At 72.4% G+C, this 44,181-nt stretch carries 36 protein-coding genes; 26 read left to right on the forward strand and 10 right to left on the reverse strand.

Annotated features, from left to right (window positions below; genetic code table 11):
- Positions 1 to 314 precede the first annotated feature (314 nt).
- The 6 genes from AB0H64_RS41260 (at position 315) to AB0H64_RS41285 (ending at position 5,826) form a co-directional block, all read left to right on the forward strand.
- Positions 315 to 1,226: an SIMPL domain-containing protein gene (locus AB0H64_RS41260; RefSeq protein ID WP_357636369.1), complete on the forward strand. Its 912-nt coding sequence runs from the start codon at positions 315 to 317 to the stop codon at positions 1,224 to 1,226.
- 91 nt (positions 1,227 to 1,317) lie between these two features.
- Entirely contained in the window at positions 1,318 to 1,914 is a 597-nt protein-coding gene (locus AB0H64_RS41265; protein WP_357636371.1) for a hypothetical protein, read from the forward strand.
- 288 nt (positions 1,915 to 2,202) lie between these two features.
- Positions 2,203 to 3,561, forward strand: a complete 1,359-nt coding sequence (gene pafA, locus AB0H64_RS41270) for a Pup--protein ligase (RefSeq protein ID WP_357636373.1) — start codon at positions 2,203 to 2,205, stop codon at positions 3,559 to 3,561.
- Positions 3,562 to 3,645: 84 nt separating this feature from the next.
- A complete protein-coding gene (locus tag AB0H64_RS41275) occupies positions 3,646 to 4,587 on the forward strand; it encodes an FKBP-type peptidyl-prolyl cis-trans isomerase (RefSeq protein ID WP_357636376.1) in 942 nt (313 codons plus the stop codon).
- Between the two features lie 63 nt (positions 4,588 to 4,650).
- Positions 4,651 to 5,313, forward strand: a complete 663-nt coding sequence (locus AB0H64_RS41280) for a helix-turn-helix domain-containing protein (protein WP_357636378.1) — start codon at positions 4,651 to 4,653, stop codon at positions 5,311 to 5,313.
- Between the two features lie 33 nt (positions 5,314 to 5,346).
- On the forward strand, positions 5,347 to 5,826 hold the full coding sequence (locus AB0H64_RS41285) for a DUF3291 domain-containing protein (RefSeq protein WP_357636381.1): 480 nt from the start codon (positions 5,347 to 5,349) through the stop codon (positions 5,824 to 5,826).
- On the opposite strand, the gene AB0H64_RS41290 is transcribed toward AB0H64_RS41285, so the two are convergent.
- A complete protein-coding gene (locus AB0H64_RS41290; RefSeq protein ID WP_357636383.1) occupies positions 5,772 to 6,854 on the reverse strand; it encodes a DUF3866 family protein in 1,083 nt (360 codons plus the stop codon). The two genes, AB0H64_RS41285 and AB0H64_RS41290, sit on opposite strands and share 55 nt — an antisense overlap.
- A gap of 38 nt (positions 6,855 to 6,892) precedes the next feature.
- Between AB0H64_RS41290 and AB0H64_RS41295 the strand changes: the two genes are divergently transcribed.
- From AB0H64_RS41295 to AB0H64_RS41330, 8 genes are all read left to right on the forward strand, one after another.
- Positions 6,893 to 7,867 carry a WYL domain-containing protein gene (locus AB0H64_RS41295; protein WP_357636385.1) on the forward strand — a complete coding sequence of 325 codons (975 nt, stop codon included), beginning with the start codon at positions 6,893 to 6,895 and terminating at the stop codon, positions 7,865 to 7,867.
- A 37-nt stretch (positions 7,868 to 7,904) separates the two neighbouring features.
- On the forward strand, positions 7,905 to 8,870 hold the full coding sequence (locus AB0H64_RS41300; RefSeq protein ID WP_357636388.1) for a WYL domain-containing protein: 966 nt from the start codon (positions 7,905 to 7,907) through the stop codon (positions 8,868 to 8,870).
- Entirely contained in the window at positions 8,867 to 9,034 is a 168-nt protein-coding gene (locus AB0H64_RS41305) for a hypothetical protein (RefSeq protein ID WP_357636391.1), read from the forward strand. Before AB0H64_RS41300 ends, AB0H64_RS41305 begins: the two co-directional genes overlap by 4 nt.
- A 63-nt stretch (positions 9,035 to 9,097) precedes the next feature.
- Positions 9,098 to 9,415 carry a Sec-independent protein translocase subunit TatA gene (gene tatA, locus AB0H64_RS41310; protein WP_357636393.1) on the forward strand — a complete coding sequence of 106 codons (318 nt, stop codon included), beginning with the start codon at positions 9,098 to 9,100 and terminating at the stop codon, positions 9,413 to 9,415.
- Between the two features lie 41 nt (positions 9,416 to 9,456).
- Complete coding sequence (gene tatC / locus AB0H64_RS41315) at positions 9,457 to 10,347, forward strand: twin-arginine translocase subunit TatC (protein ID WP_357636396.1); 891 nt, start codon at positions 9,457 to 9,459, stop codon at positions 10,345 to 10,347.
- Positions 10,348 to 10,363: 16 nt separating this feature from the next.
- Positions 10,364 to 11,293, forward strand: coding sequence for a YegS/Rv2252/BmrU family lipid kinase (locus AB0H64_RS41320; protein WP_357636399.1), 930 nt, complete (start codon positions 10,364 to 10,366; stop codon positions 11,291 to 11,293).
- A gap of 95 nt (positions 11,294 to 11,388) precedes the next feature.
- On the forward strand, positions 11,389 to 14,112 hold the full coding sequence (locus AB0H64_RS41325) for a DEAD/DEAH box helicase (protein ID WP_357636401.1): 2,724 nt from the start codon (positions 11,389 to 11,391) through the stop codon (positions 14,110 to 14,112).
- Between the two features lie 202 nt (positions 14,113 to 14,314).
- Positions 14,315 to 14,485 (forward strand): hypothetical protein, encoded by a 171-nt coding sequence (locus tag AB0H64_RS41330; protein WP_357636403.1) that lies wholly within the window; start codon positions 14,315 to 14,317, stop codon positions 14,483 to 14,485.
- 108 nt (positions 14,486 to 14,593) lie between these two features.
- Here AB0H64_RS41330 and AB0H64_RS41335 read toward each other — a convergent pair whose 3' ends face one another.
- From AB0H64_RS41335 to AB0H64_RS41350, 4 genes are all read right to left on the reverse strand, one after another.
- Entirely contained in the window at positions 14,594 to 14,917 is a 324-nt protein-coding gene (locus tag AB0H64_RS41335) for a hypothetical protein (protein WP_357636405.1), read from the reverse strand.
- Positions 14,918 to 15,148: 231 nt separating this feature from the next.
- A complete protein-coding gene (locus tag AB0H64_RS41340) occupies positions 15,149 to 16,333 on the reverse strand; it encodes a DUF2786 domain-containing protein (protein ID WP_357636407.1) in 1,185 nt (394 codons plus the stop codon).
- A 245-nt stretch (positions 16,334 to 16,578) separates the two neighbouring features.
- The gene (locus AB0H64_RS41345) at positions 16,579 to 17,961 is read right to left on the reverse strand and encodes an FAD-dependent oxidoreductase (RefSeq protein ID WP_357636411.1); all 1,383 of its coding nucleotides are present in this window, start codon (positions 17,959 to 17,961) and stop codon (positions 16,579 to 16,581) included.
- 100 nt (positions 17,962 to 18,061) lie between these two features.
- A complete protein-coding gene (locus AB0H64_RS41350) occupies positions 18,062 to 20,053 on the reverse strand; it encodes an FHA domain-containing protein (RefSeq protein ID WP_357636413.1) in 1,992 nt (663 codons plus the stop codon).
- 178 nt (positions 20,054 to 20,231) lie between these two features.
- On the opposite strand from AB0H64_RS41350, the gene AB0H64_RS41355 reads away from it, so the two are divergent.
- Positions 20,232 to 21,467, forward strand: a complete 1,236-nt coding sequence (locus AB0H64_RS41355) for an endonuclease/exonuclease/phosphatase family protein (protein ID WP_357636415.1) — start codon at positions 20,232 to 20,234, stop codon at positions 21,465 to 21,467.
- Between the two features lie 607 nt (positions 21,468 to 22,074).
- Here the strand turns inward: AB0H64_RS41355 and AB0H64_RS41360 are convergent.
- A complete protein-coding gene (locus AB0H64_RS41360; RefSeq protein ID WP_357636418.1) occupies positions 22,075 to 23,499 on the reverse strand; it encodes an RNB domain-containing ribonuclease in 1,425 nt (474 codons plus the stop codon).
- Between the two features lie 133 nt (positions 23,500 to 23,632).
- Between AB0H64_RS41360 and AB0H64_RS41365 the strand changes: the two genes are divergently transcribed.
- From AB0H64_RS41365 to AB0H64_RS41375, 3 genes are read left to right on the forward strand one after another with little or no spacing between them, the layout of a single operon-like run.
- On the forward strand, positions 23,633 to 24,061 hold the full coding sequence (locus AB0H64_RS41365) for a hypothetical protein (RefSeq protein ID WP_357636420.1): 429 nt from the start codon (positions 23,633 to 23,635) through the stop codon (positions 24,059 to 24,061).
- Entirely contained in the window at positions 24,055 to 24,288 is a 234-nt protein-coding gene (locus AB0H64_RS41370) for a helix-turn-helix transcriptional regulator (RefSeq protein ID WP_357636423.1), read from the forward strand. The genes AB0H64_RS41365 and AB0H64_RS41370 overlap by 7 nt, the downstream gene beginning before the upstream one ends.
- Positions 24,285 to 25,262 carry an NAD(P)-dependent alcohol dehydrogenase gene (locus AB0H64_RS41375; RefSeq protein ID WP_357636425.1) on the forward strand — a complete coding sequence of 326 codons (978 nt, stop codon included), beginning with the start codon at positions 24,285 to 24,287 and terminating at the stop codon, positions 25,260 to 25,262. The genes AB0H64_RS41370 and AB0H64_RS41375 overlap by 4 nt, the downstream gene beginning before the upstream one ends.
- Before the next feature lie 41 nt (positions 25,263 to 25,303).
- Here AB0H64_RS41375 and AB0H64_RS41380 read toward each other — a convergent pair whose 3' ends face one another.
- Together AB0H64_RS41380 and AB0H64_RS41385 are read right to left on the reverse strand one after the other, a co-directional pair.
- On the reverse strand, positions 25,304 to 26,197 hold the full coding sequence (locus tag AB0H64_RS41380; RefSeq protein ID WP_357636457.1) for a 5'-3' exonuclease H3TH domain-containing protein: 894 nt from the start codon (positions 26,195 to 26,197) through the stop codon (positions 25,304 to 25,306).
- Positions 26,198 to 26,261: 64 nt separating this feature from the next.
- On the reverse strand, positions 26,262 to 27,617 hold the full coding sequence (locus AB0H64_RS41385) for a SpoIIE family protein phosphatase (RefSeq protein WP_357636428.1): 1,356 nt from the start codon (positions 27,615 to 27,617) through the stop codon (positions 26,262 to 26,264).
- Between the two features lie 143 nt (positions 27,618 to 27,760).
- Here AB0H64_RS41385 and AB0H64_RS41390 point away from each other — a divergent pair, with 143 nt between their 5' ends.
- From AB0H64_RS41390 to AB0H64_RS41400, 3 genes are read left to right on the forward strand one after another with little or no spacing between them, the layout of a single operon-like run.
- Positions 27,761 to 28,870, forward strand: coding sequence for a Xaa-Pro peptidase family protein (locus tag AB0H64_RS41390; RefSeq protein WP_357636430.1), 1,110 nt, complete (start codon positions 27,761 to 27,763; stop codon positions 28,868 to 28,870).
- A gap of 43 nt (positions 28,871 to 28,913) precedes the next feature.
- Entirely contained in the window at positions 28,914 to 30,071 is a 1,158-nt protein-coding gene (locus tag AB0H64_RS41395; RefSeq protein ID WP_357636433.1) for an acyl-CoA dehydrogenase family protein, read from the forward strand.
- The gene (locus AB0H64_RS41400) at positions 30,068 to 30,670 is read left to right on the forward strand and encodes a hypothetical protein (RefSeq protein ID WP_357636436.1); all 603 of its coding nucleotides are present in this window, start codon (positions 30,068 to 30,070) and stop codon (positions 30,668 to 30,670) included. Before AB0H64_RS41395 ends, AB0H64_RS41400 begins: the two co-directional genes overlap by 4 nt.
- Positions 30,671 to 30,676: 6 nt before the next feature.
- On the opposite strand, the gene AB0H64_RS41405 is transcribed toward AB0H64_RS41400, so the two are convergent.
- The gene (locus AB0H64_RS41405; RefSeq protein WP_357636439.1) at positions 30,677 to 31,195 is read right to left on the reverse strand and encodes an O-acetyl-ADP-ribose deacetylase; all 519 of its coding nucleotides are present in this window, start codon (positions 31,193 to 31,195) and stop codon (positions 30,677 to 30,679) included.
- A 181-nt stretch (positions 31,196 to 31,376) separates the two neighbouring features.
- Between AB0H64_RS41405 and AB0H64_RS41410 the strand changes: the two genes are divergently transcribed.
- The 5 genes from AB0H64_RS41410 (at position 31,377) to AB0H64_RS41430 (ending at position 43,363) form a co-directional block, all read left to right on the forward strand.
- Positions 31,377 to 33,416 carry a translation factor GTPase family protein gene (locus AB0H64_RS41410; protein WP_357636441.1) on the forward strand — a complete coding sequence of 680 codons (2,040 nt, stop codon included), beginning with the start codon at positions 31,377 to 31,379 and terminating at the stop codon, positions 33,414 to 33,416.
- A 279-nt stretch (positions 33,417 to 33,695) separates the two neighbouring features.
- Positions 33,696 to 35,408 (forward strand): ABC transporter ATP-binding protein, encoded by a 1,713-nt coding sequence (locus tag AB0H64_RS41415; protein WP_357636444.1) that lies wholly within the window; start codon positions 33,696 to 33,698, stop codon positions 35,406 to 35,408.
- 77 nt (positions 35,409 to 35,485) lie between these two features.
- The gene (locus AB0H64_RS41420; protein ID WP_357636447.1) at positions 35,486 to 37,312 is read left to right on the forward strand and encodes an ABC transporter ATP-binding protein; all 1,827 of its coding nucleotides are present in this window, start codon (positions 35,486 to 35,488) and stop codon (positions 37,310 to 37,312) included.
- Between the two features lie 108 nt (positions 37,313 to 37,420).
- On the forward strand, positions 37,421 to 39,424 hold the full coding sequence (locus tag AB0H64_RS41425; protein ID WP_357636450.1) for an amino acid transporter: 2,004 nt from the start codon (positions 37,421 to 37,423) through the stop codon (positions 39,422 to 39,424).
- Positions 39,425 to 39,556: 132 nt separating this feature from the next.
- Entirely contained in the window at positions 39,557 to 43,363 is a 3,807-nt protein-coding gene (locus AB0H64_RS41430) for a S8 family serine peptidase (protein WP_357636452.1), read from the forward strand.
- 241 nt (positions 43,364 to 43,604) lie between these two features.
- On the opposite strand, the gene AB0H64_RS41435 is transcribed toward AB0H64_RS41430, so the two are convergent.
- Positions 43,605 to 44,181: TetR/AcrR family transcriptional regulator (locus tag AB0H64_RS41435; protein ID WP_357636455.1), on the reverse strand; the 577-nt coding region annotated here is incomplete at its 5' end.

Consider the following 44,181-nt stretch of genomic DNA (forward strand, 5'->3'; position numbering starts at 1 on the left):
TTAACCCCCCCCCGCCACAATACCCCCCCCCCCCGCGGCCCACCCGGCCCGTTGGTGCCCGCCGGCGTCGCTCGCCTGCCAGCCGCCCGGCGTCCGACGGCCCGCCCCCGAACCGTCCAGCGCTCGCGTGCGTGGGCGGGCGGGCGGATGGGCAGATCGGCCGGGCGTCTGTGCGGGCACGTGCGGCAGGGGCCGGTGGGCATCGGTAAAGGGGCTGCCCGGTGCCATCCCCGTGGCGTCCGGGTTCGGTCAAATGTCGGGCGGGCCGGGTGTCGGCGGCGGGCGGCCGGGGTGCCGGGTGCTGCCATGATCTCATGATCAAACTGAGTGCCGTCGTGGCCTCCGCCACCTTCGTCCTCCTGGGAGCGCAGGCCGTCCCCGCGCTCGCGTCCGCCGGACCCAAGCCGGAGTCTCCCTCGCTCGCCCGTCCCGCCGCCCCGCACGCCTCCCGGCCCGCCGGCCATCTGTCCCACGGGGCCCGCACGCCGCGTCCCGCCTCCTCGGGCCCGTCCTCCCGTACCTCCTCCCGTCCGTCCCCCCGCGCCTCGGGGTCGTCCGGCGCCTCCTCGCGTACGGCTCCTCACGTCTCGGGGTCGCTCGGCGTCTCCTCGCGTACGGCGGGCACGTGGCCGGGGGAGCCGGCGCAGCTCGCCGTCGTCGGACGCGGAACCGTCCAGGGGCCGCCCGACGTCATGCGGCTCAGCGTCGGCGTCGAGGTGCGCCGTGACCGGGCCGCCGCCGCGTTCAGCGCCGCCAAGGCCACGCGGGCCCGGCTCGCCGCCGCCGTCCAGGGCGCCGGGATCTCCGTGAACGACCTGCGGACCGAGAACCTCACCCTCGGCGCCGAGTACAAGGACGGCGCCCAGGTGGTCGGCTACCGGGCCTCGCAGGGCGTGGAGGTGCTGCTGCGCGACCTGTCGCGGGCCGACGCCCTCATCGACGCGGTCGCGGCGGTCGGCGACGAGGTCCAGATCAACGGTGTCACGTTCGAGATCTCCAAGGGTGAGGCGCTCGTGCAGCAGGCGCGGGCGGCGGCCTACCGGGACGCGCTGGCCAAGGCGCGGCAGCTCGCGGCGCTGGCCGGCCGGCACGTGGGCCGGGTCGTGCGGATGGACGAGCAGGCCGAGGCGCCGACACGGCAGTACGCGATGGCCGACGGGGCGTTCGTCAGCCCCGGCGAGTCGTCCGTGTCTGTGATCGTCAACGTGGTGTACGAGCTGGTCTGACCCGGCCGGTGAACGCCCCCGCCGGAGAATGTGACCTATGTCACCATTGATGGGTCGAACTCCGGCGGGAGGCGCAGGATCTCACCTGTCCGTGAAGACTCCCCTTCGTACGCTTCTCGCGGGCGGCGCCACCGCGGCCCTGGCCCTGACCTCCGGCGCGGCCGCCGGGGCGTCCACTTCCACGGGCGCCTCCACGGGCACTTTCACGGGCGCGCCCACCGGCGCCTCCGGAGCGGCCGCGGCTCCGCGGCCGCTCCCCGACTTCAAGGCCCCGAAGATCTTCGGGACGACCTTCCAGGCGGACCCGAAGCACGACTTCACCAAGGGCATCCACTCGCGGCACGACGGCATCCTGCGCGGCTGGATCACCGCGGTCCGTGGCGGTGTCGCCGAGTACGAGCCGATCAAGTGGAAGAAGGGCACCCAGACCGAGGGCTTCTTCGTCGGCCCGCCCGAGGGTGACGTGACGGTCTACGCCTCGCCCGTCGCCAAGGACGTCGTGTACCTGTCGGCGTTCGGCTGCAAGGCCACCATGTCGCAGATGACGGTCAGCCGCTCCACCGGGCTCGGCAACAACAGCTGCTCCCGCTCGGTGCTGCTCAAGCGGCACAAGAAGAACGGCCAGGCGTCCCTGATCACCGTCTACAAGGGTCAGATCGTCAAGGTCCAGGAGATCTACACCCCCTGACCTCCTCGCGGGCCGTCGTCCAGGACAGCCGTGACGCGCCGCCCCTCCCACCCGGGAGGAGGCGGCGTTCCCGTGTCCGGGCGGCTCCTGGGGCGGCGGCGGTTCCACGGGGGTCGCGTGAGGAGGCCGAAGCCAGGACGGGAGGAGGGGCGCGCGAGGGTGTGACGACGGGGATGTGGGGGGTCATGGTGGGGCGAAGCGGGCGGGTGGGGGGCTGGAAGGGCGTGGGGCGGCAAAACACGCCGAAGATCTCTCCCGCGAGCCGATCCGTGGGCATAGTGTGAGGTGATGGATCGTCGCATCTTCGGGCTGGAGAACGAGTACGGCGTGACCTGCACGTTCCGGGGACAGCGCAGGCTGTCGCCCGACGAGGTCGCGCGCTACCTGTTCCGGCGGGTCGTGTCCTGGGGCCGATCGAGCAACGTCTTCCTCCGCAACGGCGCACGCCTGTACCTCGACGTGGGCAGCCATCCTGAGTACGCAACACCCGAGTGTGACAACGTCATCGAACTCGTCACCCACGACAAGGCCGGGGAGCGGATCCTCGAGGGCCTTCTCGTCGACGCCGAGAAGCGGCTGCGCGAAGAGGGTATCGCGGGCGACATCTACCTGTTCAAGAACAACACCGACTCCGCCGGCAACTCGTACGGCTGCCACGAGAACTACCTCGTCGGCCGGCACGGCGAGTTCGGCCGGCTGGCCGACGTGCTCATCCCGTTCCTCGTGACGCGGCAGATCATCTGCGGCGCCGGCAAGGTGCTGCAGACGCCGCGCGGCGCGGTCTACTGCGTGTCGCAGCGGGCCGAGCACATCTGGGAGGGCGTCTCCAGCGCCACCACCCGCAGCAGGCCGATCATCAACACGCGCGACGAGCCGCACGCCGACGCCGAGCGGTTCCGCCGCCTGCACGTCATCGTCGGCGACTCGAACATGAGCGAGACGACCATGCTGCTCAAGGTCGGCGCCACCGACCTGGTGCTGCGCATGATCGAGGCGGGCACCGTGATGCGCGACCTGTCGCTGGAGAACCCGATCAGGGCCATCCGCGAGGTCTCGCACGACATGACCGGCCGCCGCAGGGTCCGCCTGGCCAACGGCCGCGAGGCGTCGAGCCTGGAGATCCAGCAGGAGTACCTGTCGAAGGCGAAGGACTTCGTCGAGCGGCGCGGCGGCGACGCGGTCGCGCAGCAGGTGCTGGAGCTGTGGGAGCGCACGCTGACCGCGGTCGAGACGGGCAACCTCGACCTGGTGGCCCGCGAGATCGACTGGGTGACGAAGTACCAGCTCATCGAGCGTTACCGCAAGAAGTACGACCTGCCGCTGTCCTCGCCGAGGGTGGCGCAGCTCGACCTGGCCTACCACGACGTGCACCGCAAGCGCGGCCTGTACTACCTGCTGCAGAAGCGCGGCTCGGTGGAGCGGGTGGCGTCCGACCTCAAGATCTTCGAGGCCAAGTCGGTGCCGCCGCAGACGACCAGGGCGCGGCTGCGCGGCGAGTTCATCCGCAAGGCGCAGGAGAAGCGGCGCGACTTCACGGTCGACTGGGTCCACCTGAAGCTGAACGACCAGGCGCAGCGCACCGTGCTGTGCAAGGACCCGTTCCGCAGCGTGGACGAGCGGGTGGACAAGCTCATCGCCGGGATGTAGCCGCTTTACCCGCTGGTTTACCTCGGCCCTACCCGACGGTCGGATAGGGTGACGCGAATCTGCTGTCGCTACCGAGGGAACTCCATGCGCCGCGCCCTGGCCGTCCTGGCCGCCGTGCCTTTGATCTTCTTCGCCGCCGCGTGCGGCTCCGACGCCCCGAGCACCGCTTCCAGCTCCGACGGGGCCGGAAGCGGCTCGGCGGGCGTGAAGGTCACCGGGAACGTGGGCGTCAAGCCCACCGTGACGATCTCGGGCACGCCCGCCACCAAGTCGTCGTACGAGGTGATCGCCCCGGGCACCGGCCCGGCGGTCAAGGCGGGCGGCCAGGTGATCGTCAACCTGACCGTCTACAACTGGGACGGCAAGCAGAACGCCTTCCAGGGCTCCTCCTACGACACCAAGCAGCCGGAGACCATCCCGGTCACCGACCAGCTCCCGCAGGTGCTGCGTGACGGCTTCTCGAAGGTCAAGCACGGCGGCCGGCTGCTGGCCGTGATGGCTTCTGACTCCGCCCAGCAGCAGGCGCAGCAGACGCAGGCCGCCCAGCCGACGAAGGTGTTCGTCATCGACGTGGTCGGCGCGCCGCCGGAGCCGCTGAAGGCCGCCGCCGGCAAGGAGACCGGCGACAGCATCAAGGGTGTCAAGGTCGTCAGCCCCGGCGGCGACAAGGCCCCGGCGCTGACCACCAAGACCGGTGAGAAGCCGTCGAAGGAGCTCGTCGTCAAGACGCTGATCCAGGGCACCGGCCAGAAGGTGCAGGCGGCCAACACCCTGAGCGTCCACTACACCGGCAAGATCTGGGGCACCGACAAGGAGTTCGACTCCAGCTGGGCCAAGGGGCAGCCGGCGTCGTTCCCGCTGTCCGGCGTCATCCAGGGCTGGCAGAAGGGCCTCGTGGGCGTGCCGGTCGGCAGCCGCGTGGTGATGAGCATCCCGCCGGACCTGGGTTACGGCGCGCAGGAGCAGCAGGGCATCCCGGCCAACAGCACGCTCGTGTTCGTGGTGGACGTCCTGTCGGCCTACTGACGTACGTGAGCGCGGGCCGCGCCGGCGTCCGGAGAGGGCGCCGGCGCGGCCTAGACTCCGGCTGTGCGTGAAGACCACCTTGAGGCCCTGTCCCTGCTGCACGACCCCGTGCGGCGCAGTCTGTACGAGGCCGTGGCGGGCGCAGGCGGCGAGGTGGGCAGGGCCGAGGCCGCGGAGGCCGCCGGGGTGTCGAGGACCCTCGCCGGCCACCACCTGGACAAGCTGGTCGAGGCGGGCCTGCTGGAGAGCGGGTTCCGGCAGCAGGAGCGGCGCGGCCCGGGTAGCGGGCGCCCGGCGAAGGTGTACCGGCGGGCCGCGGGGGAGCGGTCGGTGAGCCTGCCGCCGCGCGACTACGGCGTGCTGGCCTCGGTGCTGGCGGGCGTGGTGGACGCGCTGGGCGCCGAGGAGCGGGCGGAGGGGGCGGCCAGGGCGGCGGGCGCCCGGCTGGCCCGTGCCCACCGGGGCGAGCCCGTCGAGGCGGTGCTGCGCGATCGGGGCTACGAGCCGTACACCGAAGCTGGCCGGCTGCGCCTGCGCAACTGCCCCTTCCACGCCCTGTCACAGGAGCAGCCGCTGCTGGTGTGCTCGATGAACCTCGCGCTGTGCCAGGGCCTCCTGGAGGGCCTGGGCGACCGTCCGGAGCGGGCGGAGCTGGATCCGAGGCCGGGGGAGTGCTGCGTCTCGCTCGCCGGTCCGTCCCGGTCTTCTAAAACAAATGAAGATTGACATAGAAGTGCGGGGCATGGTGTGCTGAGCGCCATGCATCTCGCCCAGCTCAATGTCGCCCATCTGCGCGCGCCCATCGACGGGCCCGAGCTCGCCTCCTTCGTCGAGCTCCTGGAGCCGGTCAACAACCTCGCCGACAGCGCCCCCGGCTTCGTGTGGCGCATGAAGGAGAGCGAGGAGGACCCGACGGCCACGATCACGCACGACTACGGCGACCACCTGGTGGTCACCTTCTCGATCTGGGAGTCCGTCGACGCCCTGTGGACCTTCGTCTACCGCACCGCCCATCTGGGCGCGCTGCGCCGGCGCAGGGAGTGGTTCCTGCGCATCGCGGAGCCGTACAGCGTGATGTGGTGGGTGCCCGAGGGGCACATCCCGACCCTGGCCGAGGGGATGGAGCGCCTGGAACGCCTCAAGGCCCACGGGCCCGGCCCCGAGGCGTTCACCTTCCAGGAGCCCTACGAGAGCAGCGAGGCCGCCAGCCTGCCCGCCGCCGCCGAGGCCAGGAAGTAGGCCAGGTCCTCCTCCAGGCCCCTCCCCATCGTCGACAGGCGCACCGGCGAGTCGCGCAGCGCCTCGTGCAGGCCGTCCACCGGCACGGCCACCAGCTCATGCCGTACGGCCAGCAGCTCGGCCTGGTCGCGGACGCGCTCGCCGAACTCGCCCGGCAGCAGCGGCACCGGCACGCGGGCGCGCGCCAGGGCCACCCGGCCGTAGGCGGTCAGCGAGTGGTGGGACACGCCGAGGTGCCGCTCGCGGCGGTCCCCCTCGCTGACCCGCAGCGCCGCCACCGGCCGGCCGAGCAGCACGGCGGCGGCGTTGACCGCCTCGCCCGCCGACACGCCGGAGAAGCCCCACCGCGTGCCCGTGCCGAGGTTGCCCGGGCCCTGGGCCACGATCGCGACGTCGGCCTCCAGCACGTGCCGGGCCGCCAGCAGCCCGGTGTGCGTGGTCACCGCCTCCACGTCGCCGCCGAACGCCTGCCCGATCGTCACCACCCCGGCCAGCCAGCCGATCTCCCGCAGCGTCGCGCACGCCATCGAGAACCACGCGGGCAGCGCCCCGCCGTCCTGCATCACGTACGCCACCCGCACGCCGCCGCCCGCGCCCCCGGGCACCGCCTCGTACAGGCCGCACAGGATCGGCGTCAGCGCCGAGTGCAGGTCGGCCACCACCACGGGCATCCCGTCGACCGAGTCGGCCTCGCGCAGGACCTCGTGATGAGGCGAGTCCTGCTCGTCCGCGCCGAGCACCGTCGCCTGCATCGGGGTGTAGCGGGCCTTCACCAGGTGCCCCGGCCCTTGGGGATCTTCCGGTAAACGGTTCGGGACGGCCACCACCATGGCGTAACCTCCCGTACCGAGACCCATCGCGAGTGCCGTCGTGTTGAGCAGCACCTCGTCGCCGGGTTCCGGGCGGCCCACCAGAGCCGGATAGGCCAGCGCCCGGCACCGCCCCTCGGGCACGGCGACGTCCAGCTCCACCGCTCCCGGCCACTCGCGGCGGACCCGCACGACCTCGCCCTTGCGCCATCTGATCACGGGGGCAGGGTAGCGTCGATGAAGGAGGAGTGAGGCAGATGTCGCGCCGTAAGACCGAGCGGTTGCTGAATCTGGTGATCTGCCTGCTCGCCACCAGGCGTCCCCTGTCGGCCGAGCAGATCCGCCACGCGGTGCCCGGTTACGACCGCGACGGCGACGAGGCGTTCCAGCGGATGTTCGAGCGCGACAAGAACGAGCTGCGCGAGATCGGCATCCCCATCGACGTGGTGCGCGACCCCTGGGAGGACGAGCCCGGCTACCGCATCCGGCGCGAGTCGTACGAGCTGCCCGAGATCACCCTGGAGCCCGACGAGGCGGCCGTGCTGGGCCTGGCCGCCCAGGTGTGGCAGCGCGCGAGCCTGGCCGAGGCCGCCTCGGGCGCCCTGCTGAAGCTGCGCGCCGGCGGGGTGGCGACCGACGAGACGGTCGGCGGCCTGGGCCAGACGGGGGTGCTGGAGCTGCGCGTCGACACCCGCGACCCGGCGTTCCCGCCGCTGTGGGAGGCCGTGCGCGACCGGCGGGCGGTGCGCTTCGACTACCGCGGCGCCGGCAGCGAGAGTGTGCGGGCCCGCACCGTGGAGCCGTGGGGCGTGGTCAGCCGTCGCGGGCGCTGGTACCTCGCCGGGTTCGACCGCGACCGTCAGGCGCCGCGCGCCTTCCGGCTCAGCCGCATCACCGGCCAGGTCGCCACCGTGGGCCGGCCCGGCGCCGTCCAGGTGCCCGAGGGCGTCGACCTGCGCTCCATGGTGGACTTCCCGGAGGAGTCGACGATGGAGGAGCGCGTGGCCGTCGTACGCGTGCGCCGGGGCACCTGCCAGGGGCTGCGCCAGCTCGCCCGCGCCGTCCGCCCCGCACGGGAGGAGCCGGCGGAGTGGGACGAGGCGGAGCTGGCCTTCTCCGACCCCGAGCGGCTGGCCGGGTGGATGGCCAGCCTGGGCTCCGACGTGGAGGTCGTCGAGCCGCCGGACGCCCGTGAGGCCGTCATCAGCAGACTGAAGGGAGCCCTCGCATGACCGGCATGACCGGATCCGCGCCCGGCGAGGGGGCGGCGTGAGCGGCTCGGCCGACCGGCTGCCGAGGCTGCTCGCCCTCGTGCCGTACCTGATGTCCCACCCGGGCGCCCAGGTGGGCGAGGTCGCCGAGGTGTTCGGGCTGAGCGAGAAGCAGCTCATCGACGACCTGCAGCTCGTGTGGATGTGCGGGCTGCCCGGCCACACCCCGGGCGACCTCATCGACGTGTCGTGGGACGGCGGCGAGATCCTCATCGACAACGCCGACACCATCGCCCGGCCGTTGCGGCTGGGCATCGACGAGGCCAGCGCGCTGCTCGTGGCGCTGCGCATGCTGGCCGCGATGCCGGAGCTGGCCGAGGTCCCCGGCGACGCGCTGCCGCGCGTGGTGGCCAAGCTGGAGCGGGCCGCGGGCGAGGGCGCGTCCTCGGTGAGCAGCCAGGTCGCCGTGGACGTGGACGCCGCCCCCGACGCGCTGCCCCGTGTCCGCGAGGCGCTGACCGGCCGGCGACGGCTGTCGCTGCGCTACTACGTGCCCGGCCGCGACGAGGTGACGCCGCGCGAGGTCGACCCGATGCGGCTGGTCGTGGCCGACGGCCGCACCTACCTGGAGGGCTGGTGCTACCGGGCGGAGGCCATGCGGCTGTTCCGGCTGGACCGGATGCTCGGCGTGGACGTGCTCGACGTGCCCGCCGACCCGCCCGCCGGGGCCGAGCCGATCGACGTGGCCCAGGGCGTCTTCCGGCCCTCGCCCACCGACGAGATGGTCGAGCTGGAGGTCACCGCCGCGGGACGCTGGGTGGCCGAGTACTACCCGTGCGAGCGGGCCGAGGAGCTCGGCGAGGGCCGTCTGCGGGTGACGCTGCGGGCTCGGGACGAGGACTGGGTGGTGAAGCTTGCGTTGCGGCTCGGTGACACGGGCAGGATCGTCTCGCCGCCGTCGATGGCCGCGCGGGTGCGCCAGGAGGCCGAGTCGGCGCTGGCCCGGTACGCTCACCGGTCATGATGTGGATCGTGGTGGCGGCGGTGCTGGCCCTGGTAGGCCTGGGAATGCTGGCCTGGGCAGGTGTGCGGGTGTCCGCCGCGGCGCGTAGTCTGAACAGAGAGGTGGCCGTGGCGCGGGCGGCGATCGAGTCCCACTCGGCCGGATTGCGGGGTCAGGGGGGATGAAGACCGGTCCCCGGGCGGCGTACCATCATGGCTGAAAACGCACTACCTCGGTAAGGACGTTACATGTCGCAACTCGGAGTTCCTGAGCTTCTGATCATCGCACTCGTGCTCGTCCTGCTGTTCGGTGCCAAGAAGCTGCCGGAGATGGCGCGGGGCGTCGGCCGGTCGCTGCGCATCTTCAAGTCGGAGACGGCGAAGCTGCGCGACGACGACGAGGACGAGCAGCGGACCACGGTGCAGGCGCAGGCCCAGCCGCAGCCGCAGCCCGCCGCCCAGCAGATCCCGGCCGCGCCGGCGCTGTCGGCCGAGGAGCAGGCCCGCCAGCTGGAGGAGCAGGCGGCCAGGCTGCGTGCCGCGGCCAAGGCCGACAAGCAGGCCTGAGTCTGTTCCCTCCTCGTCCCCTCGTCACCTTGGACTGGTAGATGGCGCTGCTGAAAAGGTCGAGCGGCAAGTCGAGCGGCAAAGGGCCGGAGCCCGACCCCGACGCCGACGCCCGCATGCCGTTGATGGACCACCTGCGGGAGCTGCGCAACCGGCTGCTCATCGCGACGGCCGCCGTGATCGTGGGGATCATCCTCGGCTGGTTCTTCTTCGATCCGGTGTGGGCGTTCATCAAGGCGCCCTTCTGCGCGACGCCGCAGGCGCACCAGCTCCGCGCGGGCTGCACGCTGACCTACGGTGGCATCTTCCAGTCGTTCTTCCTGACCCTGAAGGTCTCGGCGATGGTCGGCATCGTCGTTTCCTCACCGGTCTGGCTGTACCAGATCTGGGCGTTCGTGACGCCCGCCCTGTACCGCAACGAGAAGCGTTACTCGCTGGCCTTCCTGGGCCTGGCCATCCCGCTGTTCCTGGTCGGTGCGCTGCTGGCGTACTTCGTCATGGACACCAGCCTGGCCATCCTGCTGGGATTCGCGCCCAGCGACACGGTGGCCATCATCCAGATCGACGAGTACGTCAGCTACGTGCTCATCATGCTGGTGATCTTCGGCATCTCGTTCGAGCTGCCGCTGCTGCTGGTCTTCCTCAACATCATCGGCGTCCTGCCGCACGCGACCGTGAAGAAGCACCGCCGCATGGTGGTGTTCCTCATGTTCGTCTTCGGCGCGGTGATCACGCCGGGCGGAGACCCGCTGACGATGATGGCGCTCGCCGCGCCCATGATCGTGCTGTACTTCCTGGCCGAGTGGTTCATGTACGTCCGCGAGAAGCGGGCGCCGTCCGGTGAGGACTTCTCCCACCTGTCCGACGACGAGGCGTCGCCGCTGCCGGAGGACACCGGCACGGTCGAAGAGGATTCCGGTTCGGGCAGATAGGCGATAGGTTCCGGGCGTGTCCCCTCGACTCGCCCTGCTCGTCAACCCCGCGGCCCGGGGCGGCCGCGCGCTGCGCCTGCTGGAGCCCGTGGTGCGCCGCCTGCGCATGGGTGGCGCGGAAGTCTCGGTGATCGCCGGAGCCGACGCCGCCGACGCCCTCGAACGGGCCTGCGCGTGCGTGGCCGAGCGGCCCGACGCGCTGGTGGCCTTCGGTGGCGACGGGCTGGTCCATCTGGCCGTCCAGGCCGTGGCGGGCACCGACGTCCCCCTCGGCATCATCCCGGCCGGCACGGGCAACGACATCGCCGCCGGCCTGGGCGTGCCCGCGGACCCGATGGCGGCGGCCCGCGCCGTGCTGCGCATGAGGACGCGGCCGGTCGACGCGGCCCGCGCCGTCACCGGCCCGGCCGGAACGGGCCCGTACGGAAAGGGCCCTGCCGGAAAGGACGCGGGGGACGAGCTGTTCGCCGGCGTGTTGTGCTGCGGCTTCGACGCCCGGGTCAACGAGCGCGCCAACCGGCTGACGTGGCCCTCCGGCCGGGCCAGGTACGTGCGGGCGGTGCTGGGGGAGCTGCGCGCGTTCCGGCCGGTGCCGTTCCGCGTGACCCTCGACGGCGAGGAGGTCGTCGAGCGTGACGCGGTGCTGGTGGCGGTCGGCAACACCCACTCCTACGGCGGCGGCATGCGCGTCTGTCCGGGCGCGCGGCCCGACGACGGGCTGCTGGACGTGGTCGTGGTGGGGGCGGTGGGCGTGGGGGAGTTCCTGCGGGTCTTCCCGGGCGTCTACCGGGGCACGCACGTCGGCCATCCGTCCGTCACGGTCCGGCGGGCGCGGCACGTGCGGCTGGAGGCGCCGGACGTGCCGGCCTACGCCGACGGCGAACGTCTCGGGACCGGCCCGGTGACCTGCGAGGCGCTGCCGGGAGTGCTCCAGCTCATCGCCTGAGCCCCACGTACGAGATCTACAACGTAAAGGCACCGGCCGGGAAGCGCCGAGCGCACCGGGACGGACCGGAATGGTGGTTTCGGTAGGCTGACGTCATGACGACGCCAGCGGAACGGTACGCGGCCTTCCGCGAGAGGTTCGGGGACGACGGGGCCGCTCTGAGATCGTTCCGGGGTCTCTACGACTTCCAGCTCGACCCCTTCCAGATCGACGCCTGCCGGGCCCTGGAGGCGGGCGACGGCGTGCTGGTGGCCGCCCCCACCGGCTCGGGCAAGACGGTCGTCGGCGAGTTCGCCGTCCACCTCGCCCTGGAGCAGGGGCAGAAGTGCTTCTACACCACCCCCATCAAGGCGCTGTCCAACCAGAAGTACAACGACCTGGTCAAGCGCTACGGCACCGCCAAGGTGGGCCTGCTGACCGGCGACAACAGCGTCAACGGCGAGGCCCCGATCGTGGTCATGACCACCGAGGTGCTGCGCAACATGCTCTACGCCGGGTCGGCGACGCTGGCCGGGCTGGGGTTCGTGGTGATGGACGAGGTCCACTACCTGGCCGACCGGTTCCGGGGCGCGGTGTGGGAGGAGGTCATCATCCACCTGCCCGAGTCGGTGCGGCTGGTCGCGCTGTCGGCGACGGTCAGCAACGCGGAGGAGTTCGGCGAGTGGATGGGCGAGGTGCGCGGCGAGACCACGGTCATCGTCGACGAGCACCGGCCGGTGCCGCTGTGGCAGCACATGATGGTCGGCAACCGCATCTACGACATGTTCATGACCGACGACGACGTGCCCCGCATCAACCCGACGCTCATGCGGGTCACCCGCGACGCCGAGCGGCTCGGCGCGGGCCGCGGCAGGCGCGGCTACGGCCGGCCGCAGCGCTCGCGGCCGCCGGACCGCGCCCAGGTGATCGAGAAGCTCGACGCCGAGGGGCTGCTGCCGGCGATCACGTTCATCTTCTCGCGGGCCGGCTGCGACGCGGCCGTCGCGCAGTGCCTGTACGCGGGGATCCGGCTCACCACCGAGCGGGAGCGGCACGAGATCCGCCAGCTCGTCGACGAGCGCACCGCGCACCTGCCCGACGAGGACCTGGCCGTGCTCGGCTACCTGGAGTGGCGCGACTGCCTGGAGCGGGGGCTGGCCGCCCACCACGCGGGCATGCTGCCGGCCTTCAAGGAGGTCGTCGAGGAGCTGTTCACCCGTGGCCTGGTCAAGGCCGTCTTCGCCACCGAGACGCTGGCGCTGGGCATCAACATGCCGGCGCGCACCGTGGTGATCGAGAAGCTCGACAAGTGGAACGGCGAGACGCACGCCGATCTCACGCCCGGCGAGTACACCCAGCTCACCGGCCGGGCCGGACGGCGCGGCATCGACGTCGAGGGTCACGCCGTGGTGCTGTGGCAGCTCGGCATGGACCCGCTTTCGGTGGCCGGCCTGGCCGGCACCCGTACCTACCCGCTGCGCTCCAGCTTCCAGCCCTCGTACAACATGGCCGTCAACCTCGTCGGCCAGTTCGGCCGCGAGCGGGCCCGCACGCTGCTGGAGGAGTCGTTCGCGCAGTTCCAGGCGGACCGGGCGGTCGTCGGCCTGGCCAAGCAGCTGCGCAAGCACGAGGAGGCGCTGGAGGGCTACCAGGAGGCCATGACCTGCCACCTGGGCGACTTCACCGAGTACGCGGGGCTGCGGCGGCGCCTGTCCGACCGGGAGGCCGAGCTGTCGCGCCAGCGCGGCGCGGCGCGGCGGGCGGCGGCCGTACGCTCGCTGGAGGCGCTGCAGCCGGGCGACGTGATCCGGGTGCCCGGCGGGCGCCGGGCGGGCCTGGCGATCGTCCTCGACCCCGGCCGCAACCCCCGGGGCACCGGCCCGAGCCCGCTGGTGCTGACCATCGGCAAGCAGGTCAAGAAGCTCGACCCGGCCGACTTCCCGGTTCCGGTCGAGCCGATCGAGAAGCTGCGCATCCCGAAGAACTTCAACGCCCGCGCCCCCAAGGAGCGCGCCAACCTCGTCTCCACGCTGCTCGCCAAGATCGGCGACCGTGACCTCGGCAAGCCGGCCAGGGCGCGCGACCACGCGGTGGAGGACGAGGAGATCAACGAGCTGCGGCGGCGCATCCGGCAGCACCCGTGCCACGGCTGTGACGAGCGCGAGGACCACGCCCGCTGGGCCGAGCGCTACTACAAGCTGCTGCGTGAGACCGAGGGGCTGCGGCGGCGTGTCGAGGGCCGTTCCCATGTCATCTCGCGCACGTTCGACCGCATCTGCGCGGTGCTGGAGCAGCTCGGCTACCTGGAGGACGAGACCGTCACCGACGAGGGCCGCCGCCTCGGCCGCCTCTACACCGAGCTGGACCTGCTGACGGCCGAGTGCCTGCGCAGCGGGCTGTGGGAGAAGCTGGAGCCGGCGGAGCTGGCGGCGTGCGTGTCGGCGCTGGTGTTCGAGTCGCGGCAGGCCGACGACGCCCGCCGTCCCAAGATCCCGGCGGGGCGGGCCCAGGACGCGCTGACGGCGATGGTGCGGTTGTGGGCGGAGCTGGAGGGCATCGAGTCCGACCACGGCCTCGACACGATCCGTGAGCCCGACCTGGGGTTCGCGTGGGCGGCGTACCGGTGGACCAAGGGGCACACCCTGGACGCGGTCCTCATGGACGGCATCAACGGCAACGAGCTCGCGGCCGGCGACTTCGTCCGGTGGGTCAAGCAGCTGATGGACCTGCTCGGCCAGCTCGGCAACGCCGCGCCTCCGGACAGCAAGATCAAGCAGACGGCGTCCAAGGCGATCGACGGCATGCGGCGCGGCGTGGTGGCCTACTCCTCCCTCACCTGAGGCGGGGCTCGACGGGGGCGGACTGACCGCCCGGTCAAGGTGTTGTCATCGGTGGTTTACGCATCGTCACCACCCGGCCAGTTTCCTGCCCGAACCTGGCGGACATCCCCATGTCGGAAAGCCCGTCACGCTTCGGACGCACCGCGCTGAGGCCCGCCCCCGGCACGGAACCCCGGCGTCCGTCGGACCCCCGGAGGTTGCCATGTTCGCTCTCGTCGGAGCCCTGCTCTTCCTGCTCGCCCTGATCTTCGCCCTCGCCGGCATTTCCGTGGGCGGCGTCCTGACGGTCACCACGCTCGGGCTCGCCGGACTCCTCGCCGTCGCCCTGCACCTGATGGGGGTGGGGGCGGGCTGGAACGTCCTCAAGAAGTGACCCGCGCCGCCGTGGCCGCGCCCCTCCACCCGGGCGCGGCCACGGCCGTGCCAGGAATCAATGGGCAACGAGTGTCGCCAAGCGATATCGCCGCCGAATCAGAAGGGGCTAGGTGGAAATTCGGCTGGAGGCGCCTGTGGCGAGGATGTTCCGACGGATGGCTGCCAACTGCTTCTCGTCCGAACCCTCGCGCTTCTTCTCGGGTGTGATCAGTGGAACGGTCCTGACGCTGACCGAAACGATGTCGCCGTACCTGTACTCACTCGTCTGCTCGGCGGTCTCACGGAGTCCGGTGCCAGCGTCGAGAGTGGTGCGGTAGGCGCCAAGTTTCCTTTCGGTCATGAACAGCACGAAAACGCCGTAACGTGAGGAGAAGAACCGGCCGCTGGGATGGCGGGCCATCTTCGTTCGGGACGACTTCTGCTCCTCCACCGACAGGCGCCCATGCCGCACATCCCCGACACGCGGCCAGGCGCATGGTGCTGATCGCCAGATTTCGGAAGCCGGCCAGGGCTCCGGTCACGGGATCGACACAACCGCATCTCCTGCTGCCCTGCACATGAGCCATTGCCATCTGCGCCACCTCCACATCCCTCTGCCAACGACGGCAGACGCAGGCGCGAGAGCTTCTCAAGCGCAGCACCAGCGGTAGGGATACAGGCGCTATCGGTCTCGCGCCCCGAGGCTGGCCTGATCGGCGGCGGTACGGCCGGCCGCCCAGCCCTCCCGGTCCCAGGACGTGCGGACCGAGTGCGAGACCAGGTTCGGGAACATGCGCTCGACCGCCTGCTCCACCTCCTGTTCGCGGGCCGCCAGCACCGGCACCAGGTCGGTGCTCCGGCTGGCGCTCTCCTGCGCGACCACACCCGTCGTGGCCTCGGCGAGCCGCTCTCCGATCCTGGAGGCGAACGCCGACAGGAACGACTGGCGGAACGTCTTGTTCCTCGACCGGCCGGTGCCGTGCTTCTTGGTGCCCGAGTTCACCAGCGCGGTCTGCGCCTGCACCAGCAGCGAGGTGAACAGCACCTCCACCCAGGACAGGTCCGCCCAGAACCCCAGCACGGTGGCGAACCCCAGCTCCTGCGACCAGATCACCCGGCACCTGTTGGCCTCGGCGATGAGGTTGAGCAGCACGGCCTTGGGCTGCTCGTACGGCGCGTCGATGCCGACCCGGATGCCCGCCGGAGCCTCCCCTCCGCCTGGCTGCGCGTCCAGCATCGCCGCGTCGATGCTGTACTTCGCCATCAAGCTCTGCGCCGCCGACGTGAACGTCTCCGCCTCCGCCTCGTACGTCGTCGACTCCGCCTTGGCAAGCAGCGCCCGCACCCGCGCGAACGTCTTCTCGCTGACCGCGCGCGGGCGCGCCTGGACCGTACAGCGAGCGGCCCCGGGCCGCGGGCTCAACGACTCCAGTCGCGGCAGCCCGGTCAGCAACCCCAGCAGCTCCAGCCCACCGGAGACGGTCACCAGTCGGCCGGCCCCGTCGCGTGCCTGCCGCGCCGCCAGGTAGTCGCCCTTCCACCACACCGCGGCCTCCAGGCCGGCGAGTTGGTCGCGCCAGCGCTCATCCACCGTGGCCGGCGCGTAGGCCCGCATCTCCCAGGCGATGAGGTCAGCCGCCGCCCGCCCGTGCCAGTCGGTCAGCCGCCTGGCCGCGATCCTGACCACGTCGGCGGGCTGCCAGCCGTTCCGCCACAATCCCGAGATCGCCCGGGTCGCAACCTCCACCAGCACGCGATCGGCGTCGTCCTGGTCGGCGAGGAAGGCGGCGGCGGAGTCGAAGGCCGCCTCATCCTCGCGGGCAAGGGCCTCCATCGCCGCGCCGATCAGCTCATTAGCCTTACTCACACGTGCCATCCACCTTGAAGAAAGTCCGCCAGAACCCTACCGCGACGGAGCCGGGGGGTGGGGCTGTCGTCCCAGGTCGGGAGCTATGCCCCATTCTGAAGCGTTTCGTGGCGTAGCAGGCGAAGAGCAGCCCGGTTTCGCTCGTGGTAGCGCCGTTCGGGCGTGCGAGCAGCACGTGCCGAGCAGCTGCAATGGCGCGGCGGCGAGCACGGACGGGAAGTGGGGCAGGACCGGCCGGAGGCCGGTTACAAACTGTCGGCCAGCCGCCGGGCCGCGACCTGTACGATGTCCCACGCGGTGGCGAACGGCGGCGCGTACGACAAGTCGGACCAGGCTAAGTCATCAACGGTCGCGCCGTGCCACAACGCGGTGGCAACGGTGTCGATACGTTTGCCCGCGCCACGCCCGCCAACGATCTGCGCGCCCATCAGCCGATGGTCCGACGGCGCGGCCAGCAACTTCACCGCGACCGGGTCGGCCTCGCTCATGTAGCCGCTGGCCGTGCTGCCCTCGGTGACCAGGGACGTCACCTCGATGCCCGCGGCGGCTGCCTCACGTTCATTGAGACCGGTGCGGGCGATCTCCAAGTAGGTCGTGCCCGCGGCGAATCGGGTGATCGCGGTGCCCAGCACGCCGCCGAACCGCAGCGTGCCTGGTGTGACGAGGTTCGTGCCGACGATCCGGCCCTGTTTGTTGGCATGGGTGCCGAGCGGCAGGTAGGTCCACGTGCCGGTGAGCCGATGCCGGGTCTCGCAGCAATCACCGGCGGCCCAGATGCCGTCGGCCAGGCGCCCGTCCGGCTCGGGTCGCAGACCGCCGCCTGGGCCGCTCGGCAACGTGTCGAGGTCAAGGAAACCGGTGTTCGGTGTGACCCCCAGTGCCAGCACGACCAGGTCCGCCGGATAGTGCTCGCCTTCCGCTGTGTACACGCCACGCACCCGTCCGTCCGCCACGTCCAGCCGCACGACCGGTGAGCCGGCCACGACCCGGACTCCCGCCTCGTGCATCCCCTTTTCGATTCGAGCGGACAGGTCCGGGTCCAAGGAACTCATCACCCGACCGCGGGTGATCACGGTGACCTCGTGGCCACGTCTCCTGGCGGCCTCGGCCATTTCGACGCCGATGTAGCCGCCGCCGGCGACAACCACCCGGCCACTGCCCTTGGACAGTCCCGCGAGCAGGTCCAACCAGACGGCGCCGTCGGTGAGCGTTTTGACCGGCGCGACGCCGGCGTACCGCTGCCCGGTGCCGGGGTCGATGGCCCAGTCCCGTACCACGGCCGACGCACCGGTCGCGATCACCAGCTCGTCGTAGCCCAGCACTTGCTCACCGCCGGCATCCTGGTAGGTGACGGTGCGGGCCTGCCGGTCGATCCCGGTCGCGGTGGCGCCGAGCCGCAGGTCGATCCCGGCTGCCCGGTGCTCCTCGGCGGTGCGGGCCACCAGGGCGTTGCCGCTGGACACGTCTCCGGCGACCCAGTAGGGGATGCCACAGGCGGAGTACGACGTATCGCCGGTCGCCTCCAGCGCGGTCACGGCCAGCTTGGTCCCGGCCGCCCGGATCGCCTGGTGCGCTGCACTCATCCCTGCCGCATCGGCTCCGATGACCAGCAGACGGGTGGTGCTCACCGAGTCACGTCAATCGAGGCCACGGCTCGGAGCCTACCCAGCTCCAGCCGGAGAAGGACCCTTGGGTGACCTGGGCCGCCGGAGGCAGGGTGAAGCGGATCTACCGGGGAGCCGGTGCCGTTGGCCGTGGCGATCGGCCTGTCGATCTGGAGATCACCCTGGTGTGCTGTTCGCGCTCGCTGGCGAGTCGTGGAGCCCACACAGGTTCTCCACCCGGAGCGGCCGCGCGCTCCTCGCGGTAGAAGATGTCGATGTCGACCTCCTCACCGCCCATGACCGCCGTGTCCCACACGTCGCTGATGACCAGGATGCGCAGGGTCTCAGCCGACAGCCGGCCGAGGTGAGCACGCAGGGCGGCGTCGTCGGGCAGACCGGAGACACGCTGTGACAGACGGCCCCGGATGAGCCCGAGCCGGACCATCAGTGTGTCGATGTCCGCCGCGACCTGCGCGTCGGAAGTCGGAGCGGCCTGCGCTTGGGCGCACCCCTTGGCGATGTTGTCCTTGATGGCACGTGTGACGCCGTCCTCGTCGGTAGCGACCATCGCCTGCCAGGCACGGCTCTTGTGACGGTACTGGAGCATCGCCATGGCCGCCTCGTGGCGGATGAAGTCCGCGTCGCGGAAGGCCCGCCCGCGCCAGGCTTGGCTGAGCGACCGGGCCAGAGAGATGGCCGAGGCCAGCCCGCTGTTGAGCCCGCGCCCCGGCCAGAAGTGGATGGCGTTGGCGGCGTCGCCGAGCAGGAAGCCGTAAGTGCCCGGAGTGGTGGACGTCGGGGCGTGCAGGCGCGCGGTGAAGCGCGGCCGCTGCACCATGTCGAGCCGGAAGGCGGTGACGGCGCTGAGGTTGTACTCGGCTACGCCGAACATCACCAGCCCTTCCTGCACCCGCCGCCACAGGGCAGACCCCTTGATCAGGGCGGGCAGGAACAAGGTGCCGTGGGTGGAGCAGTGGAAGTCGCCCTCGGCGGTGCGGCCCATCATGCACGGGTTGGCGGCGACACACTCCTCGAACACGCGACGGACGGGATCGATGCCGATGACCTCCTCGGCCTCCTCGTCGGTGAGCCGCATGTTGAGGAAACCCTCGCCGCCCAGGGCGTTGAGCAGGTAGCGGTTCTGGGCCACGGTCAGCAGGACCGACATGGCGTCGGGCAGGTCGGACTTGACGCGTAAGCCCAGCACGACATCCTGCAGGTGCCGGTCGTTCAGGGAGTAGATCGAACTGTCGGCGGTGCCGAACTTGCCGGTGAAATGCTCCCGCGTGCGCGAACGGCCACCCTCGCAGATGGCGAGCACATGATCCTGCTTCGCGCTGTCGCCATGCTCATCGGGATTGAAGCGGGTGGGGACGAGCCGGATGCGGTCGAACTTCTCGCCGGCCATCTCCAGGAGCGTGTCCTCGATGTAGGAGATGCGGAGGTTACGTGGGGCGTGCCCTCGGATGGAGTCGGGGCCGGGCGGCCACATCTCGGAGTACGCCCCGGGCTTGAACAGCCGAGCCTGCACCGGGCCGGGGAGGTTCAGGTACTGGCGGCTCTGGACCGTGACGACCTGCTGGCGCCGTACATTGCCCTGATCCTGTCCCTTCCACGCGACCCGGGAACCGTCCTGGGCCCAGCGGCCGTCGTAGACGGTGACGACGACCCGTGAGCCCATGAGGTGCTCCAGGAGGAGCGCGAGGCTCAACCCGACGGGCCCACCGCCGGAAACGGTCACCCGGAGTACCGGCCCCGGATCCCCTGATGGCGCGGGCCCGCTTGCCTGCGGCAGCGGGGATGCGCCGAAGACCGTCGCGACGTCGTCGGAGGGCAGGAAGCGGAACTGCTCGTCGCCGATCGTGATCAGGTCGCCCGGTTGGAGCACCTGTGAGGTGACGCGCTTGCCGTTGACCAGCGTTCCGTTTCGGCTTCGCAGGTCGTGCAGGATGTAATGCCCTGCCTCGTGGCGTATCTCGGCGTGGCGGCGCGAAGCTCGTTCGCTGGAGAGCACCACGCTGCAGTCTTGCCTGCGGCCGAAGGTGGTCGGCGTGTCACCGAGCGGGAAGTGGTGGTCGGTGAGGGGGCCGTCGTGTCCGACGATGGCAGGGGGCATGATGCCTTCCTTAATCGTGACAAGAGACCCAGTCATCGATGAGTCCACGTCCATCATGTGCGACCAAAAGCAGTCGCGTAAGTGGGAAGTACGCACATCGGTTCAATCGACGATGACGTGACCTGCCCCTTGATCATGGCATCACTGCGATGCAGCATCGGCTCATGGAGGTCTCCCCATGAGCCGAGCCAGACCGCTGCTCATCCTCGTCATCGCGATAGCGGCGTTACCGTTCCTCATCGGCCTGGCGCCGAGCACGGCCGAGGCGGCCGCACTGGAGTGTGCGCGCCGCGATGGTTGGCAGCGTTGGTACTCGACACCGAGCAAGGCCGACACCGGAGGCGTCTGGGCCTGTGGATGGTACAAGTCCCGCAGCTACGAAATAGAGGGAACGGTGTGGGACACCCGGCCCGACGACGGCAAGCAGGCAAGGCTGCTCATTCGCCTGCCCGACGGGAGGACGGTCACCGCGACGGGAACGTCGGCGGGCGCGGCCTTCCCGGTGGTCGAGAATCCCGTCTACGGTTCGCCCCCCACCCTTCAGGAATGCAATGACACGGCATGCGGGAGCGAGGTCAGGGTTGACTATCTGCCCGAGCGGAACAAGCTCGCAGGTGTCTTCCGGGTCATGACCTACAACATCCATCATGGAATCACTGACATCAACGCGGGGTGGCCGGGTGGGAAGTGCTCGACCATCCCGCCGAACTCGTTGGGGAGCGTAGCTTCCACAATCCGGCGGAACGACCCCGACATTCTCATTGTCAACGAGGCGAATCGCTGCACGGAGGACCAGCCGCAAAAGCTCGCGCAAGCGCTCGGCATGAACGTCATCTACTGGAACGACTGGGCGGGCGTCGATGCCGAGAAGGATGCCGGTAACGCGATACTCAGCAAATATCCGATGAGGAACACGGACCGTTTCGTGCTCCCCTTTGACGCGGGACGTGCGCCCCGCGTACTCATCTCGGCGGAAATCAACGTCTCCGGCAGCATGTGGGTGCCGGTCTACGGCACCCACCTCGCCCTCGGGCGGACAGACGCGGAAAGGAGAACACGGAAGGCGCAGATAGATCAGGTCGTCGCGCGGATCAGCGAGCGGAACCACCGGCCGGACGCGGCGCCGACCATCTTCGGTGGCGACATGAACAGCGACCCTTCGAAGGATCCCGGCGAGCTGACACCGATGGTGAGCATGGGTTTCAACGACGCCTGGCGGCTGAGACCGAACGTGACCGGCTACACCTACTCCTCCACCAATCCCTACCAACGCATCGACCACATCTTCACGTCGCCGAAACTCAAGAACCCGTGCGCGGGGGCGGCCGTGCCGAATTCCCTCTCCTCCGACCACCTTCCGGTGATCGCCGACAGCTACTTCGTCACACCGCCTGCGGGCGCCTGCATCGGCTGACCCGCGATCCCCATGGTCGAGGTGAGCCGTATCAGGCATCCGACAGTTCCGGCGGCGGGATGACGGAGACGTACGGGAGCGGGGAGAAGGGGTCCATGCATAGGTGCCCCCTCCAAGAATGGCAAGAGCGAGCTTCAGCGTGGCCAGGCTGAGGCATGTGGAGGAGTCCCCAACCTGGAAATGGCTGGCCCGTGCTCCTGGGAGTTCGCGGCCGCAGCGGCGGCGAGATGTCGCGTGAAGAGCTCGGGCTCGTGCCGGTGGAGATGGTCGAGATCCTCGTCGATGATGGCCAGTAGCGCAGTTGCGGGGACAAGGGTCGGGTCCGAGCGGTAGGTGCCGTCCAGTCGGGTGCGGACGACTTCCAGCTGGGGTTCAGTGTGTTCGCGAGGTCGCGGCGTTTCAGGGCTTGGCGAGCGGCGGACAAATGGTGCGCGGGATCGCTGCCAGAGTAATAGTTATTGTGGGTGTTGTTCTGTCCGTTCACCGTGCCGTGGTTGTTGACCTGCATAAATCCCCTCGCCGTGAGACACGGAACAATAGCTCTGTGTATTCCGAAACGGGGTGATGTCAATGAGTGGACATACCACTTAAGTTGCCTGCATCTGCCTCAGGTCAGGGTGAAGCGGACCTCGCGGGTGGCGGGATCGGCCTGGACGAGGCGGACCGTGACGTTCTCGCCGAGGGGCAGGGTGCCGTCGCAGCGGGCGACCACCGCCGGGTCCACGAGCTGAACCTGTCCGCCCCGGCCGTCCGCCGCCACGTCGATCACCGCGGCCTCGAACGCCTCGCCGATGCTGTCGCGCAGCAGGAACGCCTCCACCAGGTCCACGCAGGCCCGCTCCACCCCGCCGCTGCGCCGGCTCGACGCGGACATGATCGGCGGCAGCTCCGGCAGGGCCTGCGCGACGTCCTCGGGGACCGGCTCGCCCGCCGCGACCGCCAGGCACACCTCGGTGGCGTACCGGTCGACCAGGCGCCGCAGCGGCGCCGTCACGTGCGCGTACGGCGCTCCGACCGCCGCGTGGTCGGCCATGGAGGGAGGGGCGCCGTCGAAGGCGACGTAGCCGGAGCCGCGCAGCAGCACCCGCGACTCGTGCAGGAACGCCGCCTGCTGCGGGCTCTTGGGGTCCAGGCCGTGCACGACCTCGCCGTACGTGGCGTCCTCGGCCCAGCCGACGCCCAGCGCCGCCGCCATCCGGCGCACCTTGGCGAGGTCGCCGGGCCGGGGCGGCGGCAGGACGCGCAGCACGCCGATCTCCGCGTCGAGCATCATGGTGGCCGCGGCCATGCCGGTGAGCAGGGAGATCTGGGCGTTCCACGCCTCGGCGGGCAGGGGCACGCGGTATTCGAGCCGGTAGCCGCCGTCGGCGGGCACCACCTCCTGCTCGGGGGTGGGCAGGGTGACGCCGCCGCGCTCGCGCTCCAGCTCCAGCCGCAGCGGGCCGATCTCGGCCAGCAGGCCGAGGGTGCCGTCGGCCGTGCCCGTCTCCACGGCGGCCTGGACGTAGGCGTAGTCGAGCCGCTCGCGGCTGCGCACCAGGGCCCGCCGCACGTCGGCGCCCAGCGTGCGGCCGTCGGCGTCGAGGTCGATCCGCCACACCGCCGCCGGGCGGGTGGCGCCGGGCAGCAGGCTGGCCGCGCCCTCCGACAGGACCGCCGGATGGAGCGGGACCCTGCCGGTGGGCAGGTAGACGGTCTCGCCGCGGACGCGGGCCTCGGCGTCGAGGGCCCCGCCGGGGCGGACGAACGCGCCGACGTCGGCGATCGCGTACCACACCCGGTAGCCGCCGCCCAGCCGCTCCAGGTGGACGGCCTGGTCGAGGTCCATGGCGCCGGGCGGGTCGATGGTGACGAACGGCAGCTCGGTCAGGTCCTCGCCGGCAACGCGGGGCGCCTCGGCCACCCAGTCGGCCTCGTCGAGCACCGCCCTGGGGAACCCGTCGGGCAGCTCGGCCTCGCGCCTGATGCGTTCGAATCCGTCCTCCAGGCGGGCGGGGACGTCGCCTGGGACCTGAATGCTCGTCTTCGACACGCCGATCAACCTACCGCGAGACCCGCTCGCCGCCGGTCGACGGCCCCGCCGGATGTCAAAATTTCTGTACATGAGGTCAAAGACGGGTTACATTGGCCATGTCAAAGATTCTGTACATCACGGAGGATGGTCGATGACGCACCAAGAGAAACGGGCGTGGATCCGGCTGGTCGTCGCCCTGGTCGCGTACGCCGCCTACGCGGTCGTCATCGCGGGCCGAGCCGATGGCCGACCGCCGGCCGAGGTGCCCTACGTGGCGGCGCTGCTGTGGTCGGTCGGCGGGGCCATCGCGGCCTCGATCCTGGCCGAGATCGTCATGGGGCTCGTCAACCCGCGGGCCTCGCGGGTCGCGGACGTGCGAGACCGGGAGATCGCGCGCTTCGGCGAGCACATCGGCCAGTCGTTCGTCGTCATCGGGGCCGTCGCGGCGATGCTGATGGCGATGGCCGGTTGGGAGCGGTTCTGGATCGCCAACGCGGTCTATCTGTGCTTCGTGCTGTCGGCCGTCCTCGGCGGCCTCGCGAAGATCATCGTGTACCGCAGGAGCATGCCTCAGTGGTGAAACCGACCCAGGTCACGAACAGCATCCGCGCCCTGCGCTTCACCCACGGCGAGATGACCCAGGCAGAGCTCGCCGAGCGCATCGGCGTCACCAGGCAGACCGTCATCGCCATCGAGCAGGGCAGGTACTCGCCCTCCCTGGAGATGGCCTTCCGGATCGCCCGGGTGTTCGGCGTCCCGCTCGACGAGGTGTTCCAGTATCCCGACCAGTCAGAGGGGGCGTCATGAAAGCGATCGTCCAGGACGTGTACGGCCCGGCCGGTGTGCTCCGGCTCGGTGAGATCGACCCGCCGCGGATCGGCGACGACGAGGTCCTCGTGCGGGTGCGCGCAGCCGGCGTGGACCCGGGCGTGTGGGTCCTCATGACCGGCCGGCCGGCCGCCGTGCGGCTCATGGGATTCGGTTTACGCCGGCCGAAGGTGCCCGTGCGCGGACGGGACCTCGCCGGGGTGGTGGAGTCCGTCGGCGCCCGCGTGACCCGCTTCCGGCCCGGCGACGAGGTGTACGGCGCGTGCCGGAGCGGCTCGTTCGCCGAGTACGCGGCGGCTCCCGAGCGGCTGCTGGCGCCCAAGCCGGCCGGCCTGTCGTTCGAGGAGGCCGCGGTGGTGCCCGTCTCGGGGACGACCGCGCTGCAGGCGATCCGCGACGCCGCCCGCGTACGGGCGGGGCAGCGGGTGATGGTCGTCGGCGCGGGGGGCGGCGTCGGCACGTTCGCCGTGCAGATGGCCAGGGCCCTCGGCGCGACCGTCGTCGGCGTGTGCGGCCCCGGCAAGGCCGGTCTCGTACGCTCCCTCGGCGCGGACGACGTCATCGACTACACCCGCGACGAGGTGGACCGCGACGGGCCGCGCCACGACGTGATCCTCGACACCGCCGGGTGCCGCCCCCTGCCGTTGCTGCGGCGCGCCCTGACACCGCGCGGCACGCTGGTGCTCGTCGGCGGCGGCCACGACGCCCCCGGCCTGCTCGGCGGCTACACGCGCCAGCTCCGCGCGCCCTTCGTGTCCATGCTCACCCGCCAGAGGGTGCGCGGCGTGACGGCCAGGGAGGGCGCCGGGAGCCTGGCCGAGCTGACCCGGCTCATCGACTCGGGCGCGGTCCGGCCGGTGATCGACCGCGCCTACCCCCTCGCCGAGGCGCCGGAAGCGATCCGCTACCTCGCGGAGGGCCATTCCACGGGCAAGGTCGTCGTCACCGTGTGAGCCCGTCGGCCCGCGGCGGCTCGGCCGGGCGGGCGGGTGGCTCAGCCCGGCAGGGCGTCGAGGAGGCGGTTCAGTGGGCTGTCCAGGCCGTAACGGTCCGCCAGGCGTACGAGGGCCTCGGGGTCGCGCGGCTTGGCCGGGAGGGTGAGCTCCGCCTCGGGCAGCGGCGCGTCCGGGGCCACCTCGACCACGGCCGGGGCGACGCGCAGGTAGTCGCGGGCGGCGGCCAGCCGGGTGCGGCTCCCCGCGGGGAAGCCGTCGGTGACGCCCGCGTCGAGCGCCGCGAGCAGCGCCTCCAGCGAGCCGAAGCGCGTGACGAGCGAGGCGGCCGTCTTCTCGCCGACGCCGGCCACGCCCGGCAGGCCGTCGCTGGGGTCACCGCGCAGGGTCGCGAAGTCGGCGTAGGCGCGGCCCGGGATGCCGTACTTGCCGGTCACGAACGCCTCGTCCACGATCTGCAGGTTGCGGATGCCGCGGGCGGTGTAGAGGACCCGCACCGGGCGGGCGTCGTCGACGAGCTGGAACAGGTCGCGGTCGCCGGTCACGATGTCGACCGGTCCGTCCTCGCGGTGGGTGAGCGTGCCGATGACGTCGTCCGCCTCGTAGCCGGGGCACTCCAGCCGGGCGATGCCGACCGCGTCCAGCACCTGCTCGATGACCGGGATCTGCGGCACCAGCGTGTCGGGGACCTCTTCCTCGTCCCCCTGGGCCACGCGGTGCGCCTTGTACGTCGGGATCGCCTCGACACGGAACGCGGGACGCCAGTCGGCGTCCATGGTGGCCGCCATCCGGGTGGGGGAGTGGCTCCGGACCAGCGTGGCGATCATGTCGATGAGGCCGCGCACCGCGTTGACGGGCATGCCGTCGGGCGCGGTGACCGAGTCCGGCACGCCGTAGAAGGCGCGGAAGTACAGCGACGGGGTGTCCAGCAGCATCAGCACCCACCCATGGTGGCACCTGGGTGCGACAAGTCACGCTCCCGGTAGGGGGGCTCGCCGATCAGGTTCCGGCGCGGTTCTGGATGCCGACGGCGAGCAGGCAGGCGTCGTCCTCGGGGTTCGGCCCGCCGATCTCGTCCAGCAGCCGGTCCAGCGCGGCGTCCAGGCCGATGTGCAGGTCGTCGCCCCGCAGGCGGGAGGCGGCGGCCAGGACCAGCGCCAGACCCTCGTCGATGCCGCGGTTGCGCCGCTCGACCAGCCCGTCGGTGAACATCAGCAGCAGGTCGCCCTCCCGCAGCTCGATGCTCGCCAGAGGGTACGACTGGTCGCAGGCCGCCCCGAGCAGCACGCCCCTGGCCTGTTCGAGCTGGCGGGCGGTGCCGTCGCGCACCAGGATGGGCTCCAGGTTGCCGGCCCGTGCCCAGCTGAACACCCGCGCCGAGGCGTCCAGGTGGCCGATGACGGCCGTGGCGGTGGTGCCCTCCAGGCGGTGGATCACCAGGTCGTTCAGCAGGGCCAGCAGGCCGTTCGCGGGCTCGCCGGTCATCGTCAGCCCGACCAGCGCGTGGCGGAGCTGCGCCATGTGGGCGATCGCGGGCAGGCCGTGCCCTGACACGTCGCCGATCGCGAGCAGCACCCGCCCGTCGGGCAGCGGCGCCGCCTCGAACCAGTCGCCGCCGAGGCTCGCCGTCTTCTCCGCCGGCACGTACCGCACGGCGATGCGGGTGGGCGGCAGGTCCAGACAGCCGACCGGGTCGGGCAGGATCGCCTCGCGCAGCGCCAGCATCACGTGCCGCTCCTCGGCGGCCTTGACGCGGGCCTCCAGGAGCTGGCGGCGCGACTCCGACATGATGCGCTCGGCGCGGCGGCGGCCGGTGATGTCCTGGAAGACGGCGTGCACGCCCCGCACCGCCACCGTGGCGCGGCCGCCCGAGCCCGTGGCGCGGCCCGGGTCCGGTGCACGATCTGAGTCCGGTGCACGTCCCGAGTCCGGTGCGTGGCCCGGGTCCGGTGCGCGGCCCGAGGACAGCAGGGGCTCCAGGACGACGCGGAGGTTGCGCAGCTCACCGCCGCGCCTGATGCGCAGCTCCGCCTGCGCCGGCTCCGCCTCGTGCACCACGGTCAGCAGGAGCTGCTCCAGCATCCGCAGGTCGTCCGGCTCCACCAGGCAGGCCAGCTCCGGCAGGTCCGCGGGCCCCTCGGCCGGGTCGCGGCCGAAGATCACGTACACCTGGTCCGACCAGGCGCTCGCCCCGGTGCGCAGATCCCACTCGGCCCATCCCATGTTGCCCAGCCGCTGGGCGTGCGCCAGCCGGACGGCCAGCAGCTCTCGCTCGGCGGACACCTGGTACGGCGTCCCGGCGGCACTGCCGGGACGCCGCCGCTGCCCCGGCCCGCCGGTGATGACGTCGACCATGAGACACACCCTCGAATGCAGTGGAACGGGACATTCGCCTCACACTATGCGGTCGAATGTGAGCGAAGGGTAGCGATGACTTGCCGTGTTGTAAGACCTTTTCGCGGATTTTAGGAGGTGGCGCCGGGAGTAGATTTGGGGCCGTGACGTCCTCAGATCTGTATCCCGTATCCCGCCTGGCCGCCGTCCAGGAGGCCACCGCCAAGGCCGGCATCGACGCGCTCCTGCTCACCCCGGGCCCCGACCTGCGGTACGTGAGCGGGTACGACGCCAAGCCGCTGGAGCGGCTCACCTGCCTGGTCGTGCCCGCCTCCGGCGAGGCGTACATGCTGGTGCCCCGCCTGGAGCTGCCCGCCGCCGAGGCGTCGCCCGCCTCGCGGCTCGGGCTGGAGTTCGTGGCGTGGGACGAGACCGACGACCCGTACCGGATCGCCGCCGACCGGCTCGGGCGGGTGGCGACGGTCGGGCTCGCGGACCGGATGTGGGCCATGTCGTCGCTGCGCTTCCGCGACGTGCTGCCGGACGCGCGGCAGGTGCTGGCCGGCAGCGTGCTGCGTGAGCTGCGGATGCGCAAGTCGCCGGTCGAGGTGGCCGCGCTGCGCGAGGCCGGCGAGGCCATCGACTCCGTGCACCGGCAGGTGCCGGAGCTGCTGCGCGCGGGCCGCACCGAGCGCGAGGTGGGCCGCGACATCGCCGAGGCGATCCTCGCGGCCGGGCACTCCACGGTCGACTTCGTCATCGTCGCCTCCGGCCCCAACGGCGCCAGCCCGCACCACGAGGTGTCCGACCGCGTCATCCAGCCGGGCGAGCCGGTCGTGGTCGACATCGGCGGCCAGCTCCACAACGGCTACTGCTCCGACTCCACCCGCACCTACAGCGTGGGCGAGCCGCCCGCCGAGTTCGCCGCCTACTACGAGGTGCTGCGCCAGGCGCAGGAGGCCGCCTGCGCCGCCGTGCGGCCCGGCGTGCCGTGCGAGTCGATCGACGCCGCCGCCCGCGACCTCATCGCCGAGGCCGGGTACGGCGAGTACTTCGTGCACCGCACCGGGCACGGCATCGGCATCGAGACGCACGAGGAGCCCTACATCGTCTCCGGCAACGCCGAGCCGATGGAGCCCGGCTTCGCCTTCTCCGTCGAGCCCGGCATCTACCTGCCGGGCCGCCACGGTGCCCGCATCGAGGACATCGTCGTCTGCGGAGAGAACGGCGGAGAACGGGTGAACCTCACCCCTCGTGAATTGGTGATCATTTAGGCAGAATTCAGGGCACGTAAACTCTCACAAGGAGTATCTGTCGATGACTGTTGAGCGTGCCCTGCCCACCCCCGAGGCGCACGACCTGATCCAGCTGACCCGTGAGCTGGTCGCCAAGGAGGTCGCGCCCCGGGCGGCGGCCGACGAGGCGGCCGGGCGGTTCCCGCGCGAGGTGTTCGCCACCTTGGGCGCCGCCGGGCTGCTCGGCCTGCCCTATCCCGAGGAGTACGGCGGCGCGGCCCAGCCGCAGGAGGTCTACCTCCAGGTCGTCGAGGAGCTGGCGGCCGGCTGGCTGGCCGTGGGCCTCGGCACCTCCGTCCACACCCTGTCGTGCTTCCCCGTCGCCGCCTACGGCAGCGAGGAGCAGAAGGCCGGCCTGCTGCCCGGCATGCTCGGCGGCGACCTGCTCGGCGCGTACTGCCTGTCGGAGCCCCAGTCGGGCTCCGACGCCGCCGCCCTGACCACGCGGGCCGTGCCCGGCCCCGACGGCTACACGGTCGACGGTGTCAAGGCGTGGATCACCCACGGCGGGATCGCCGACTTCTACCTGCTCATGGCCCGCACCGGCGAGCCGGGCGCGCGCGGCGTGTCCTGCCTGTACGTCCCGGCCGGCGTGGAGGGCCTGTCGGCCGGCACGCCCGAGCACAAGATGGGCATGCGGTCCTCGCCGACCGCGCAGGTCCGCTTCGACGGGGTACGCCTGCCGCACGACGCGCTGGTCGGCGCCGAGGGCGAGGGCTTCCGCATCGCCATGGCGGCGCTCGACGGAGGCCGGCTCGGCATCGCCGCCTGCGCGGTCGGCGTGGCCCAGGCCGCGCTCGACGCCGCCTCCGCCTACGCCCGCGAGCGCCGCCAGTTCGGCAGCCGCATCGTCGACTTCCAGGGCGTCTCCTTCATGCTGGCCGACATGGCCACGCAGGTCGCCGCCGCCCGGGCGCTCTACCTCGACGCCGCGCGGCTGCGCGACGCCGGACGGCCGTACGGGACGCGGGCCGCGATGGCCAAGCTGTTCGCGACGGACGCGTGCATGAAGGTCACCACGGACGCGGTGCAGGTGCTCGGCGGGTACGGCTACGTCGAGGACTTCCCGGTCGAGCGGTACATGCGGGAGGCCAAGGTGCTGCAGATCGTCGAGGGCACCAACCAGATCCAGCGGCTCGTCATCGGCCGCGCCCTCGCACAGGAGCGGCCGGGCCTGTGAAGGGTGTCGTCCTGCTGCTGGGGCTGGGCCTGGGATCAGGGCTCGTGACGGGATGCGGGTCGCAGGGGGCGCTGAGCCAGGAGGTCGTCGACCGGGCCCGCGCCTCCGGGGCGGCGCCCGACCTGATCTACGCCGTCGAGCTGGACGGGTACCGGCTGCTGGAGCAGTCGGCGGGCGGGATCGGCGAAGAGGGCTACGGCGCGTACTACGGTGCCGACGGCGGCTCGGGCGAGCCCGTGCAGCTGCGGATCGACCGGGGCGGATTCAGCGACACGCTGTGCGCCACCACGCCCATGGCGAGCGGTCCCGGCGGCACCGGCGCGCAGGGCGGCCAGGTGCGGTGCGAGCGCGACGGCGAGGGCTGGTACCGGACGGACGGGGCGCGCCAGGACTACACCGTGGTCCGCGGCGACCACTACATCCGGCTGACCGGCCCGGTGGGGCAGGTCGGCCGGGAGGCGCTGCGGAAGGCCGTGACAGGGGCCCGCCCCGCCGTCGGTGACGGCACGCCCGCGCCGCCGCCGACCGCCGTGCCCCGCGGCGACCTCCCCACGGCCGGCGACGGCGCCCCGGACAACCACGTGGGTCCGGGCGGCTGACCGCCGCTACCCGCCCGCGTCCGCCAGGGCGCGGGCGAAGGCGGCGTGGACGTCGGCCGTGAACAGCACGAACCGCGCCTCCTCCAGCTCCGCGCCGGCGGCCCGGACGGCGGTCACCGCGATGCGGGCGGCGTCGTCCACGGGCCAGCCGTAGATGCCGGCCGACACGGCGGGCAGCGCCACGGTGGCGGCGCCCAGCTCGCCGGCCACCCGCAGCGCCTCCCGGTAGCAGGAGGCGAGCAGCGCCGAGCGGTCCTCGCGGGTGGAGTGGACGGGGCCGGCCGTGTGGATGACCCACCGGGCGGGCAGCTCGCCCGCCGTGGTGGCCGCCGCCTGGCCCACCGGCAGCCCGTCGGGGTACCGGGTGGCGCGCAGCCGCCGGCACTCCGCGAGGATCGCCGGGCCGCCGCGCCGGTGGATGGCCCCGTCGACGCCGCCGCCGCCGAGCAGCGAAGGGTTCGCGGCGTTGACGACGGCGTCGACCCGCTGCTCGGTGATGTCCCCCTGGACGAGCGTGATCCTCATGCCAGCGAGTCTTCCGCACCGGTCGCCGGTTATTCGGTTGTGCGGCGGGCAGGTCGTCTGCTGTACTCCCGGCGACGACAGACCCCAGACCCTAGACCACAGACCAAGGAGGCGGAGATGCGGCGTAGGTCCATGTCCATTCGGCAAGGAGGTTCCATCTACGTGAAGGACATGACGCTTCGTGCGTACGCTCAACCTGGGAATTCTGGCGCATGTAGACGCCGGTAAGACGAGCCTGACCGAGCGGCTGCTGCACGCCGCCGGTGTCATCGACGAGGTCGGCAGCGTCGATGACGGCACCACACAGACCGACTCGCTCGCGCTGGAACGCCGGCGCGGCATCACCATCAAGTCCGCCGTCGTGTCGTTCACCGTCGGCGGCGTCACGGTCAACCTGATCGACACGCCCGGTCACCCGGACTTCATCGCCGAGGTGGAGCGGGCCCTCGGTGTCCTGGACGGCGCCGTGCTGGTCGTCTCGGCCGTCGAAGGGGTGCAGGCGCAGACCCGCGTGCTCATGCGCACGCTGCGCAGGCTGCGCATCCCCGTGATCATCTTCGTCAACAAGATCGACCGTTCGGGCGCCGACCCGGGACGGGTCCTGCGGGCCGTCGCCGAGAGGCTGACCCCGGACGTCGCACCTCTGGGCGCCGTGCGCGGGGCCGGCACACGCGACGCCGCCTTCGTCCCGTACGGGCCCGGCGACGCCGGCTACGTGACCGGCCTGGCCGAGGCGCTGGCCGAGCGCGACGACGCGCTGCTGGCCGCCTACCTCGACGGCGGGCCCGCCCTCACCCATGACCGGCTGCGCCGCGCGCTCGCGGACCAGACGGCGCGGGCGCGGGCGTACCCGGTGCTGTTCGGGTCGGCGATCACCGGGGCGGGCGTGGACGCGCTGCTGGCCGGGATCGAGGAGCTGCTGCCGGCCGCCGACCCCGACCCGGGCGCCCCGGCGTCGGGCACCGTCTTCAAGGTCGAGCGGGGGCCGGCCGGGGAGAGGGCCGCCTACGTGCGGATGCTGTCGGGGACGCTGCGGGTGCGCGACCGGGTGCGCTTCGGCCCCGCAGCCGTCTCAGGCAGCGGTGAGCGGGAGGGCAGGGTCACGGCGATCCGCGTGTTCGACCGGGGAGCGGCGGATCCGGGGGCGGCGCTCCCGGCCGGGCGGATCGGGACGGTGCGGGGCCTCACCGGGATCCGGATCGGCGACGAGATCCACGAGGCGTCGTCGCCGGCCGCTTCCCCGGCCGTCGCCGGCAATCACGCCCGGCCGGTGCGGGCGCCCGGGAACGGGTGGTTCGCGCCGCCCAGCCTGGAGACCGTCGTCGTGCCCGCCCGCCCCGCCGACCGGGCGGCGCTGCACACGGCCCTGACCGAGCTCGCCGATCAGGACCCGCTCATCGGCCTGCGCCAGGACGACGAGCGGCAGGAGATCTCCATCTCCCTCTACGGCGAGGTGCAGAAGGAGGTCGTCCAGGACACGCTGGCCGCCGAGTACGGCCTGCACGTCACCTTCCGCGAGACCACCACCATCTGCGTCGAGCGCCCCGCCGCCCCCGGCGAGGCCGTGGAGCTCCTCGGCCAGGACGGCAACCCGTTCGCCGCCACGCTCGGCCTGCGGGTCGAGCCGGCCCCGCCCAGCGCGGGCGTCGCCTTCCACGTGCAGGCCGAGCTGGGCACACTCCCGCTGTACGTGTACAAGTCGGTCGGCGAGCTGGCCGAGACGATCGGCGGCACGGTGCGCGACACGCTTCGGCAGGGGCTGCGCGGCTGGGAGGTCATCGACTGCGCGGTCACCCTGACACGCTCCGGCTACATCTCGCCGGTGTCCACGGCACGCGACTTCCGGCTCCTGACGCCGCTGGTGCTGATGAGCGCTCTGCGGCGGGCCGGGACGGTCGTGTGCGAGCCGGTCCACCGCTTCCACCTGGAGGTCCCGGCGGACACGGCCGGGCAGGTCGCGGCCGTCCTGGGCCGGCTGCGCGCCGTCCACGGCGACACGGCACGACGGGGCCCCTGGTACGAGCTGGAGGGTGACATCCCGGCCGCCGAGGTCCACCGGCTGGAACGGCGGCTGCCGGGGCTGACCCGGGGCGAGGGCGTCCTGGAGACCGCGTTCGACCACTACCGGCCGGTCCGGGGGCCCGCACCCGTCCGGCGGCGCGACGGCCGCGACCCGCTCGACCGCGAGCAGTACCTGCTGCACGTCGCGCGGCGGGTGTAGCCGATGACCTCCGAGACCCGGCAGGACCGGGACGATCGGCATGCCGTCGGAGACGGGCACCCCCGCACCACGGAACGCGCCGCCACGGAACGCACCACGGAACGCGCCGCCACGGAACGCACGGGAGGCCGCGAAAGGCGCGGACGGCTTGGGTGGCGCGGATGGCGCGGACGGTGGCGATGGCAGGCAGGGCGCGGGAGGGCCCGGCGCGGCCCGGATCGGAGCGCGGACCAAAGCGCGGGCCGGAGCGCGGGCCGGAGCCGGGAGGTCCGGCGGAGTGTGCTGCGGCTCATGTGGCCGGGACGGCGGGCCGCCGTGGTGCTGGGCGTGGCCGTCGCCGCCATGACCGTGCTCCCGCTGGCGGGCCCCCAGCTCACCCGCCGCTTCGTCGACGACGCCATCGCCGGCGCGGGCACCGGCCGGCTCACGCTGATCGCGCTGGCCGCCCTCGCGGCGGCCGTCGCGGGGCAGGCGGCCCGGCTGGCGGCCGCCTGGCTGGCCAGCCGGCTCGCCTGGGACGGCACCGACCGTCTCCGTGAGCGGCTGGCCGGGCACGCCCTCGGCCTCGACATGGACTTCCACGGCAGGCACACGCCCGGCGAGCTGATCGAGCGGGTGGACGGCGACGTGGTGGCCGTGTCGGGGTTCGTCGTGGCGTTCCTCATGGACGTCGTGGCCGGCGGCCTGCTGCTGGCCGGGGTGATCGCCGTCGTGTTCGCCGCCGACCCGCTTCTGGGCGCCGCCCTGCTCGCGTACTGCGTGCTCGTCGGGTTCGGCACGACGCGCGCGCAGCGGCTTGCCGTGCCCTCCGCCGCCGCGGCGAGAGCGGCCCAGGCGCGGCTGTACGGCGAGATGGAGGAGCGGCTGGCCGGAGCCGAGGACATCCGCGCCAACGGCGCGGGCGGGCACGTCGTGAGCCGCTTCCTCGGCACCGCCGCCGTCTGGTACCGGGCCGAGCACCGGGCCGACCGGATCGGCAGCGGCCTGCTGGCGGGCACGTCGGTCGCGTTCGCCGCCGGGACGGCGCTCATGCTGGCCCTGGCCGCGTGGGCCCGGGCGAGCGGGACGCTCACGGTCGGCACCGCCGTCCTGGTGTTCCAGTGCACGGTGATGGTGCGTACGCCGTTCGAGCGGCTGATCGACCGGCTGCGCGACTACCAGGGCGCCCTCGCGGGGATCACCCGCATCGGCGGCCTGCTGGCCGAGCGGCGCACGCTGCCCGCGCCCGCCCGGCCCCGCCGGCTTCCCGCGAGCGGGCCGCTCGCGCTGGAGCTGGACGCGGTCGCCTTCGGCTACGACGCCCGCGACGCCCCCGGCGAGCGGGTGCTGACGGACGTCACGTTGTCGCTGGCGCCGGGGGAGACGCTCGGGCTGGTCGGCCGCACCGGGAGCGGCAAGACCACGATCACGCGGCTCGTGCTGCGCCTGTACGACCCGGCGCGGGGCGCCGTGCGGGTGGGCGGGCTCGACCTGCGCGACGTGGACACCGCCTCCCTGCGCGAGCGGGTGTGCGCGGTCACGCAGGACGTGCGGCTGTTCGGCGCCGACGTCCGCGACAACCTGACCCTGTTCCGTCCCTCGCCCGGCGACGACCGGTTACGGCGGGCGCTGGCCGACGCCGGGCTCGGCGAGTGGCTGGCCGGGCTGCCCGACGGGCTCGACACCGAGCTGCGAGGCCTGTCGGCCGGGGAGGCGCAGTTGCTGGCGTTCGCGCGGGCGTTCCTGGCCGACCCGGGGCTGGTCGTGCTCGACGAGGCGTCCAGCCGGCTGGACCCCGCCACCGAGCGGCGCGTCGAGCGCGGCATGGACCGGCTGCTCGCCGGCCGCACGGGCGTGATCGTCGCGCACCGGCTGTCGTCGCTGGCGCGGGTCGACAAGATCGCGGTCATGTCGCACGGGCGGGTCGTCGAGTACGGCCGCCGCGAGGAGCTGGCGGCGGACCCGGGCAGCCGCTTCGCGCGCCTGCTGAAGCTGGCGGGGGTGAACCGATGAGCCGCGCGGGAGGTGACGTGGACCCGATGAGCCGCGCGGGAGATGACGTGGACCCGATGAGCCGCCCGGGAGATGACATGGACCCGAGGACGGGGCGTGGGGCGGGCGTGTGGACGGTGGTGGCGGGGCTGGTGCGGTTCGACCTGCGCCGGTTCCTGGTGGGCGCGCTGCTGTGGATGCCGGTCAGCGTGCTGCCGCTGGGCACCGGCCTGGCGCTCCAGGCGATCTTCGACGGGATCAGCGGGCGGGCCGCCGCCGCGCCGGGCCAGGTGCTGTGGTTGTGCGCCGCGCTCGTCGGCGTGGAGCTGGCCCGGGGCCTGACCATGGTGGTCGCCTGGACGTACGGCGACTACTGGTGGGACGCGGCGGCCACCCTGCTGCGCTCCAACCTGCTCCGCTCGGTCCTCACCGCCCCGGGCCCGGCCGCGGCCAGGCTGCCGTACGCGCCGGGCGACGCGCTCGCGCGGCTGCGGGACGACGTGAGCGACCTGGTGGAGCTCGTGGACGAGGCGGTGCCGCTGGCCGGGGCGATCCTGTTCGGCGGGACCGCGCTCGGGATCATGGCGGCGATCGACCCCGTCGTCACGGCGGCGCTGGTGGTGCCGATGGTCGTGATCGGGGTCGCCGGCCGGCTGATGAGCCGCCGGGTCCGGCGGTTGCACCAGCGGGCGCGGGCGCTCGGCGCGGACGTCACCGCCTACGTCGGGGAGATGTTCGGCGGCGTGCTCGCGCTCAAGGTGGCGGGCGCGGAGGCGGCGGCCCTGGAGCGGCTGCGCGAGCGCAACCGGGCGCGGCGCGACGCCGCCCTCCGCGACCGGCTGGCCACCGACCTGCTGGAGGGCGTGACGAACGCGACCGTCGAGATCGGCGTCGGCCTGGTCCTGGTGCTCGCCGCGCCGGCCATGCGCCGCGGCGGTTTCACGGTGGGCGACCTGGCGCTGTTCACCAGCTACGCGGGCTGGCTGGCGGCGTTGCCGCGCGTCGTCGGCGGGATCCTCGCCCGGCTGCCGCACGCCGCCGTCGCCACCGGCCGCCTCACCGCGCTCATGGCGCCGCACGAGGACGCCGGCGACCTGGCGCGCGACACCGGCGTGTGGTTCCATCGCGAGCCGCCCGCCGCGGTGCCGCCGCCGCGCCACGGCGACCCCCTGGAGGTGCTGGAGGCGCGCGGCCTGACCGTCCGCCTCGGGCCGCACGGCGCCGCGCTGCGGGAGGTGGACCTGCGGGTGCGGCGCGGCTCGTTCACGGTCGTCACCGGCGCCGTGGGCGCGGGCAAGACGACGCTGGTACGGGCCCTGCTCGGGCTGCTGCCGGTGGACGCCGGGACGATCACCTGGAACGGCCGGCCCGTCGCCGACCCCGGGACGTTCCTGGTGCCCGGCCGGGTCGCGTACGCCGGGCAGGTGCCCCGGCTGTTCTCGGAGTCGCTGCGGGAGAACGTGCTGCTCGGCGTCCCCGGTGACGGCCTGGAGCGGGCGCTGCGGCTCGCGGCGCTGGAGGACGACCTCGCCGCCATGCCGGAGGGGCCGGACACCGTGGTCGGGCCGCGCGGCGTGCGGCTGTCCGGCGGCCAGGCGCAGCGGGCGACCGCCGTCCGCGCGCTCGTACGGGCTCCGGACCTGCTCGTCGTCGACGACCTGTCGTCCGCGCTGGACGTCGAGACCGAGGAGCTGCTGTGGGAGCGGCTCGCGACGGCCGCCCGCGACGGGAGCGGGCCCTCGACGCTGCTCGTGGTGTCGCACCGGAGGGCCGCCCTCGAACGGGCCGACGAGGTCGTCGTCCTCGACCGTGGCCGGGTCGCCGGGCGCGGGCCGCTGGCCGGGCTGCTGGAGAGCTGCCCGGAGATGCGGCGGCTGTGGGCGGAGGAGCGGATCACGGAGGCCGGTGAGCGGGCACCCGACTGACGGGCACCCGACTGACGGGCACCCGACTGGACGGCGAGCGGACACCCGGCTGAGCCGCCCCCGCACGTGGGAGGCGGGGGCGGCATGACAGACGTACCAGGGGAAGGGGTGACTGACGCCCGCTTCGGGGTGCATGGCACAGTGGTCCACCGCAAGAAGAAGGCGTCCCAGGGCGGGACGCGCGGCGCACAGGGGGAGACCGTGGTCAGTACGGCCGGCTCAGAGGTACGCGAGTGGCTGCTGAAGGGACTGCAGCGCGCCGACCCCCGCACCACCGGACCGCACCACGAGGAGGCACCCGAGCACCAGCACACCTGGTGGCAGGTCATGTGCCTCACCGGCGTCGACTACTTCTCCACGCTCGGCTACCAGCCGGGCATCGCCGCCCTCGCCGCCGGCGCGCTCAGCCCGATCGCCACGCTGCTGCTGGTGGCGCTCACCCTGTTCGGGGCCCTGCCGACGTACCGGGCCGTCGCCGAGCAGAGCCCCCACGGGCTCGGCTCCCTGTCCATGCTCGAACGGCTGCTGCCCGGCTGGCGCGGCAAGCTGCTCGTGCTGTTCCTGCTCGGCTTCGTCGCCACGGCGTTCATCGTGACGATCACACTGTCGGCGGCCGACGCCACCGCGCACATCCTGCACAACCCGTTCGTGCCCGAGGCCCTGGCCGGTTGGCAGGTCCCCGTGACGCTGCTGCTGATCGCCGCGCTCGGCGGGGTGTTCCTCGCCGGGTTCAGCGAGGCCATCTCCATCGCCGTCGTCCTGGTGGCCGTCTACCTGCTGCTGAACATCGTCGTCGTGGCCACCGCCGTCGAGCACGTGCTCGCCGCCCCGTCCAAGGTCACCGACTGGCAGAACCTGCTGGCCGCCGACTACGCCAGCCCCGTCGCCATGGTCGCCGTGTCGCTGTACGTGATGCCCAAGCTCGCCCTCGGCCTGTCCGGCTTCGAGACGGGTGTCGCCGTGATGCCGCTGGTCAGGGGCGACCTGGCGCAGCGGGTCAAGGGCACGCGCAAGCTGCTGACCACCGCGGCGGTCATCATGAGCGTCTTCCTCATCACCTCCAGCTTCGCCACGACCGTGCTCATCCCGGCCAAGGAGTTCGCCGAGGGCGGCTCGGCCAACGGGCGCGCGCTGGCGTACCTGGCGCACGAGTACCTGGGCGACTGGTTCGGCACCGCCTACGACCTCAGCACCATCGCCATCCTCTGGTTCGCCGGCGCCTCGGCCCTGGCGGGACTGCTCAACATCGTGCCGCGCTACCTGCCCCGGTACGGCATGGCCCCCGACTGGTCGCGCGCCGCCCGGCCCATGGTGCTGGTCTTCACCGCCATCTCGTTCGTCATCACGATCTTCTTCGGCGCCGACGTCGAGTCCCAGGGCGGCGCCTACGCCAGCGGCGTGCTCGCGCTCATCCTGTCGGCCGCCGTCGCCGTCACCCTCTCGGCCTGGACCAGCCGCCGGATCAGGGCCGCCGTGCCGTTCGCGGTCATCACGCTGATCTTCGCCTACGCCCTCGTGGCGAACATCATCGAGCGGCCGGACGGCCTGGTCATCGCCCTGCTGTTCGTGCTGGGCATCGTGATCACCTCGCTCGTGTCGCGGGCCACCCGCTCCACGGAGCTGCGCGTCACCGAGATCACGCTGGACGACCTCGCCCGCCGGTACGTCAACGAGACCGGCGACCTGCGCCTCATCGCCAACGAGCCGCATGCCCGTGACTGCAAGGAGTACGTCGACAAGGCCCGCGAGGCCTGGGAGCTGCACCGGCTGCGGCCCTCCGAGGGCATCCTGTTCCTGGAGGTCACGGTGCCCGACGCCTCGGAGTTCGCCAGCGAGGTCAGGGTCGTGGGCGAGGAGCGGCACGGCTACCGCATCCTGCGCATGGAGAGCCCGACCGTGGCCAACGCCATCGCCGCCCTGCTGCTCTACCTGCGCGACCAGACGGGCAAGATGCCGCACGTGTACTTCCACTGGGCCGCCGAGGGCAACCCGATCGGCGCGCTGCTGCGCTACCTGGTGTTCGGCGGCGGCGACATCCCGCCGCTGACCCGCGAGGTGCTGCGGCAGGCCGAGCCCGACGCCGCGCGCCGTCCGGTCGTCCACGTGGGCTGATGCCCCATGAGGCGGTGGGGAACCGGAGCGCCAAGATCACGATTGGCTTGATCATCTGTCGGACGCGGGCCGTCTCCGAAAAGATGGGAGCGCTCCCGAAGGAGCGCCCTGATCGCAGTTGGAAGGCAGATCTTGACCCCCTTACGCATTCGGCTCGCGGCGGCCCTGACCGGCATCGCCCTCGCCCTCCCGGCCGGCGTCGCGCCGGTGGCGTCCGCGGCCGCCGCGGCGGCACCCGAGCCCGCCGAGCCCCAACCCGCCGGCGCCGGCGCCGCCGCCACCCTCACCCTCATCACCGGAGACGTCGTCGACTACCGGCCGCCCTCTCAGGGCGGCGTCCCCTCGGTCGCCATCAGACCCGCGCCCCGGCCGGACGGCGCGGCCGTCACGTTCGCCACGTTGCCCAGCAGGGACGGCGGTTACCTCGTCCTGCCCTCCGACGCCGCCTCGATGATCGCCGAGGGGACTCTCGACGAGGAGCTGTTCGACGTCGAGACACTGGCGCGGGACCAGCGCGCCGCGGCGATCCCCCTGCTGATCACCTACGCGGGCCATCGGGCCGAGCCGTCGCTCGCGCGGACCGCGGACGACCTGCCGGCGAGCGAGAACGTACGCGCGCTCAGCAGCGTCAACGGCGCCGCGATCACCGTGCCCGCGGACGGGGCGGACGAGTTCTGGGCCGGGCTCCGGACCGCCAGGAGCGCCGGCGGCATCGCCAAGATCTGGCTGGACCGTAAGACGGAGGCCTCGCTCGACCGGAGCGTCCCGCTGATCGGCGCGCCCACCGGCTGGGAGAAGGGCTTCGACGGCAAGGGCGTCAAGGTCGCCGTCCTCGACACCGGCATCGACACCGCCCATGAGGACTTCGCCGGACGGATCCTGGCGACCGAGAACTTCTCCGACGCCCCCGGCATCGCCGACCGGCTGGGCCACGGCACACATGTGGCCTCGACCGTCGCAGGCGCCGGCAAGACGTACAAGGGTGTGGCGCCGGCCGCGTCCCTGCTGGTCGGCAAGGTGCTCGGAGACGGCGGCCGCGGCGACTGGTCGTGGGCGATCGCCGGCATGGAGTGGGCCGCCGAGCAGGGCGCCGACGTGGTCAACATGAGCCTGGGCAGCTGCTGCGGCGACGGCACCGACCCGGTGAGCCAGGCGCTGAACGAGCTTTCCAAGAAGTACGGCACGCTCTTCGTCACGGCGGCGGGCAACGAGTCGGACCCGCTCACTGTGAGCGTCCCGGCCGCGGCCGACGAGGCGCTGGCCGTGGGCGCCGTGGACAAGACGACCGGTACGACGCTCGCGGACTTCTCCAGCCGGGGCCCCAGGCTCGGCGACGCGGCCGTCAAGCCCAACATCGTCGCTCCCGGCGTGGACATCGTCGCCGCCCGCTCGGCGGACTCCAGCGTGCCCCCGGTGCCCGGCGATGACCGCTACACGTCGTACAGCGGCACCTCCATGGCGACTCCGCACGTGGCCGGGGCGGCCGCGATCCTGGCCCAGCAGCATCCCGGTTGGCGCGCCGGCGAGCTGCGCGACGCGCTGGCCTCCACAGCCGAGCGGAACGACGCCCACAACTGGTTCGAGCAGGGCAGCGGCCGGGTGAACGTGGCCCGCGCGGTCACCCAGAGCGTCTTCGCGACCGCCGTGGTCGACTTCCGCCTGCTGGGCCGATCCGCCGCCACCCGGCAGATCACGTACCGCAACACCGGCGCGGAACCCGTCACGATCGCTCTCTCCCTCCTCACCCGCGGCTGGAGCGGGCAGCCGGCCCCCGCCAAGGCGATCTCCCTCGGGGCGGCGAGCGTCACCGTGCCCGCGAACGGCACCGCCACCGTGGATCTCAAGGTCGACCCGGCGGCCGGGCCCGCCGGCGCCTACGGCGGCTGGGTCCTGGCGACCGGCGGCACCGACGTACGGCTGGTGACGCCGTTCAGCTACTACACGGGCCCAGCCACGCACACGCTCGGGGTGTCGCTGGTCAACTCGTACGGGACCAAGGAGTTCTTCCCCGGTTACCAGGCCGAGCCGATCGTGTACGCGATCCCGCTGCGGCGCCCGAACAGCCCCGAAGACCCCTTCAACCCCTACGGCTACTACCACCTGCGCACGGACTTCGCCGGGAACGGCGAGTTCTCGCTCCCCGCGGGCGACTACGAGGTGATCGGCATCGCCGTCGAGAACCGGATCAGCAACCGCAACAGCTGGGTGATCGAGACGGTCAGCCTGGACGGGGACAAGACAGTCACGCTGGACGCGCGCAAGACGGTGCCCATCCGGCCGGACACTCCGAAGGCGGCGGACGGGGGCGGTCAGGCCTACTACGTCCGCACCTTCACCGACCGCGCCATGCCCGTCTCCCTGTACGGCGGCTCGGTGGGCGGCGGCCACGACCTGTACGTCTCGCCGGTCTCCGCCCCCAAGGCGGGCAAGCTGCGGCTGTCACACCAATGGAACCTGGAGCCTCCGGTCCTCGTCTCCGCCACGGCCGGCCGGGTCAAGCTGCTTCCGGCGTACGACATGGACTCCCTGCGGGCGCTCACCTCCGTCACGACACATCCCGTCGTCTCGGTCGGGCAGGGCCGCCCGGAGGACTTCGCCGGGCTGGACGTGACGGGCAAGGTCGTCCTTGCCGGGATCCCGGTCGATACAGGGAGCGGCACGCCGTACGTCACCGCGAGCGCGAAAATGGACGACGCCGCCTGGAACGCCTCCCGGCGTGGAGCGGCCGGCATCCTCGGATACCTCGACGCCGACGGCGGCCGGGCGAGGGTGCCCGCGGGCGGGCCTGCGTTCCTGCGGCTGGGCCTGAGCGCCTCGGAGGGCCGCGCCGTGCGCGCCGCGCTCGGCAAGGGGCCGGTCTCGCTGCGCCTGGAGCCCTACCAGGGCCCGGACGTCACCTACCATCTCCGCTTCGACGAGCACGGCCGGGTGCCCGCCAGGCCGGTGAAGGTCGGCATGGGGGAGATGGTGCGCGTCGACGCCACGTACCACGCGGACCAACCGGACACCAGCGGCTGGGAGTACGGGGAGTCGTCGGCCGGCGAGGAGCCCGGGCGGATGACGTACGGCGGTTCGCTGCGGATGCCGGTGGCCCGCACGGAGTACTTCGGGCCTGTCTCGGACGACGTGATCTGGTCGCGCACGATCACCAACCACGGGCTGGACCTGCGTTCGGACGACCGGTTCACGCGCCGCGACCGGCGGCTGACGGAGCGGTGGTTCAAGGCGCCGCTGGTACCGGGGGCCGCGGACGTGCCGGCCGGGCACCCCGTCGCGCTCCCGTGCGCCCTGTGCCGGGACGGCGATCGGTTCGTGCCCGCCGAGCAGTGGCTGGACTCCGACCCTCGCCACCACAGCGGCCTGAGCCCGGTCACCTCCGTGCCCCGGTTGTTCGTCGGCGATCAGGAGGTGGCGGCGCAGGGGACGCGACCTCGGTCGTTCACCGTTCCGGCGGCGGCGGGGCCGTACCGGCTGGAGGCGATGGACACGACTGAGCGGGCGCTGTCTCGAAAGGTGACCACGGCGTCGCGCTTCACCTCTTCCCCCGCATCGGGCACGCCGCGCGGATACTCCTGCTCGTTCGGAACCGCATGCGCCTTCCAACCGGCCGTCCAGCTCACCTACGACCTGCCGCTCGACCTGCTGAACCGCGCTGAGGCCGGCAAGAGGTACGCCTTCGAGCTGCGGGCCGGCGCGCATTCGGCCGTGCGGCGGGCGCCTGCCGTCACCCGGGTGAAGGTGGAGTTCTCCGTCGACGACGGGGCCACGTGGCGGGACGTCTCGCGTGTCGGACCGCGGGGCGGCGGACGGTTCGAGGTGGAGCTGTCGCATCCGCCGCTGGCGCGGACGAGCGGGTACGTGTCGCTGCGCGTCACGGCGTCGGACACGGCGGGAGGATCGGTGACCCAGACCATCGACCGCGCCTACGCGCTGAGATAGCACGGAAGCTGAGATAGCGCGGAAGCCGAGATAGCGCGGAAGCTGGGACAGCGCGGAAGAGGGACCGCGACAGGAGCGCCGGCGGCCAAGGGAGCGACGCCTCCCTTGGCCGTCCGCCCTCCGCCCTCCGCCCATCAGCCACCCGGCACCCCCCCTCCTGCCCGAGCACGGCGCCCTGGCCACCGGATCACACGGTCTGATGCGGGGGGCGGGTATGGGACGATTGCCCGTGACAGGCGGGTCATCTGCCGCGCAGTCCTCGCAGCATGGTGTCGAAGGTGTCGTCCCAGTGGCGGCGTGCCTGGGCGGTGTCGCCGAGGGCGCCGCGCAGTTCGAGGCTGCACAGTCCGTGCGCGAGGGCGTTGAGCCTGACGGCGACGTCGTGGGGCTGGGCGGGGGCGAAGGCGCCCTCGTCCACGCAGCGGGCGACGGCGGCGACCAGGGTGTCGAAGGTCGGCTGGATGAGTGCGGCGGTGGCGGCGTCGGGCTGGAACTCCGGGACCGGCCGGCCGAACATGAGCTCGTACAGGTGCGGGTTGGCCAGGGCGCTGGCGCGGTAGGCGTGGCCGAGGGCGAGCAGGTCGGCGACGGGCTCGCCGGTGCGGGGGACGGCGGCGTAGGCCGCGGCGAGCCGTTGGAACCCGGCCAGGAACATCTCGCGGACCAGGCCGGCCTTGTCGCCGAACAGTTGGTAGACGGCCGTGGTGGACACCCCGGCCTGTCGTGCGACGCGGCGGGTGGTCAAGGCCTCCGGACCCTCGGCGGCCAGGATCCGGCCGCCGGCGTCGACGAGGTCGCGGCGAAGCTCGGCGTAGTCG

It is taken from the genome of Nonomuraea sp. NPDC050733 (genome assembly GCF_040654215.1).
Classification (GTDB): Bacteria; Actinomycetota; Actinomycetes; order Streptosporangiales; family Streptosporangiaceae; genus Nonomuraea.

Coding starts and splice junctions, on each gene's coding strand:
- AB0H64_RS41405 (WP_357636439.1), bottom strand. CDS start 31,195: ATGAGGATCACGCTCGTCCAGGGGGACATCACCGAGCAGCGGGTCGAC.
- AB0H64_RS41260 (WP_357636369.1), top strand. CDS start 315: ATGATCAAACTGAGTGCCGTCGTGGCCTCCGCCACCTTCGTCCTCCTG.
- AB0H64_RS41385 (WP_357636428.1), bottom strand. CDS start 27,617: ATGGTCGACGTCATCACCGGCGGGCCGGGGCAGCGGCGGCGTCCCGGC.
- AB0H64_RS41420 (WP_357636447.1), top strand. CDS start 35,486: ATGGACCCGAGGACGGGGCGTGGGGCGGGCGTGTGGACGGTGGTGGCG.
- AB0H64_RS41305 (WP_357636391.1), top strand. CDS start 8,867: ATGATGTGGATCGTGGTGGCGGCGGTGCTGGCCCTGGTAGGCCTGGGA.
- tatA (WP_357636393.1), top strand. CDS start 9,098: ATGTCGCAACTCGGAGTTCCTGAGCTTCTGATCATCGCACTCGTGCTC.
- AB0H64_RS41395 (WP_357636433.1), top strand. CDS start 28,914: ATGACTGTTGAGCGTGCCCTGCCCACCCCCGAGGCGCACGACCTGATC.
- AB0H64_RS41275 (WP_357636376.1), top strand. CDS start 3,646: ATGCGCCGCGCCCTGGCCGTCCTGGCCGCCGTGCCTTTGATCTTCTTC.
- AB0H64_RS41375 (WP_357636425.1), top strand. CDS start 24,285: ATGAAAGCGATCGTCCAGGACGTGTACGGCCCGGCCGGTGTGCTCCGG.
- pafA (WP_357636373.1), top strand. CDS start 2,203: ATGGATCGTCGCATCTTCGGGCTGGAGAACGAGTACGGCGTGACCTGC.
- AB0H64_RS41285 (WP_357636381.1), top strand. CDS start 5,347: ATGCATCTCGCCCAGCTCAATGTCGCCCATCTGCGCGCGCCCATCGAC.
- AB0H64_RS41350 (WP_357636413.1), bottom strand. CDS start 20,053: ATGCCCCCTGCCATCGTCGGACACGACGGCCCCCTCACCGACCACCAC.
- AB0H64_RS41330 (WP_357636403.1), top strand. CDS start 14,315: ATGTTCGCTCTCGTCGGAGCCCTGCTCTTCCTGCTCGCCCTGATCTTC.
- AB0H64_RS41325 (WP_357636401.1), top strand. CDS start 11,389: ATGACGACGCCAGCGGAACGGTACGCGGCCTTCCGCGAGAGGTTCGGG.
- AB0H64_RS41295 (WP_357636385.1), top strand. CDS start 6,893: ATGTCGCGCCGTAAGACCGAGCGGTTGCTGAATCTGGTGATCTGCCTG.
- AB0H64_RS41365 (WP_357636420.1), top strand. CDS start 23,633: ATGACGCACCAAGAGAAACGGGCGTGGATCCGGCTGGTCGTCGCCCTG.
- tatC (WP_357636396.1), top strand. CDS start 9,457: ATGGCGCTGCTGAAAAGGTCGAGCGGCAAGTCGAGCGGCAAAGGGCCG.
- AB0H64_RS41355 (WP_357636415.1), top strand. CDS start 20,232: ATGAGCCGAGCCAGACCGCTGCTCATCCTCGTCATCGCGATAGCGGCG.
- AB0H64_RS41380 (WP_357636457.1), bottom strand. CDS start 26,197: ATGCTGCTGGACACCCCGTCGCTGTACTTCCGCGCCTTCTACGGCGTG.